General features: G+C 73.0%; 34 protein-coding genes and 4 pseudogenes. 23 read left to right on the plus strand and 15 right to left on the minus strand.

Going from position 1 to position 42,147, the window contains the following annotated elements; all coding sequences use genetic code 11:
• Positions 1–317 precede the first annotated feature (317 nt).
• Genes ABD296_RS14500 through ABD296_RS14515 form a run of 4 tightly spaced genes read left to right on the plus strand, consistent with a single transcriptional unit; the run spans position 318 to position 5,960 of the window.
• Positions 318–1,319, plus strand: coding sequence for an ABC transporter permease (locus ABD296_RS14500; protein WP_344266440.1), 1,002 nt, complete (start codon positions 318–320; stop codon positions 1,317–1,319).
• Positions 1,316–2,227 (plus strand): ABC transporter permease, encoded by a 912-nt coding sequence (locus tag ABD296_RS14505; protein ID WP_344266443.1) that lies wholly within the window; start codon positions 1,316–1,318, stop codon positions 2,225–2,227. The genes ABD296_RS14500 and ABD296_RS14505 overlap by 4 nt, the downstream gene beginning before the upstream one ends.
• Positions 2,224–4,281 carry an ABC transporter ATP-binding protein gene (locus ABD296_RS14510; protein WP_344266446.1) on the plus strand — a complete coding sequence of 686 codons (2,058 nt, stop codon included), beginning with the start codon at positions 2,224–2,226 and terminating at the stop codon, positions 4,279–4,281. The genes ABD296_RS14505 and ABD296_RS14510 overlap by 4 nt, the downstream gene beginning before the upstream one ends.
• Positions 4,278–5,960, plus strand: a complete 1,683-nt coding sequence (locus tag ABD296_RS14515) for an ABC transporter family substrate-binding protein (RefSeq protein WP_344266449.1) — start codon at positions 4,278–4,280, stop codon at positions 5,958–5,960. Before ABD296_RS14510 ends, ABD296_RS14515 begins: the two co-directional genes overlap by 4 nt.
• Positions 5,961–5,978: 18 nt before the next feature.
• Here the strand turns inward: ABD296_RS14515 and ABD296_RS14520 are convergent, their stop codons facing one another.
• The 5 genes from ABD296_RS14520 to aceB all read right to left on the minus strand — a co-directional run bounded on the left by ABD296_RS14520 (position 5,979) and on the right by aceB (position 12,588).
• A complete protein-coding gene (locus tag ABD296_RS14520) occupies positions 5,979–6,683 on the minus strand; it encodes a hypothetical protein (protein WP_344266451.1) in 705 nt (234 codons plus the stop codon).
• 140 nt (positions 6,684–6,823) lie between these two features.
• Positions 6,824–8,110: a (Fe-S)-binding protein gene (locus tag ABD296_RS14525; protein WP_344266454.1), complete on the minus strand. Its 1,287-nt coding sequence runs from the start codon at positions 8,108–8,110 to the stop codon at positions 6,824–6,826.
• Positions 8,110–9,315, minus strand: coding sequence for an FAD-binding oxidoreductase (locus tag ABD296_RS14530; protein WP_344266457.1), 1,206 nt, complete (start codon positions 9,313–9,315; stop codon positions 8,110–8,112). Before ABD296_RS14530 ends, ABD296_RS14525 begins: the two co-directional genes overlap by 1 nt.
• Positions 9,315–10,763 carry an FAD-linked oxidase C-terminal domain-containing protein gene (locus tag ABD296_RS14535; RefSeq protein WP_344266460.1) on the minus strand — a complete coding sequence of 483 codons (1,449 nt, stop codon included), beginning with the start codon at positions 10,761–10,763 and terminating at the stop codon, positions 9,315–9,317. The genes ABD296_RS14530 and ABD296_RS14535 overlap by 1 nt, the downstream gene beginning before the upstream one ends.
• A 217-nt stretch (positions 10,764–10,980) precedes the next feature.
• The gene (gene aceB / locus ABD296_RS14540) at positions 10,981–12,588 is read right to left on the minus strand and encodes a malate synthase A (RefSeq protein ID WP_344266463.1); all 1,608 of its coding nucleotides are present in this window, start codon (positions 12,586–12,588) and stop codon (positions 10,981–10,983) included.
• A 243-nt stretch (positions 12,589–12,831) separates the two neighbouring features.
• Here aceB and hflX point away from each other — a divergent pair, with 243 nt between their 5' ends.
• The 6 genes from hflX to holA all read left to right on the plus strand — a co-directional run bounded on the left by hflX (position 12,832) and on the right by holA (position 21,741).
• Positions 12,832–14,277, plus strand: a complete 1,446-nt coding sequence (gene hflX, locus ABD296_RS14545; RefSeq protein ID WP_407061474.1) for a GTPase HflX — start codon at positions 12,832–12,834, stop codon at positions 14,275–14,277.
• A 557-nt stretch (positions 14,278–14,834) separates the two neighbouring features.
• Positions 14,835–16,049 (plus strand): imidazolonepropionase, encoded by a 1,215-nt coding sequence (gene hutI / locus ABD296_RS14550; RefSeq protein WP_173099701.1) that lies wholly within the window; start codon positions 14,835–14,837, stop codon positions 16,047–16,049.
• A gap of 87 nt (positions 16,050–16,136) precedes the next feature.
• Entirely contained in the window at positions 16,137–16,982 is an 846-nt protein-coding gene (locus tag ABD296_RS14555) for a DegV family protein (RefSeq protein WP_344266470.1), read from the plus strand.
• Positions 16,983–17,082: 100 nt separating this feature from the next.
• Complete coding sequence (locus ABD296_RS14560) at positions 17,083–17,850, plus strand: ComEA family DNA-binding protein (protein ID WP_344266473.1); 768 nt, start codon at positions 17,083–17,085, stop codon at positions 17,848–17,850.
• Positions 17,851–18,551: 701 nt separating this feature from the next.
• Positions 18,552–20,666 (plus strand): ComEC/Rec2 family competence protein, encoded by a 2,115-nt coding sequence (locus tag ABD296_RS14565; protein WP_344266476.1) that lies wholly within the window; start codon positions 18,552–18,554, stop codon positions 20,664–20,666.
• 148 nt (positions 20,667–20,814) lie between these two features.
• A complete protein-coding gene (gene holA, locus ABD296_RS14570) occupies positions 20,815–21,741 on the plus strand; it encodes a DNA polymerase III subunit delta (protein ID WP_407061475.1) in 927 nt (308 codons plus the stop codon).
• Between the two features lie 238 nt (positions 21,742–21,979).
• On the opposite strand, the gene ABD296_RS14575 is transcribed toward holA, so the two are convergent.
• Both ABD296_RS14575 and ABD296_RS14580 read right to left on the minus strand, forming a co-directional pair.
• The gene (locus tag ABD296_RS14575; protein ID WP_344266482.1) at positions 21,980–22,399 is read right to left on the minus strand and encodes an SRPBCC family protein; all 420 of its coding nucleotides are present in this window, start codon (positions 22,397–22,399) and stop codon (positions 21,980–21,982) included.
• Entirely contained in the window at positions 22,339–23,265 is a 927-nt protein-coding gene (locus ABD296_RS14580) for a LysR family transcriptional regulator (RefSeq protein WP_344266486.1), read from the minus strand. The genes ABD296_RS14575 and ABD296_RS14580 overlap by 61 nt, the downstream gene beginning before the upstream one ends.
• Positions 23,266–23,334: 69 nt before the next feature.
• On the opposite strand from ABD296_RS14580, the gene ABD296_RS14585 reads away from it, so the two are divergent.
• A complete protein-coding gene (locus tag ABD296_RS14585; RefSeq protein ID WP_344266489.1) occupies positions 23,335–23,859 on the plus strand; it encodes a hypothetical protein in 525 nt (174 codons plus the stop codon).
• Here ABD296_RS14585 and ABD296_RS14590 read toward each other — a convergent pair.
• Entirely contained in the window at positions 23,804–24,337 is a 534-nt protein-coding gene (locus ABD296_RS14590) for an RNA 2'-phosphotransferase (protein WP_344266492.1), read from the minus strand. The genes ABD296_RS14585 and ABD296_RS14590 overlap by 56 nt on opposite strands.
• Positions 24,338–24,471: 134 nt before the next feature.
• The gene (gene rpsT / locus ABD296_RS14595; RefSeq protein WP_344266495.1) at positions 24,472–24,741 is read right to left on the minus strand and encodes a 30S ribosomal protein S20; all 270 of its coding nucleotides are present in this window, start codon (positions 24,739–24,741) and stop codon (positions 24,472–24,474) included.
• A 272-nt stretch (positions 24,742–25,013) separates the two neighbouring features.
• Between rpsT and lepA the strand changes: the two genes are divergently transcribed.
• Positions 25,014–26,855 (plus strand): translation elongation factor 4, encoded by a 1,842-nt coding sequence (gene lepA / locus ABD296_RS14600; RefSeq protein ID WP_344266498.1) that lies wholly within the window; start codon positions 25,014–25,016, stop codon positions 26,853–26,855.
• A 36-nt stretch (positions 26,856–26,891) separates the two neighbouring features.
• On the opposite strand, the gene ABD296_RS14605 is transcribed toward lepA, so the two are convergent.
• The 3 genes from ABD296_RS14605 to ABD296_RS14615 all read right to left on the minus strand — a co-directional run bounded on the left by ABD296_RS14605 (position 26,892) and on the right by ABD296_RS14615 (position 30,038).
• Complete coding sequence (locus ABD296_RS14605) at positions 26,892–27,467, minus strand: DUF4870 domain-containing protein (protein WP_344266501.1); 576 nt, start codon at positions 27,465–27,467, stop codon at positions 26,892–26,894.
• 119 nt (positions 27,468–27,586) lie between these two features.
• A complete protein-coding gene (locus ABD296_RS14610; RefSeq protein ID WP_344266504.1) occupies positions 27,587–28,999 on the minus strand; it encodes a hypothetical protein in 1,413 nt (470 codons plus the stop codon).
• 127 nt (positions 29,000–29,126) lie between these two features.
• Positions 29,127–30,038, minus strand: coding sequence for a hypothetical protein (locus tag ABD296_RS14615; protein WP_344266507.1), 912 nt, complete (start codon positions 30,036–30,038; stop codon positions 29,127–29,129).
• A 268-nt stretch (positions 30,039–30,306) separates the two neighbouring features.
• Between ABD296_RS14615 and ABD296_RS14620 the strand changes: the two genes are divergently transcribed.
• Together ABD296_RS14620 and hemW are read left to right on the plus strand one after the other, a co-directional pair.
• Complete coding sequence (locus ABD296_RS14620; protein ID WP_344266509.1) at positions 30,307–30,747, plus strand: antitoxin YezG family protein; 441 nt, start codon at positions 30,307–30,309, stop codon at positions 30,745–30,747.
• Positions 30,748–30,787: 40 nt separating this feature from the next.
• A complete protein-coding gene (gene hemW / locus ABD296_RS14625; protein ID WP_344266512.1) occupies positions 30,788–31,996 on the plus strand; it encodes a radical SAM family heme chaperone HemW in 1,209 nt (402 codons plus the stop codon).
• Here hemW and ABD296_RS14630 read toward each other — a convergent pair whose 3' ends face one another.
• Positions 31,997–32,821 (minus strand): DUF3097 domain-containing protein, encoded by an 825-nt coding sequence (locus ABD296_RS14630; protein ID WP_344266515.1) that lies wholly within the window; start codon positions 32,819–32,821, stop codon positions 31,997–31,999.
• 188 nt (positions 32,822–33,009) lie between these two features.
• On the opposite strand from ABD296_RS14630, the gene hrcA reads away from it, so the two are divergent.
• From hrcA to ABD296_RS14645, 3 genes and pseudogenes are all read left to right on the plus strand, one after another.
• Complete coding sequence (gene hrcA, locus ABD296_RS14635) at positions 33,010–34,020, plus strand: heat-inducible transcriptional repressor HrcA (protein WP_344266518.1); 1,011 nt, start codon at positions 33,010–33,012, stop codon at positions 34,018–34,020.
• Positions 34,021–35,157 (plus strand): molecular chaperone DnaJ, encoded by a 1,137-nt coding sequence (gene dnaJ / locus ABD296_RS14640; RefSeq protein WP_344266521.1) that lies wholly within the window; start codon positions 34,021–34,023, stop codon positions 35,155–35,157.
• An 89-nt stretch (positions 35,158–35,246) separates the two neighbouring features.
• Positions 35,247–35,975, plus strand: a pseudogene (locus tag ABD296_RS14645) (16S rRNA (uracil(1498)-N(3))-methyltransferase); the annotation flags it as partial.
• Positions 35,976–36,040: 65 nt separating this feature from the next.
• Here ABD296_RS14645 and ABD296_RS14650 read toward each other — a convergent pair.
• A complete protein-coding gene (locus ABD296_RS14650) occupies positions 36,041–36,748 on the minus strand; it encodes a hypothetical protein (RefSeq protein ID WP_344266524.1) in 708 nt (235 codons plus the stop codon).
• Positions 36,745–37,332 (minus strand): SigE family RNA polymerase sigma factor, encoded by a 588-nt coding sequence (locus ABD296_RS14655; protein WP_151538426.1) that lies wholly within the window; start codon positions 37,330–37,332, stop codon positions 36,745–36,747. The genes ABD296_RS14650 and ABD296_RS14655 overlap by 4 nt, the downstream gene beginning before the upstream one ends.
• 298 nt (positions 37,333–37,630) lie before the next feature.
• On the opposite strand from ABD296_RS14655, the gene ABD296_RS14660 reads away from it, so the two are divergent.
• The 6 genes and pseudogenes from ABD296_RS14660 to ABD296_RS14685 all read left to right on the plus strand — a co-directional run bounded on the left by ABD296_RS14660 (position 37,631) and on the right by ABD296_RS14685 (position 42,063).
• Positions 37,631–37,975, plus strand: coding sequence for a histidine triad nucleotide-binding protein (locus tag ABD296_RS14660; protein WP_344266531.1), 345 nt, complete (start codon positions 37,631–37,633; stop codon positions 37,973–37,975).
• 175 nt (positions 37,976–38,150) lie between these two features.
• Positions 38,151–38,885 (plus strand): annotated as a pseudogene (locus ABD296_RS14665) (PhoH family protein); the annotation flags it as partial.
• Between the two features lie 564 nt (positions 38,886–39,449).
• A pseudogene (locus ABD296_RS14670) lies at positions 39,450–39,698 on the plus strand (LAGLIDADG family homing endonuclease); the annotation flags it as partial.
• Positions 39,699–39,959: 261 nt separating this feature from the next.
• Positions 39,960–40,307, plus strand: a pseudogene (locus ABD296_RS14675) (PhoH family protein); the annotation flags it as partial.
• The gene (gene ybeY / locus ABD296_RS14680; protein WP_344266533.1) at positions 40,304–40,780 is read left to right on the plus strand and encodes an rRNA maturation RNase YbeY; all 477 of its coding nucleotides are present in this window, start codon (positions 40,304–40,306) and stop codon (positions 40,778–40,780) included. The pseudogene ABD296_RS14675 and the gene ybeY, both read left to right, overlap by 4 nt.
• Positions 40,780–42,063, plus strand: coding sequence for a hemolysin family protein (locus tag ABD296_RS14685; RefSeq protein ID WP_344266535.1), 1,284 nt, complete (start codon positions 40,780–40,782; stop codon positions 42,061–42,063). The genes ybeY and ABD296_RS14685 overlap by 1 nt, the downstream gene beginning before the upstream one ends.
• Positions 42,064–42,147: the final 84 nt, after the last annotated feature.

Below are 42,147 nucleotides of genomic sequence, written 5' to 3' on the forward strand. Positions count from 1 at the left end.
ATGTTAAAACGTCCAGCTCCTTGTCCTGCACACATGGGGGCGTCCGCCTCAGGACAGGCGCGTCCGGGGGGAGCCGGCGCCGCGCTCGCCGCGGCGCGTGCCGTGATGGTAGCCGCGGAACCGGGCGCTGAGAACGGATGTCCCAGTTCAGGGCATTCCGGAGCGGAACCATGACCGGCGGCGCGGCGAAGTTCCGGTGCGCACCGGCAGCGGGTGGCGGTCCGGTAACGGAAACGGGAACCATCGGCGTTTCTCCCGCGCGCTACGTGATCACTCCATAGCATTCGGTGATCGGTGCGTGCGGCGGGAGGAGGGACATGGCGGCGTTCCTGCTGCGCCGGCTCGCGAACTACGCGGTGCTGGTCGTGGCGGCCACGAGCCTTGCCTACCTGCTCGCCGCGGCCGCCCTCGACCCGCGGTCCAACTTCGACGGCCGCGCGCCCCGCCCGCCCGAGTCCGTCATCGACGCGCGGCTCAGCGAGCTCAACCTGAACGACCGGACGCCGGTGGCGGACCGGTACGGCAGATGGGCGGCGGGCGTCCTGCGCGGCGACTTCGGGCGCACGTGGGAGGGCCGTCCCGTCGACGCGGAGCTGTGGCGGCGGCTGGGGGTGAGCCTGCGGCTGCTGTTCGCGGGCGCTTGCCTGGGCTCGGTTCTGGGCATCCTGCTCGGCGCCTGTGCGGCGATACGGCACGGGCGTGCGGCCGACCGGTTCATCACGTTCGGGTCCTACCTGCTCTTGGCCGTCCCCGTGTTCGTGTTGGCGGTGCTGTTGCAGGTCGTCGCGGCCAAGGCCAACGACGCGATGGGGATGCACGTGTTCGCCTGGGTGGGCGAGAGCACCCCGGGAGCGGCGTCCGGGCCGTTCGGCGCGTTCGGCGGGTTCGCCGACCGGATACGGCATCTGATGCTTCCGACCGTCACCATCGCGCTGACACAGTTCGCGCTGTACAGCCGTTACCAGCGCAGCCTGATGATGGACGTCCTGCACGCCGATTATGTGCGCACGGCGCGGGCGAAGGGGCTGCGGCACCGCAGCGCCCTCCTGCAGCACGGGCTGCGCACCGCGCTGATCCCGATGACCACCTACTTCGCGTACTCGTTCGGGTTCCTGCTGCTGGGCGGCATGTTCTGCGAGCAGGTCTTCGGCTGGCACGGCATGGGCGAATGGCTGGTCGAGGCGATTTCGCGCGGCGACGTCAACGTGGTCGCGGCCATCTGCTGCCTGGCGGCGTGCGGGGTCCTGTCCGCCGGGCTGGTGTCGGACGTCGTGCAAGGGATGCTCGACCCCCGCGTCCGTAGCGGGGCGGTGGCGTGACCGCTGGACTGGCGGCGCGCACGGCGCCCGAGCGCCCCGCACCCGCGCCGCCTCCCGCCGAACCCGCGCGGCTGCCGCGGCGCCTGGCGCGCAACAAGCGGGCGATCACCGGGCTGGTCCTGCTCGCCGTGCTGTGCGCGGTCGCGTTCGCGGCGCCGCTGCTGTCGCCGTGGGGATGGAACGACACCGACTTCACCGCGTTCCGGCAGGGCCCGTCGGCGCGGCACTGGCTCGGCACCACGCAGAGCGGCCGGGACGTCCTCGCCCTCACCCTGCGCGGTACGCGGCGGTCGCTGGTCATCGGCATGGCCGTCGCGGTCCTGTCGACCGGGCTCGCGGCGCTGGTCGGCGTGGTCGCCGGGTTCGCGGGCGGCTGGCTCGACCGGATCCTGATGTGGGGGACCGACCTGCTCCTGGTGCTGCCGTCGTTCCTGGTCATCGCCGTGCTGGCGCCGGCGCTCGGCGGCGGAGCGGCGGCGCTGGTGCCGCTGCTGGCGGCGTTTCTCTGGATGATCACCGCGCGGGCGGTGCGGGGCATGACGGCCTCCCTGCGCGAGCGCGAGTACGTGCTGGCCGCCCGGTTCCTCGGTGCGGGCCCGGCCCGCGTGATCGTCCGGCACGTCCTGCCGCAGCTGGCGTCGCTGCTGGTCGTGGACGCGAGCGTGAACGTCAGCGTCGCCGTCATCGCCGAGAGCGGGCTGTCGCTGCTCGGGTTCGGCGTCCGGCCGCCCGACGTCTCGCTGGGCACGCTGATCGCCGCCGGGCAGGGCACCGCGACGGCCCGCCCGTGGCCGTTCGCGGCGGCCGCGGCGATGCTCGTCCTGATCGTCCTTGCGGTCAACCTGCTGGGGGACGGGCTCCGCGACGTCCTGGACCCGGCGCCCCGGCAACGGCGGAGCGGGCGGTGACGGTGCTCGCGGTACGGGGCCTGACGGTCCGGTACGCGCCGGACGTGCACGCGGTCCGCGGGGTGGGCTTCGACGTCGGCGCGGGAGAGGTGCTCGGCGTCGTCGGCGAGTCGGGGTCGGGCAAGACCGCCCTCGCGCTGGCGATCATGGGCCTGCTGCCGCCGGCAGCGCGGGCCACCGGTTCGGTCCGGTTGCGCGGCGACGAGCTGCTCGGACGGTCCGACGCCGAGCTGTCGCGGGTGCGCGGCAAGGACCTGGCGATGGTGTTCCAGGACCCGCTGTCCGCGCTGACGCCCGTCCATCCGGTCGGCGACCAGATCGCGGAGACCATCCGGGTCCACGCGGGTGCCACCCGCGCGGCGGCGCGGGCGCGGGCCGTCGAGCTGCTCGACCTCGTCGGCATCCCCGGAGCGGCGCGCAGGGCGCGCGCCTACCCGCACGAATTCTCCGGCGGGATGCGGCAGCGCGTGATGATCGCCATGGCGATCGCCAACGACCCGGTCGCGATCGTCGCCGACGAGCCGACGACGGCGCTGGACGTCACCGTGCAGGCGCAGGTCCTGGACGTGCTGCGGACCGCGCAGCAGGCCACCGGCGCCGCGATCGTGCTGATCACCCACGACCTCGGCGTCGTCGCCGGGTTCGCCGACCGGATCATGGTGATGTACGCGGGCCGCGCGGTGGAGTCCGGGCCGGTGGAGGAGGTCTACCGACGCCCGCGGATGCCGTACACGATCGGGCTGCTGCAGTCGCTGCCGCGGTTGGGGACGGCGGCGGGCGCCCGTCCGGTGGCGATCGAGGGCACGCCGCACGGCGCGTCCGCAGGGGACGGCGGGTGCGCGTTCCTTCCGCGCTGCCCCGTCGCGGTGGACGCGTGCGGCGGCCAGGAACCCGAACCGGTGCCAGTGGGGCCGTCCGGGCACACCGCCGCCTGCGTCAACACCGCGGCGACAACCGGGCCCGGCGAGGTCTTCCCGCTGCCCGACGCCGTGCCGCCGCCCGCGCGCCCGCCCCGGTGCGAGCGTCCCGTCGTCCTGGAGGTCGAGGCCCTGGTCCGCCACCACCCCCTGTACCGGGGAACGCTGTTCAGGCGGCGGGTGGGGGCCGTGCACGCCGTGGACGGCATCGGGTTCGACGTCCGCGAGGCCGAGACGCTCGCGCTCGTGGGGGAGTCGGGGTGCGGCAAGACGACGGCCCTGATGGAGATCCTGCGGCTGGGCCGCCCGCAGGGCGGACGTGTCGCCGTGCTGGGGGAGGACACCGCCGCCCTGTGCGCAGCCCGCCGCAAGGCGCTGCGGCGCGACCTCCAGGTGGTCTTCCAGGACCCCTTCACCTCACTCGACCCGAGGATGCGGGTCGCGGACATCGTCGCCGAGCCGCTCGCCGCGCACGGCGTGCGCGCGCCCTCCGGCCGCGTCCGGGAACTGCTGGACCTGGTGGGGCTGGACCCGGCACATGCCGCGCGGTACCCGTACGGCCTGTCGGGCGGCCAGAGGCAGCGCGTGGGCATCGCCAGGGCGCTCGCGCTGGAGCCGCGGCTCCTTCTGCTGGACGAGCCCGTCGCCGCGCTGGACGTGTCCGTGCAGGCCGGCGTCATCGACCTGCTCGAAGGGCTGCGCAACCGGCTCGGGATCGCCTACCTGTTCGTGGCGCACGACCTGGCGGTCGTCCACCGCATCGCCGACCGCGTCGCCGTCATGTACATGGGGCGCATCGTGGAGATCGGTTCCGTCGGCGAGGTCTACGGACGGCCCGCCCACCCGTACACGCGCGCGCTGCTGGACGCGGTGCCATTTCCTGATCCGCGCCTGGAGCGGCGCCGCCGCCGCGTCCCGCTGCACGGGGACCCGCCCGACCCCACGGCACCGCCTGCGGGCTGCCGCTTCCGTTCGCGCTGCCCCCGCTACACGGCGCTGGCGGAGCCGGACGCCCGCCGATGCGAAGAGCACGACCCCATGCCCCGTCCCATGGGCGCCGACAGGGACGGCGACCGATGGGCCGCCTGCCACCACCCCCTCATCGAACCCCTCGTCGAAACCGGAGCCGGCTTGTGAACCGCCTGCTGGGCGCCCTTCTCCTCCTCGCCGCGACCGCGCCCCTCGGCGGTTGCGGCGGTCCGGGGCCGGGGGAGACGACGACCCGCGCGTCCGGGCGGCTGCCCGCCTCGGACGTGAACCCGACCCCGCGCGACCACGTCCGCAACGGCGGCACGCTGCGCTGGCCCCTGCCGGAGTTCCCCGCGCAGTGGAACTTCAACGACGTCAACGGGACCAAGGGATCGGTCGAGCAGGTGATCCAGGGCCTGCTGCCCCACCTGATGCGCGCCGACGACAAGGCCGTGCCGCATCCCGTGCCGGAGTACCTCCGCTCGGCCGAGCTGCGGCGGCGCGGGAACGGCCAGGTCGTCACCTACCGGCTCAACCCCGGTGCGCGCTGGTCCGACGGGCGGTCCCTCGGCTATCGCGACTTCGCCGCGCAGGCGCACGCGCTGTCCGGCCGCGATCCGCGCTACGAGGTCTCCACCGTCACCGGCTACCGGCAGATTCAAAGGGTCGAGCAGGGTGCCGACCCCCACACCGTCAAGGTGACCTTCGCGGGAACGTACGCGGACTGGCGGAGCCTGTTCAGCCCGCTCTATCCGGCGACGGCCTACTCGACGCCCGCCGCGTTCAACACGGGGTGGGTCGACCGTATGCCGGTCACGGCGGGGCCGTTCGAGCTGCAGAAGATCGACCAGACGGCCAAGACGGTCACGGTGGTGCGCGACCCGGCCTGGTGGGGCCCGCCCGCCAAGCTCGACCGGATCGTGTACCGGGCGATGGACACCAGCGCGATGCCCGGCGCGTTCGCCAGCAACGAGATCGACCTGATGGACATCGGCCTGGACGCGGGCGCGCTGCACCGCGCGCAGGCCGTTCCCGGCGCCGTCGTGCGCAGGGCGGGCGGCCCCGACTGGCGGCACTTCACCTTCAACGCGGCGGGCCCGATCCTGTCCGATCCGCGTGTCCGGCGCGCCGTCATGCTGGGCATCGACCGGCGCGCGATAGCCCGATCCGACCTGTCCGGCCTCGACGTGCCGATCCAGACACTCGGCAACCACTTCTACGTCAACACCCAGGACGGCTATCAGGACAACTCCGCGGAGCTGGGCGGCTACGACCCGGCGGGCGCGCGGCGGCTCCTGGACCAGGCCGGCTGGGCCCGGCACGGGAAGTACCGCGAGAAGGACGGCCGGACGCTCGCGCTACGGTTCGTCATCCCCGCCGGAGTGCCGAGCAGCGAGCAGGAAGGCGAACTGACGCGCGCGCTGCTGGAACGCATCGGCGTCCGGGTGGACATCGACGCCGTCCCCGCCGACGACGTGTTCGACCACTACGTCACCCCCGGGAACTTCGACATCGTCCCCTTCTCATGGCTCGGCACCTCGTTCCCCGTGTCGCCCATGAAGGCGGTGTTCGCGCGTCCTCGTGGTGACAGCGTCCAGCAGAACTACGCGCGCGCGGGAACGGCCGCCATCGACGCCGCGATGGACCGCGCGATCGCGGAGATCGACCCTGCGAGGATTCACGTCCTTGTGAACGAGGCGGACCGGCTCATCTGGCGGCAGGCGACCGTCCTGCCCCTGTACCAGCGCCCCCAGCTCGTCGCGGTCCGCGGGGATCTGGCCAACATGGGCGCCCGCGGCTTCTACGAGCCCGGCTACCAGGACATCGGCTTCGCGAGCCCCGGCTGACCAATGGGTCCCGGCTGACTACGGGAAGGCGATCTCGACGCCCTTGCGGTCGCTGGTGTACCGGGCGTTCCACACGTACATCTTCAGCTCGCCGGCGGACAGGCCGTCGTCGACCGGCAGATCGGTCGCGATCCGCACCAGGTACGAGGCGCCCGCGGGCATCATCTGGTCGCCGTCGTCGTCGACCGGCGCCTTCGACCCGCCGAGCCTGGCGGTGATCGCGCTGTGGTTGGGGAGGGTGCACAGGTCGTCGGGGATGCCCGGCTGCGGCATGCAGCGGCCCTGCGCGTCCGCCGGGACCTGCGACTTGGGCATGAACAGGTCGGCGGGGAAGTCCAGCAGCACCGGCCTGCGCTGGCTGTTGGTGAGGACGTAGTCGGCGTAGGCGTACGTCGTGCCGGACGGCGGCGCCTGCGTGGCGCCGAGCGGCTGCCGGTCCGTCCCGGCCTTCACCGCGGCCAGGCTGTAGCCGTACCCCTCGGGGGTGGTGAAGTTGACGGGCGGCCCCGTCTTCGGCGCCGGCGCGCCGCTGTGCGCGCCCGTCTCGCCCTGGCTGGCGAGCGACGGGCGGCCGGTGTTCCCGCCGCCGCCGTCCGGCCGGAAATAGACGATTCCGGCGGCCACGGCGGCGATCCCGACGACGCCCGTGAGGGCGCCGGCGAGGCCGAGCCGGCCCGCGCCGCTCTTCCTTCTTCGGCGATGTGAGTGGTAGCTGTTCGACACTTCTCCCGTGCTCCCTCTGGCCGCACCGGGCCCAGTAAGCGCGTCCTGCCTGCAGGGGCCAGACACGATACAGGACGGCCGGATCAGCGGCGGCCGGCCCGCCCTTGACAGGGAAGCGGCGGAACCACCTGGTCAGAGCCCTACGAAGTGCGTCCGACAAGGGCGTCGCGGCCGAGCCCCCGCAGTGAGGCGTCCAGCACCTGTGCGGTGTGCGCGACCGCGATGTGCGCGCCGCGGCGCTCCAGCGCGGTGGCGATCTGCATGGAGCAGCCGGGGTTGGCGGCGACCAGTAGTTCGGCCCCGGTGGCGTCGACGTTCACCGCCTTCCGGTCGCCCAATGCGGAGGCCGCCTCCGGCTGGAGCAGGTTGTAGGTGCCGGCGGACCCGCAGCACAGGTCGGGCTCGGCGACCTCCAGGACCGTCAGCTCCGGGATGCCGCCCAGCAGCGTGCGCGGCTGGGCGCGGACGCCCTGCGCGTGGGAGAGGTGGCAGGCGTCGTGGTAGGCGAGGGTGACCGGAAGTGGCCTTCGTTCCGCGCGGGGCCCGAGTTCCACCAGGAACTCGGCGAGGTCGCGGGTCCGGGCCGACAGCGCCTCGGCGCGCGCCGCCCACGCCGGGTCGTCCGCGAGCAGCGCCCGGTACTCCTTCATCGCCGAGCCGCAGCCGGCCGAGTTCACCACGATGACGTCGGCGGACTCGAAGGTCTCGACCGTCCGCCGGGCGAAGGCGCGCGCCTCGTCCTCGCGACCGGAGTGCAGGGACAGGGCCCCGCAGCATCCCTGATGCTTGGGGATCACCACGTCGCAGCCCTCCATCGCGAGGACACGCGCCGTGGCGGCGTTGACGCCGGGGAAGAACTCGCCCTGCACGCAACCCGTCAGCATGCCGACCGTGGCACGGCGTTCCCCGCGCGCGGCGACGAACTCCGGCAGCCGCGGCGCCTTCCCCAGCGGCGGCGCGAGGCGTTCCATGGCCGCGACGGACGGCGAGATGCGCTCCAGCAGCCCGCTGCGCCGGACGAGACGGTCGAGACCCGACTTCTGGTAGGCGAGCAGCGGCCCGCGCAGGGCGCGGAGCCGACGCCGGTACGGGAAAAGCCGGAAGATCGCCTCCCGGATGGCCCGCTCCTTCAGCGAACGGGGATGCTCCCGCTCCACCTCGGCACGGGTCACTTCGATGAGACGGTCGTACTGCACGCCGGACGGGCAGGCCGTCACGCACGCCATGCACCCGAGGCACTGGTCGAAATGCTGCACCATCGGGGCGTTCAGGGGCGCGCCCTCCACGTGCTGCTGCATGAGGTGGATGCGGCCGCGCGGGGAGTCCATCTCCTCGCCCCACAGCACGTAGGTGGGACACGTCGGCAGGCAGAACCCGCAGTGCACGCAGTCGCCGAGGAGTTTCGGGAGGTCGTCCTGGGCGCTCATTAGATTCCTCCCACGAAGCGGCCGGGGGACAGCCGGTGATCAGGGTCGAACTGGTCCTTGACGCGGCGCATCAGGCCCAGGGCCGGAACGGGCCCCCACAGATCGATCTCGCTGCGCACGTCCTGTGGCGCGTAGCGGACGACGGCGCCGCCCTTGTGGCGGCCTAGAACGTCGCGTAGCGCGCTGAGCGCTCCGGCCACCTCTTCGGCACTCAGGCCGGACGGCAGACCGATATGTCCATGTCCACTGCCGTTCCAGGTCATCGCGACGCCGTTCCCCAAGCTGTTGACGACACCGATCAGGTCGCTAAGCGAAGGCGGTGGAGCGGTGACGTCGATGAGAGTCGTGCCGTCGGGGTAGGCGCCACAGCCGTCCGGTGCGTTCTCCGTGATGTCGGTCTTGCCGCCGAGGAGTTCGACGAGTTGCCCAGCGCGGGCGACGACACCGTCCGGTACGCCTTCCAGCAGCGCCGCGACCGTCCCTGGGGCGATGTACTCAAGGGCGCTGGGCGCCACGGGCGAGTGCAGGACGGCCTGGACGGCATCGTGCGCCTCTTGCGGGCCGTCCACCTGGCATGTCACCCACGCGGTCGCGGTCGGCACCGGGTGGAGGCGGAACGTCGCGTCCACGATGAGGCCCAGCGTGCCGTACGAGCCGGAGAACAGCCGGCCAAGGTCGTACCCGGCGACGTTCTTGACGACCTTCCCGCCGGAACGCGCGACCTTCCCGTCCGCCCGGACGACCGTGAGGCCGATGACGAGGTTGCGCGGCGTCCCGTACAGCGTGCGGAGAGGGCCGGCGGCGCCGGCGGCGATGGTCCCGCCGACCGTCGAACCGGGCAGCGGAACGTCCAGCGAGAGCCGCTGACCCTTCTCCTCGAGCCTCTCAGCCAGCGTTTCGAGGGGCAGCCCTGCCTCCGCCTTGGCGACCAGGTCTCCTGAGGCGTGCTCGATCAGCTTGTCCAGGCGGTGGGTGTCGACCAGCAGATCGCAGCGTTCGGGAGGCGTTCCCCAGTCCAGCCGTGTCTCGGCACCGCGAGGGATGACGGACAGGCCCTTCTCGGCGGCGACGCGCATCACCTCGGCGGCCTCCGCAACGGACGCGGGGGCGGCCACTAGGGCGGGCTGCACGCCCAGCACGCCTTCCTCGGGCTCGCCCGTACGGACGTCGTCGCAGACCTTGGCCAGGGCGTCCAACGGCTGCATCAGAAGATGTCCGCCTTTCCCTCGTACGGGTGCGGGCCCTTGCGCACGCCCGGGACCTCCCCGCACAGCCGCGGCGTGGGGAAGACCTTGCCCGGATTGCACAACCCAGCGGGATCGAACCCGCAGCGGACCATCTGCATCGTGTCCAGATCGGTGTCGGTGAACATGCGCGGCATGTAGCGCGACTTGTCGACGCCCACGCCGTGCTCGCCCGTGATGGACCCGCCGTGCTCGATGCACAGGTCGAGGATCGCGCCCGACACCTCCTCGGCGCGCTCGGCGGCGCCCGGCTCCGAGTCGTCGAACAGCACCAGCGGATGCAGGTTGCCGTCCCCGGCGTGGAACACGTTCGCGACCCGCACGCCCGACTCGGCCGACAGCGCGTCGATCCGCGCCAGCACCTGGGGCAGCGCGGTGCGCGGGATGACGCCGTCCTGCACCAGGTAGGCGGGGCTGATCCGGCCGACCGCGGCGAACGCCGACTTGCGGCCCTTCCAGATCAGCGCGCGCTCCGCGTCGTCGGCGGCGATCCGGATCTCGAACGCGCCCGCGTCCCGGCACAGCCGCTCCACCTCGGCGAACTGCGCGGCGACCTCCGAGTCCGGGCCGTCCAGCTCCACGATCAGCACCGCGCCCGCGCCCGGCGGGTACTCGCAGCGCACCGCCGCCTCCGCCGCCTCGATGGACAGCGCGTCCATCATCTCGATCGCCGCCGGCACCACCCCGGCGCCGATGATCGCCGACACCGCGGTGCCGCCCGCCTCGATCGAGTCGAACGCCGCCAGCAGCGTCTGCACGGTCTCCGGCACCCGCGTCAGCCGCACAGTGATCTTCGTGGTGATGCCGAGCGTGCCCTCCGCGCCGACGAACACGCCCAGCAGGTCGTAGCCGGGGCCGTCCGCCGCCAGCTCCACCAGCTCGCCGTCCGGCGTCACGACCTCGCAGCCCAGCACATGGTGCGCGGTGAACCCGTACTTCAGGCAGTGCGCGCCGCCGGAGTTCTCCGCCACGTTCCCGCCGACCGAGCAGATCTGCTGGCTGGACGGGTCGGGCGCGAAGTAGTACCCGTACGGGCGCACCGCGCGGGTCACGTCCAGATTGATCACGCCGGGCTCCACCACCGCCCGCTGCCCGGGAATGTCGATCTCCAGGATCCGCTGCATCCGGGACGTGACGATCAGCACCCCGTCCGCGCGGGGCAGCGCGCCGCCCGACAGGCCCGTCCCGGAGCCCCGCGCCACGTAGGGGACGCCCGCCTCGGCGCACGCGCGCACGATCGCCGCGACCTGCTCGGCGGTGTCGGGCAGCACGACGATCGCGGGCGTCGAACGGTGGTTGGTCAGGCCGTCGCATTCATACGTGCGCAGCCGCACCGGGTCGGTGATGACCCGATCGGGCCCGAGCATCGCGTCCAGCCGCAGGGCAAGCGCTTTCAGTACCGGTTCCATCCCCTCCACCATCCTCCCGCCCCCATGCGGACGGCAAGATCGGGCCGCCTCGGCCTGAGCCCCGGTCACGGGCGGGCACGCGGGGCGAGCGCAGCGAGCGGAGCGAGCCTGCCCGCCGACCGACAGGCTGTTTCGCCACGGAGCGCCAGCGGAGTGGGGAAACGGCCTGTCGGTCGCAACGGGGGTTCCAGGGGGTCGCCCCCCTGGGAAAACACGGTTACGGGAACTGCTGGTAGGCGGGGGTGGTGAGGAACTCGGAGTACTCGTCGGCCAGGGTGACCTCCTTGAAGAGGGTCACGGCCTGGTTGAAGCGGGGCTCGTTGTAGGCGTCGCCGAGCTCGGTGCGGATCTTGGCCAGCTCCTCGTCGAGGAGCTGCTCGACCCACTCCTTGGTGATCTTCTTGCCCTCGGCGGTGGAGACGCCGTTGTAGATCCACTGCCACACCTGGGAGCGGGAGATCTCCGCGGTGGCGGCGTCCTCCATGAGGTTGTGGATGGCGACGGCGCCGGAGCCGTTCAGCCAGGTGGCGAGGTAGCGCAGGGCGACGTCGACGTTGCCGCGCAGGCCGGCCTCGGTGATGTCGCCGGGGGTGGCCTTGATGTTGAGCAGGTCGGCGGCCGAGACGCTGACGTCCTCGCGGAGCCGGTCGCGCTGGTTGGGCTTGTCGCCGAGCACGCCGTCGAAGACCTCGCGGCAGACCGGGACGAGGTCGGGGTGGGCGACCCAGGAGCCGTCGAACCCGTCGCCGGACTCGCGGGTCTTGTCGGCCCGGACCTTCTCCAGCGCGACCTTGTTGACCTCCTCGTCCTTGCGCGACGGGATGAACGCGGCCATGCCGCCGATCGCGTGCGCGCCGCGCTTGTGGCAGGTGCGGACGAGGAGTTCGGTGTAGGCGCGCATGAACGGCGCCGTCATCGTGATCGCGTTCCGCTCGGGCAGGACGAAGTCGGTGCCGCGGTCGCGGAACTTCTTGATCACCGAGAAGAGGTAGTCCCAGCGGCCGGCGTTCAGGCCCGCGGAGTGGTCGCGCAGCTCGTAGAGGATCTCCTCCATCTCGAACGCGGCCGGGATCGTCTCGATCAGGACGGTGGCGCGGACGGTGCCGCGCGGGATCTCCAGGGAGTCCTGGGCGAGGTTGAAGGCGTCGTTCCAGAGCCGCGCCTCCAGGTGGCTCTCCATCTTCGGCAGGTAGAAGTAGGGGCCCTTGCCCTTGTCCAGCTGCCGGCGCGCGCAGTGGAAGAGGTACAGGCCGAAGTCGAACAGCGAACCCGACATCGGCTCACCGTCGATAAGGAGGTGCTTCTCCTCCATGTGCCAGCCGCGCGGCCGGACCACGATGGTGGCCAGCTCGGCGTCTTCCTTGAGCGCGTAGGTCTTGCCCGACTTGGGGTCGGTGAAGTCGATGGCGCGGTCGAGGGCGTCGCGCAGGTTCAGCTGCCCCTCGATCATGTTGTTCCACAGCGGGGTGTTGGCGTCCTCGAAGTCGGCCAGCCACACCTTCGCGCCGGAGTTGAGCGCGTTGATGGTCATCTTCCGGTCCGTGGGGCCGGTGATCTCGACGCGGCGGTCCTCCAGGCCCGGCGCCGGCTCGGCGACCCGCCACGTGTCGTCCGCGCGGACGGACGCGGTCTCGGGCAGGAAGTCCAGCGTCCCGCCCGCCGACAGGGCGCGCTGCCGCTCCGCGCGGGCCGCCAGCAGCTCCTTGCGGCGGCCGCCCAGCTCGCGCTGCAGGGCGGCGAGCAGGCCGAGCGCCTCGGGCGTCAGGATCTCCTCGTACCGCTCCCCGAGAGGTCCGTCGACCTCGACACCTTCCAGATCGGCCATCTGCCCGCCCTTTCGTATCGTGAAATTCCACTTCTGTCTTACGGAGTAACGCTACTCGGCGGTACGGAGCCCGGTCAAAGCGGGGCCGCCCTCCCGCCGTGCCGTTGACCTCCCCGCGCGCGATCGCGCCAACCCACGCCCCGCGCGCCGCCGGGCGTGCGATAACCGCGTGACCCGGGACGACGGCCCGTGAGACGATCGCGGGGAAGATACGGCCGCGCCGCGGCGTTCTACCGAGGACATATGACTCTTCCTTTCTCTGCAGACCAGACCCACGAGGACCGGACCTTCGACGAGTTCGACGCCGAGCCCATGACCGGCGAGCTGGATCTCGAGGACCGGCGGGCACTGCGCCGGGTCGCGGGACTGTCCACCGAGCTCACCGACGTCACCGAGGTCGAGTACCGCGCCCTGCGGCTGGAGCGGGTCGTCCTCGTCGGCGTGTGGACCGAGGGCACCGCGACCGACGCCGAGAACTCCCTGCGCGAGCTGGCGCTGCTCGCCGAGACCGCGGGCTCCGAGGTGCTCGAGGGGCTCGTCCAGCGCCGGACCCGGCCCGACCCCGCCACCTACATCGGCTCCGGCAAGGCCGCCGAGCTGCGCGACGTCGTCATCTCCACCGGCGCCGACACCGTCATCTGCGACGGCGAGCTGGCACCGAGCCAGCTGCGGCACCTGGAGGAGACCGTCCAGGTCAAGGTCATCGACCGGACCGCGCTGATCCTCGACATCTTCGCCCAGCACGCCAAGAGCCGCGAGGGCAAGGCGCAGGTCGAGCTGGCCCAGCTCGACTACCTGCTGCCGCGGCTGCGGGGCTGGGGCGGCAACCTGTCCCGGCAGGTCGGCGCCCGCGCCGCCGGCGGCGTCGGCATCGGCGGCCGCGGCCCCGGCGAGACCAAGATCGAGCTGGACCGGCGGCGGATCCGCACCCGGATGGCCAAGCTGCGCCGGCAGATCGCCGAGATGTCCAAGGCGCGCGACACCAAGCGCGGCGAGCGGCGCCGGCACGAGGTGCCCGCCGTCGCGATCGCCGGCTACACCAACGCGGGCAAGTCGTCCCTGCTCAACCGGCTCACCGGCGCCGGGGTGCTGGTGGAGAACGCGCTGTTCGCCACCCTCGACCCCACCGTCCGGCGCGCCGAGACGCCGGGCGGCCGCGGCTACACCCTCGCCGACACCGTCGGGTTCGTCCGGCACCTGCCGCACCAGCTCGTCGAGGCGTTCCGCTCGACGCTGGAGGAGGTCTCCGACGCCGGGCTGGTCCTGCACGTCGTGGACGGCTCCGACGCCGACCCCGAGGCGCAGATCGACGCCGTCCGGGAGGTGCTGCGCGAGATCGGCGCCGACGGGATCCCCGAGATCATCGTCATCAACAAGGCGGACGCGGCCGACGACCTGGCGATCGCCCGCCTGCAGCGCCGCGAGCCGCACAGCGTCGTCGTCTCCGCCCGCACCGGGTTCGGCATGGACGACCTGCGCGCGGCGATCGAGGCCGACCTGCCCGGGCTGGAGAGCGAGCTGCGCGCCCTGGTGCCCTACGAGCGCGGCGGCCTGGTCGCGCGGGTGCACGAGCGCGGCGAGGTCCTCAAGCAGGACCACGTCGCCGAGGGCACGCTGCTGCACGCGCGCGTCCCGGAGGACCTGGCGGCCGAGCTGTCCAGGTACGAGGTGGCCGCGCAGACCGTCTGACCCGCCCCCGAGAGGGCCGTACGGGCTCAGGTCGTCCGGAAAGGACGGTCTGGGCCCGTCCGAATCTCGCGCGAGGCGCGTTCCTGGTCGCCGAACGGTGACAGCTTCCCCAATCGGCTTGACGGTTCCGTTGAAATCCGTACGGTCGAAGGGCTAGGGGGCGGGTGATGGCTGTCAATGCGCTGCGACCGGACACCATGGGGTGCGCCGATCGGCGTGCGGGTCACGTCCGGTCGGCTGACCAGCGCCGACCAGAGCTTGTCGGACGGGCCTTCAGTGCACTACCGTGACGAAACCGATATCTCCGGTCTCGTTGCCAGTGGTGGTCGCCCGATCACCCGGTCCTCCAACGGTGAATCGCCGGCACCCAGTCGGCGTTTCGGATCGAGAGCAGGTGGCCCCATCGATGGCAGGTGCGAACACCGGACGGCGACCAGCCGGCCCGCCGCGTCCCGCGGCGCCGCGCCCCCGAGTTCCGCACCCCGCACCGCCGGGTCCCTCCGCAGCGTCCGGTGCCGTGCCGCGCGGCGCCTCGTCTCGAGCAGGTCGGTGACCCTATGACGGTACGGCTGTTGACGAACATCGGCAGGCTCTGGACGGGCACCGACGTCTGCAGCAACGCCGCCGTGCTGATCCACGACGACCGCATCGTCTGGGCCGGGCCCGCGTCGGACCTGCCGCAGAGCGTCCCGGGGATCATCGACGACATCGTCGACGTCGACCACGTCGAGAACCTCGGCGGCGGCCTGGTCACCCCCGGCCTCATCGACGCCCACTCCCATCCCGTCTACGCGGGCAACCGCTGGGCGGAGCTCGCGATGCGCACCAGCGGGTCGTCGCACTCGGCCATCGCGGCGGCCGGCGGCGGCGTCAACTCCACCGTCACCGTGACCCGGGGCACCGACCCCTGGACCCTGTGCAACGGCGTCCGGGAGCGGCTGCGGCAGTGGATCCTCGCCGGGACCACCACCGTCGAGGCCAAGACCGGCTACCACCTCACCCGCGACGGGGAACTCGCCGACATCCGGATGCTGCGCTCGCTGGAGGGCGAGCCGTCCATGCCGCGCATCCACGCGACGTTCCTGGCCGCCCACATCCTCCCGCCGGAGTTCTTCGGCCGCCGCCGCGACTACATCGAGGCCGTCCGCCTGTGGGCCGGCGACGCCGCCGTCGCGGGCGCCGACTCGATCGACGTCTACTGCGACGAGGGCCACTTCACCGCCGAGGAGGCCCGCGCGCTGCTGCTCACCGGCAAGCGCGCCGGGCTGAAGGCGCGCATGCACGCCTGCGCCAACGAGCGCATCGGCGCCGCGCAGGTCGCCGCCGAGGTCGGCTGCGCGTCCGCCGACCTGCTCACCCAGGCCAACGACGACGACATCAAGGCCCTCGCGCACGCCGGCGTCACCGCCACCGTCTGCCCCGGCAGCGCCCTCAACAGCAGCCGCGCACCGGCGCCCGTCCGGCAGATGCTCGACCGCGGCGTCACCGTCGCGCTCGGCACCGACCACAACCCCGGCCAGTGCGGCATCACCTCGATGCCCCTCGTCATCGGGCTCTCGGTCGCCATGTTCGGGCTGAGCGTCACCGAGGCGCTGCGCGCCGCCACGCTCGGCGGTGCCGCCGCCCTGCGCGTCGGCGACCGCGGCTCCCTGGCGCCGGGCATGCTCGCCGACATCGTGCTGTGGGACGCCGACCACGAGGGCGCGTTCGCGTGGGCGTTCGGCCTGCGCGCGCTGCGGGTGTGGCGCGGCGGCGTCCCCGTCCAGCCCTGACGCCTCTTCGGCACCGCCGTCCGGCAGCCGGGTTCGTCGCACTTTGCGGGCATTCACCGGCGGGCCCCGGGGAGTAATGTCGCGTTCATGGGCAGCGCCGTCGCGATCGTCACGGACTCGACCGCCTACCTCCCGCCGGGGCTCGCCGAACGGCACGGGCTGACCGTCGTCCCCCTGCAGATCTCCCTGGACGGCGCCATGCGGGACGAAGGCGACATCAGCGGCGCCGAGGCCGTCCGCGCGCTGCGGGACCGGCGGCCCGTCTCCACGTCCCGTCCCTCACCCGGGCGGTTCGCCCAGGCCTACGAGGCCGCCGCGGAGGCCGGCGCGGAGGCGGTGGTGTCCGTGCACCTGTCGGCGGCCATGTCCGGGACGCTGGCGGCGGCCCGCCTCGCGGCCGAGAACGCACCCGTCCCCGTCCGCGTGGTCGACAGCGGGACCATCGGCATGGGACTCGGGCTGGCCGCCCTGTCCGCGGCCGCCGCGCCGATGGCGGGCGGGGACGCCGACGCCGCGGCCGACGCGGCGCAGCGCCGCGCCGGAATGTCCCGCTCGCTGATCTACGTCGACACCCTCGAGCACCTGCGCCGCGGCGGCCGGATCGGTGCCGCAGGCGCTCTGTTCGGCTCCGCCCTCATGGTCAAACCGCTGCTGGACATCGCCGGCGGACGGATCATGCCGCTGGAGAAGGTGCGCACGTCCGCGCGGGCGCTCGCCCGGCTCGAGGAGCTCGCCGTCGAGCAGGCGGGAGCCCGCCGCGTCGACCTCGGCGTCCAGCACCTCGCCGCCGCGGGGCGCGCGGACGTCCTCGCCGCCCGGCTGCGCGAGCGCATCCCGCACGTCGAGGACGTCTACGTCGGCGAGGTCGGACCGGTCATCGGGGCCCACGTCGGCCCCGGAATGGTCGGCGTGGTGATCGCACCCCACCTGTGACCTCGCCGCGAAAGCCCTGATCAGGCGGGGCTCGGCGGGGGTTATCCACATTTTCCGGCGGGCCTGCCGGCGGAGGGGCGGCGCGCCTAGCGTCGGCCACATGACCGCCAACGACCGCCTCCAGACCCTCGTCGACCGGCTGAAGCCGCCCTCCGCCCAGCCGCCGACCGCGCAGTCGACGCCGGCGCAGCCGCCCTCCGCCCGGCTGCGGTCGGGGCCGGAGAAGGCGAACGTGCGCGTCCTGGCCGTCATCGCGGTGATCGCCGCCCTCGTCGCGGCGGGGTACCTCTGGCTGGCCCGCCCGCGCCCTGCCCCTGCGCCCGCCGGCGCGGACGCCGCCCCGGTCGAGGCGTCCGCCGACGCCCCGGCGTCGTCCGGGCCGTCTCCCTCGGCCGTCCCCGCCGCCGGCCCGGCAGGCACCGTCGTCGTGCACGTCCTGGGCAAGGTCAAGCACCCCGGGGTGGTCACGCTCCCGTCGGGATCCCGCGTCGAGGAGGCCATCAAGGCCGCGGGCGGCGTGCGTCCCGGCGGCCGCACCGGCACCCTCAACCTCGCCCGCAAGCTCGTGGACGGCGAGCAGATCCCGGTGGGCATCCGCATGCCCTCGCCCGCTCCCGGCGTGCCACCACCGGCCGGCGAGGCGCCTCCCGCCTCCGGCGCTCCGTCCGCCCCCGGAACGCCTGTGGACCTGAACACCGCCACCGTCGACCAGCTCGACCAGCTCCCGGGCGTGGGCCCCGTCCTCGCCCAGCGCATCATCGACTACCGCACCCAGCACGGCGGCTTCCGCTCGGTCGACCAGCTCCAGGACGTCACCGGCATCGGGGCCCGCCGCCTGGCCGACCTGAAACCGATGGTGCGGGTATGACCCACGACCTCCGCCTCGCCGCCCCGGCCCTCGCCGCCTGGATCACCGCGGCCCTGACGATCGGCGTCCCCGCCGCGCTCACCTGGACCGTCGCCGCCACCACGACCGCCGCCGCCATCTACCTCCTCACCACATCCCGCCGCCAGAACACCGCACCCCCCGCCCCAGACCGCCGACCACCCAGACACCCCACCGAACCAGGAGAGGCGACCCCGACAAACCCGAACGAGCCTCAAGACCCGCCATCCAACGCACCGAATGCACGGCCTCACCGAAAGCAAGCGGCCTTCGGCACCGGGAGGTCGGACGATCGCGAGCAGCGGACGTCATCGGAGCCGGCGCTCAGGCGTCGCACCTCGGACGCCGCCCAAGACGCGCCCGCGATGCCGGACGCGGCGACAGGCGAATCGTGGCAGGCGAACGAGCCCGTCGATTCTCCGGTTGAGACCGGGCAGGACTCGGATGGTCGTGGGCGGTGGCCACCGGTGGCACCAGCGGCGGAGTCGCGGGCGTCAGCTGACGGGTCCGTCGGTTCTCCGGTCGGGACCGGGGAGGGGTCGGGTGGTCGTGGGCGGTGGCCGTCGGTGGCGCCGGTGGGTGCGTCGCGGGGGTCAGGGGAATCGGTGGTCGGAGGTGAGCGACCGGCGACCGGTCAGCTGAGCGCGCTCTCGAACAGGGGCGGCGTGTTCGGGACGGCGCGGATGCTCGATCGTCGTCTGCTGGGGATGGTGCTGGTCTGCGTGGCCGCGTCCGCGACCGTGGTCGCGTTCCGGGCGACCGCCGTAAGCACTGGGCCCGTCCGCGCGCTTGCCCGGACGGGCGGGACGGCGGCGGCCGAGGTGGTCCTGACCGGTGACCCGCAGGCCAGGAAGGGCGGCGGGCGGCCGATGGTGATCGTCCGGGCGCGGCTGGAAGCGGTCGCGGGGGCCGAGGTGCGCGTGCCGGTGCTGCTGATCGCGCACGACCGGCGCTGGCTCGGGTTGCTGCCGAGTCAGCGGGTGCGGCTGCGCGGCCGGTTCGACGAGCCGCACGGTGCCGAGCTGCTCGCCGCGGTGGTGATCGTGCGGGGCCCGCCGGTGGTGCTGGGCGGTCCGTCCGCGGTCCAGCGAGTTGCGGCGAGGGTCCGCGAGCGGCTGCGCGCGGCGGCCGACCGGCTCCCGCCCGACCAGCGGGGCGTCCTGCCCGGCATGGTCGACGGCGACACCTCCCGGCTCACCCCGGACCTCGCCGACGACTTCCGCGCCGCGGGGCTCAGCCACCTGCTGGTCGTCTCCGGCGCCAACCTGGCGATCGTCATCGGCGCCGTCCTGTGGCTGTGCCGCGTCGCCGGCCTCGGCCGCCGGCGCGCCCCGCCGGTCGCGGCCGTGGCGGTGGCCGCGTTCGTGGTGATCGCGCGGCCGGACCCGAGCGTCCTGCGGGCCACGGTCATGGGACTGGTGGCGCTGCTCGCGCTGTTCACCGGACGTTCCCGGCAGGGCGTGCCCGCACTGTGCGCCGCCGTGCTGCTGCTCGTCCTGATCGACCCGGAGCTGGCGCGCTCCTACGGCTTCGCCCTCTCGGTGCTCGCGACGGCAGGCCTGCTGGTCCTCGCGCCGCCCTGGCGCGAACGCTTCGCGCGCCGCCTGCCCGGTCCGCTCGCGGACGCCCTCGCCGTCGCGGCGGCCGCCGAGGTGGCCGTGGCGCCGGTCCTGGTGATGCTCTCGGGCGAGGTCGGGGTGGTGTCCCTGCCGGCGAACATACTGGCCGCCCCCGCCGTCGCGCCCGCGACGCTTCTGGGCGCCCTCAGTGCAGCCATCGCGCCTGTGTCGCTGCCGCTCGCCCGCCTAGTGGTTTGGCCAGCGGGCCTCGCAGTCGGGTGGATCATCTGGGTCGCCCGCACCGCCGCCGCGCTTCCCTACGCGACGATCCCGTGGACCGGCGGCGGGCTGGGCGCGGTCACCCTGCTGCTGGCCGGCGGCGTCGCCGTGCTGATCCTCCGCAGTCCCCGCCTGCGCCTGCTCGTGGTCGCCGCGATGGCGGGCGTGCTGGTCGCCGTCGTCGTCCTGCGGGTGATGGCTCCCGGCTGGCCGCCACCGGGCTGGCAGATGGTCGCCTGCGACGTCGGCCAGGGCGACGCGCTGGCGCTCGCCGCCGGCCCCGGCCGCGCCGTCGTCGTGGACGCCGGCCCCGACCCCGCCCCGGTCGACCGCTGCCTCTCCCGCCTCCAGGTGACGGACGTGCCGCTGCTGGTCCTCACCCATCCGCACGCCGACCACATCGGCGGGACGTCCGGCGTACGGCACGGCCGCACCGTCCGCGAGGTCCTCAGGACGCCCCTCACCGATGGTGCCGAGAACCGCTTCATCGCGGGCCTGCCGACCCGTCCGGCACTCGCCGGCCGGCAATGGCGCGTCGGCGACCTCACCCTCGCGATCCTCGCGCCGAGCACCGGCCCGGCCCTGTCACCGCAGGACGACGGCACAACGATCAACAACGCCAGCATCGTCCTCGTCGCCCGGCGTCCCGGCTTCAGCGCCCTGCTCGCCGGCGACGTCGAGACCGACGCGCAGCGCGCCCTGGAAACAAGCGTCCCCCGCGTCCAAGTGCTCAAGGTCCCGCACCACGGATCCCGCAGCCAGGACCCCCGCTTCCTGGCCGCCGCCCACGCGTCGATCTCCCTCGTGTCCGTCGGCCGGGACAACGACTACGGCCACCCGTCCCCGTCCACCCTCGCGCTGCTCGGCCGCATTCACACCCAAGTCCACCGCACGGACCAGGAAGGAGACATCGCCATCATCCGCACCAGAGCCGGCCCCGCCGCCGTCCCCCGCCGCTGACCCGCCCGCCGCTGATCCGCCCGCCGCTGACCCGTCCCGCCACTGGATTGGGGGGCCGTGTTGTCGGGGGGCGCGGGGCGAGGTGGCGCGGGGAGGGGGTGGGGCGTGGCATGCTGCTGGGGTGTCGGTCGAGGCCATCATCCTGATCGTGGGAGACGAAGAGCTGCTCGTGGAGCGGGCGATCGGCGAGGTCGCCGCGTCCGTGCGGGCGGGGGACCCGGAGGCCGAGGTCATCGACCTCGCGCCGGGCGGGCTGGAGCCCGGGCGGATCTCGGAGCTGACGTCGCCGTCGCTGTTCGGCGGCGGGAAGGTGCTCGTGATCCGGTCCGTGCAGGACCTGGGCAAGGACCTGAGCGCCGAGGTGCTCACGTACGCCAAGAACCCCGCCGAGGACGTGGTGCTCGTGGCCGTCCACCACGGCGGCGCCAAGGGCAAGGCGCTGGTCGACGGGCTGACGAAGCTGAAGGCGCGCAAGATCTCCTGCCCGAAGGTGACCAAGGTGGGGGAGCGGGTCGACTTCGTCCGCGCGGAGATCCGCCGGTCGGGCGGGAAGATCTCGGTGGACGCGGCGCGCGGGCTGCTGGAGGCCGTGGGCAACGACCTGCGCGAGCTGGCCGCCGCGTGCAGCCAGCTCGTCTCCGACACCGGCGGGAAGATCGACGACGCCGCCGTCGCCCGCTACTACCGCGGTCGCGCCGAGGTCAGCGGGTTCACGGTCGCGGACAAGGCGATCGAGGGGCACCTGGCGGAGGCGCTGGAGCAGCTGCGGTGGGCGCTCGCGACGGGAGTGGCGCCGGTGCTGATCGTCAGTGCGCTGGCGCAGGGCGTCCGCGGCCTGGCCAAGGTCGGCGGCGCGCCGCGGGGAGCCCGCGGCGCCGCGCTGGCCAAGGACCTCGGGATGCCGCCGTGGAAGATCGAGCGCGTGCAGAGGCAGTTGCGCGGCTGGTCGGGCGACGGCGTGGCGCGTGCCCTGACCGCCGTGGCCGCGGCCGACGCGCAGGTGAAGGGCGGCGCCGCCGACCCCGCCTACGCGCTGGAGAAGACCGTCGCCGACATCGTCGCCGCCCGGGGCTGACCACCGCCCCCCCTCGCAGCCGGTGACCGACTGCCATCCATCATGCGGTCGGTGGCCGTATGGCGTTCCTCGTGCGGTGGGTGGCCGACTGGACCCCATCGTGTGGGCGGTGGCCGTGTGGTGGTCGGTGGGTGGGCGTCGTGTGCCGCCGGTTCGGCCCGGGTTTTGGGCGCGCCAGGGGCGGGGCGTTGGGTTGGTGGGGCCTAGTTGGTGGTGGGGTGCTTGGTGGGTTGGGTGGTCAGGAGGGCTCGGCGGCGGTTTTGAGGCCGTTGGCCTCCATGGTGACGTAGCGGCGGGTCCGGGAGCCCAGCAGGAGGGCGATCAGCGGGGCCAGGGGGCCGGTCTGGTCGAGGGTGAGGCGGACGGTGGTGCCGCCGGACGGGCCGGGGCGGACCTCGTGGCCGCCGGTGGTGGTGACGCCGGGGGAGCGAGACCGCCAGGTGAAGTTCTCGTTCTCGGTGAACGCCGTGACCGTCCATACCGCGGCGGGCATGCCGGGTTGGCGGACGCGGGCGCGGGAGCCTTCGGCGAGCGGGGTGTCGAGCAGGTCGACGCTGCTCATCGAGGCGGTCATGTCCGGCCAGCGTTCGACGTCCTTCAGCAGGTTCCAGACGGTCTCGGGGGCGGCGTCGATGTCGACGGTGACCTCGAAGTGCATGGTGGGCTCCCGGTGCTCAGCGCGGTGCGGATCCTGGTCAGCAGGCCGGCGACGAGCGGGTCGTCGCCGCGGCCCGGCAGGTGGACGGCGTAGTAGGGGACGGCCGGCAGGTCGATGATCTCGCGGAGGACGACTCCCGGGGGAGGAACGACGCAGCCGTTCACGACGGCGAGCCCGGCGCGCAGCGACACGAAGTGCAGCAGCAGCGGCCAGCCCTCGGCCTCGACGGCGGCCGTCCAGGGCACCTCGGCGGCGCGCAGGGCGCGTTCCAGGGCGACGCGGTGCGGGCCGGACGGCGGCGGGACGGCCAGGGACGCGCCGGCGAGGTCGGCGAGGGCCAGCGAGCGGCGGGCGGCGAGCGGGTGGTCGTCCGGGACGGCGAGGGCCTGCGGGTACGCGGCCAGAGGAACGGTCGCGAGGTCGGACGGCAGGACGTCCAGGACCGCGACGCCGAGGTCGGCGCGGCCGGTGCGGACGGCGGTGAGCGTGCGGGCGCGGTCGCCGTTGATCAGCCGGACGCCGTGCCGGACGGCGTCGCCGAGCAGGTAGAGGTAGGCGCCCTCGCCGGCGGCGAGCACCGGGAGGCGGGACGGGGCGGTGCCGTCGAGGTCGGCGAGGAAGGCGGCCACCCGGGCGTCGAGGTCGCGGGCGAGGCGGGCGACGGCCTCGCCCGCCGGGGTCAGCGCGATGCGGCGGCCGTGCCGGGTGTAGAGGGGGCGGCCGAGGGTCTCCGCGAGCTTGCGGATCTTGACGTGCAGGGCCGGCTGGGAGATGTGCAGGTCCTCGGCGGCGCGGGTGAAGTTGAGGCGGTCGGCGAACGCGGCGAAGGAGGCGAGCGCGTCGGTCGACAGGCGGCTCAGTTCCATAGTGCTGAACTATAGACAGCCGACTGATCGATAGTTCCGTTCTAGCGGCGGCGAGGCCAGGGTCGAGGCATGGAACCTCGTCTCGGCATCGACTTCGGCCGCGTCATCCAGGGGGTGTCGGCCCCGGGGACCGACGACACGACCTTCCTCGGCGGGTCTTTCGCGGCGGCGATGGCGTCCCCGGCGGCGGACGGCGTGTACGACGTCCTGCCGGGGCTCGTGGACGCGTTCGGCGGACGGGCGTGGATCATCTCCAAGTGCGGCGACCGGATCCGCGAGCGGACGCTGGCATGGCTCGACCACGACGACTTCTACGGCCGGACCGGGCTGCCCCGAGGGAACGTCCGGTTCTGCCGGAAGCGGCCGGAGAAGGCGCTGCACTGCGCGGAGCTCGGGATCACCCACATGATCGACGACCGGCTGGACGTGCACCGGGCGATCCGCGACGTCGTCCCGCACCGGTACCTGTTCGGGCCGCAGAAGGGCGACGTGCCGGACTGGGTGCGGCACGTCCCGTCGTGGGCGGACGCCCGGCTGATCAGCGAAGATATTCCGGCGGCACCGCGCCCGCGAGCCAGACGCCGTTCGCGCTGACGCGGAACTCGTGGCCGTCGGCGGCCATCCGCCCGGCCTCGACGACCAGGACGACGGGCGCCCCGCGGCGCGCGCCGACGCGCCGGGCCGTCTCGTCGTCGGCGGACAGGTGGACGGCGTGCCGGCCCATCGGCCGCAGCCCCTCGCGCCGGATCGACTCGGCATGGCGCTCCGGCGTGCCGTGGTACAGCAGGTCGGGCGGCGGGACCACCGGGAGGTCGAGGTCGACCTCGATGCTGTGCCCCTGGACCGCCCGGATCCGGTCGCCGTCGAGGGCGTAGCGCCGCTTGTCGTTGACGGCGACCACGTGCTCCAGTTCGGCGCGCGTGATCGGGAAGCCGTGCCGCGCGGCGGCGTCGAGCAGGTCGGGGACGCGGGCCCAGCCCCCGGCGTCGAGGGTGAGGCCGATGCGCTCGGGGCGGTGCCGCAGGTGCTTGGCGAGATACTTGGAGATCTTCACCGTGCGCCGCGCGTCCATGGGTCCGCGACCGCCTCCCCGCCGCCTTCTCCGACTCGCCCGCCGCTCGCGGCGACGGTTTCCGGGCATGCGTCAGGGCCGGTCGCGATGGACCGGCCCCGGGCGTGCGCGTTGAACCTCGGGTCGCGCCGTGCCTACTTGGCCTGCAGCGCCGCGGCCTGCTTGGCGATGGCCGACTTGCGGTTGGCGGCCTGGTTCTTGTGGATAACGCCCTTGCTGACGGCCTTGTCCAGCTTCCGGGCGGCGACGCGCTGCGCGGCGACGGCCGTCTCGACCTCACCGGCCTCGGCGGCCTCGCGGAACTTGCGGATCGCGGTCTTCAGCTCGGACTTGACGGCCTTGTTGCGCAGGCGCGCCTTCTCGTTCTGCTTGTTCCGCTTGATCTGGGACTTGATGTTAGCCACGTCGTAGTGCCTCAGCCTTGGTTGCGATCATGGCCTGCCGACTCGGCAGGCGCGAACAGGGATGTCTGACGGGGGGCGGACGGTGCCCCCGGGGCACGACGCTACGCCACACGCAGTCGCACAGCTTACCAACCGCGCTCGCGCACCGCGAACCGGCTGGATGCGGGCGTGCGGGAGCCGCTCCGGAGGGCGTGCACTGAGCATCGCGCCCGGCATGGGACTATGGGACGTACGGAATCATTGTCCACCAGTGAATTTGCGAACGGACCCCGGTGCCAGCGCCTGAGCCTGACAAGACCGATCCCGCGATCATCCGCAATTTCTGCATCATCGCGCACATCGACCATGGCAAGTCGACGCTCGCGGACCGCATGCTGCAGCTGACCGGCGTGGTCGAGGAGCGCCAGATGCGCGCCCAGTACCTCGACCGGATGGACATCGAGCGCGAGCGCGGCATCACGATCAAGAGTCAGGCCGTCCGGCTGCCCTGGAGCTCGGGCGGCACCGACTACGTGCTGAACCTGATCGACACGCCCGGCCACGTCGACTTCTCCTACGAGGTGTCGCGGTCGCTGGCGGCGTGCGAGGGCGCCGTGCTGCTGGTGGACGCGGCGCAGGGCATCGAGGCGCAGACGCTCGCCAACCTGTACCTGGCCCTCGAGGCCGACCTGCACCTGATCCCCGTGCTGAACAAGATCGACCTGCCCGCGGCGCAGCCGGAGAAGTACGCCGAGGAGCTGGCCGGGATCATCGGCTGCGACCCGTCCGAGGTGCTGCGGGTGTCGGGCAAGACCGGCGAGGGCGTGCGCGAGCTGCTCGACAAGATCGTCCAGGAGGTGCCGGCGCCGGTCGGCGACCCGGACGGCCCGGCCCGCGCGCTGATCTTCGACTCGGTGTACGACACCTACCGCGGCGTGGTCTCCTACGTCCGGATCATGGACGGGCGGCTGTCGCGCCGCGAGAAGAGCCTGATGATGTCGACGGGGACGGCGCACGAGACCCTGGAGGTCGGCGTCATCTCCCCGGAGCCGAAGCCCGTGCAGGGGCTCGGCGTCGGCGAGGTCGGCTACCTGATCAGCGGGGTGAAGGACGTCCGGCAGGCGCGGGTCGGCGACACGGTGACGGTCGCGGGCCGCCCGGCGCCGGACGCGCTCGGCGGCTACCGGGACCCGAAGCCGATGGTGTTCTCCGGCCTGTATCCGGTGGACGGCGACGAGTACCCCGAACTGCGCGACGCGCTCGACAAGCTGCAGCTGAACGACGCGGCGCTGGTCTACGAGCCGGAGACGTCGGCGGCGCTGGGCTTCGGCTTCCGCTGCGGCTTCCTCGGCCTCCTGCACATGGAGATCGTGCGGGAGCGGCTGGAGCGCGAGTTCGGCCTGTCGCTGATCTCCACCGCGCCGAACGTCGTTTACCGGGTGGTGATGGAGGACGGCTCCGAGCACACCGTCACCAACCCCAGCGAGTTCCCCGAAGGCAAGATCGGCGAGGTGTACGAGCCGGTCGTGAGGGCGACGCTGCTGTCCCCGAGCGACCACATCGGCGCGATCATGGAGCTGTGCCAGGGGCGGCGCGGGGTGCTGCTCGGCATGGACTACCTGTCGGAGGACCGGGTCGAGATCCGCTACACGCTGCCCCTCGCCGAGATCATCTTCGACTTCTTCGACCAGCTGAAGTCGCGGACCCGCGGGTACGCCTCGCTGGACTACGAGCCGAGCGGCGAGCAGGAGTCCGACCTGGTGAAGGTCGACATCCTGCTGCAGGGCGAGTCCGTGGACGCGTTCAGCCAGATCGTGCACAAGGACAAGTCGCGCGAGTACGGGCTGATGATGACCGCGAAGCTCAAGGAGCTCATCCCGCGGCAGCAGTACGAGGTGCCCATCCAGGCCGCGATCGGCGCGCGCATCATCGCGCGCGAGAACATCCGCGCCATCCGCAAGGACGTCCTCGCCAAGTGCTACGGCGGCGACATCTCCCGCAAGCGCAAGCTGCTGGAGAAGCAGAAGGAGGGCAAGAAGCGGATGAAGACGATCGGCCGGGTGGACGTCCCGCAGGAGGCGTTCGTCGCCGCGCTGTCCACCGGCGGCGAGTCCGCCGACAAGGGCCGCAAGTAGCTTTCGGCCCGCCCGGCGGGCCGGGCGGGCGCGCCGCTATTTGATCAGGGGCCAGGCGACGACGGCGGGCACCGCGCGGAACTCGCCGCGGTTGGCCGCCCGCGCGGCGTACACCAGGAAGAACAGCACGACCGCGGTGAACAGCAGCGGCACCCAGATGAGGACCTCGACGGCGAGCGAGAGCAGGCCGCCGACGATCCAGACCGCGATCGCCGCGATGCCGATGTTGAGGCCCTGCGCGGCGTGCCGCCGGACGAACGGCGAGCGCGCCTTGCCGAGGTAGACGATGGCGGGCGCGATGGCGCCGACGAGGAACTGGCCGAGGTAGGCCATCAGCGACCAGGTCCGCTCGTCGTCGCTGACGGGGCCGTAATGGCCCGGCATCGGCGTCGTGCCGCGCCCCTGCGGCGCCTGCTGCCACGCCTGGCCGGGTTGCTGCGGCTGCTGCCACGCCGCGCCCGGCTGGGGAGGCTGCTGCGGCTGCTGCCAGGCGGATCCGGGCTGCTGCCAGGGGCTCTGCTGCTGGGACGGCTGCTGCTGCGGCGGCTGCTGGGGCTGCTGCCATCCGGGCTGCGGGCCCGGGCCGGGCGGCGGGGGAGGCCCGTAGGCCATGGCGGGTGTCCTCTCCGGGGTCGCTGAGCGAGGTGTCGGCGAAGTGTACGACTCCTTCGACGCGCCCGGAGTTCGTCCGGTTTCCTGCCTTTCCCGTCCCCGCCGCCGGCGCGGGGCCGTCAGGGACGCCAGAGGACTCCCGACGGGCTCTGCGGCGTGAGCGTGACGGAGCCCGTCCAGTCCAGGAACGACTGCTGCGGCAGGTACGAGGAGTCGAGGAAGAACCCCCGCTTGATCGAGGTGACGGTGGCGGGCGCGCCGTTGTCGCCGAGCCCGATGGGCCGCCGGATCGCCTCGACGCTCGCGACGTCGGACGCCGTCGTGCCCTCCGGCAGCTCGACCGTCGTCGCGACCGGCCCGTCCCGGTCGATCGACCAGGTCGGCTGGTCGTGGTCGGACCGGTAGAGCCGCGACGGGTCGGACTTCAACCGCACGCCGAGCGCCACGCCGGGCACCGAGCCGGTCCCGGTGGCGGCGCCGGTCGTCTTGGCGAACTCGACGAACAGGTACGTGCGCTGGTCGCCGACCGCCGTCGTCGCGGGGTCGGACGGGCTCTCGATCTTGCCCTCGCGGAGCATCTCCTGCGCCATGACCCGGTACGTCCACGGCTGCTGGTCCATCACGTACTCGCGGGTGCGGTCGTCCGGCCGCGTCGCCGTGACGTCCGGCATGAAGCGCAGCGGCGAGTCCGGGGTGACGGCGTCGCACATGTTGTTGTTCACCGTGCACGTCTGCAGCAGCGGATGGTCGGCCTCGTACTTGCCGGTGAACTTCAGAGTCGCGTGTTCGGGCGCCTGGTAGACGCCGGTGCCGTCCACCCGGTTGCCCTTGGCGTCGACCTCGACGCGGTAGATCCACTCGATGTCGGTGGTGCGGCCCCAGCGGGCCATGAGCGCGGGTGTGTCCGTACCGCCGTCCTCATTGCTCCAGACGACCGAGTATTCGAGGATCTTGTGGCCGGGGGTCGTGGCGGGCTTGGTCTCGTGCCAGGCGATGAGCGGGGTGTCGGTGGTGGCGTTCTGGTACGCGTCGCCGGTCAACGCCAGGGTCCGTCCGACCACGACGGGCGCGTAGCGCAGGACGAGCTGGTCGGCGGCGGGCATCCGGACGCTGGGACGCGCCAGCCGCACGCTGCGGGCGGCCGGCGCGCTGCCCTTGGCGAACCGGAGCGTCACCTTGTGCCTGCCCCGGTCGACATGGCCGAGGGCGAGGCTGCGGGGCGTCGGGTCGGACGAGGGGACGACGAGGTCGGTGACGTGGCGGCCGTCCACCGCGATGGAGACCACGGCGGACTCGGCGCCCTTCTTCGCCCAGGACACGCCTGGCGCGGACGCGGTGAAGCCGACCAGGGCCTCACCGCCGCGTCCGGCGGAGAAGGTGAAGGAGCGGGCGGGCCCGCCGCGGTGGACGTTGAGGGTCCGCGGGGCGGCGGCCTCGGCGGCCTCGGCGGGGGCGGCGACGGCGGCGAGGGGAGCGGCGGCGAGGGCGGCGGTGGTCAGGGCGAGGGCTGTGTGACGTGCACGGCTGCTCATGATCGGCGAACCTAGGGCGGCCGGATTGCGCCCCGGTGACGGGCAGGTCCCCGGTGCGTGTCGGGATCGTTGCGGCCGACTCGGTCACCCGCCGCCGGCCCGGTCCCGGCCGCCGGGCCGCGACGGGTCAGGCGGTGCTCCAGAGCGGGACCAGGGAGGCCGGGAGCTGCATCGACACGCCCGCGAACCGCTCGCGCCCGTCATGACGCCGCGGGGACGGGCCCGCGGCGCGCTCGTCCGGCTCGTGGAGCGTGAGCCCCAGCGCGGGCAGCCGGACCGCCCGCCCCCGCCGCACGACCTCGTGCCCCAGCTCGGACAGGAGCGCGGTCACATCGCCCGCCGGCTCGTCCAGCAGGTCGATGCCGTCCAGCCGGAACCGCATCTCCGGGTTGCCGCTCCAGCCGGACCGCCGCGTGCCGCAGATCTCCGCGACCCGCTCTTCGCCGGTCGCGGACCGCTCCGTCGACAGCGACAGCACCCCGCGCCCCACCCGGACGCTGCGGTGATCGGCCCATCCGCACAGGAACTGCGCCCTCGGCGGCGGCGTGCCGCACCGCTCGGCGACGGCGGCGAGGGTCGTCCAGGCGTCCGTCGCCGGCGTGCTGAACAGCAGGTGGGCGTTCGGGAGCAGGGCCCCGCGCCCCGGCTCCAGGTCGATCACGAACGGCGCGACGCGCCCCGGGAACCGCGCCGGGTCGGCCTCCCGCAGCGTGACCAGGCCCTCCCACTCGACCGGGTCGTCCACCGCGAACCAGGTGATCGCGGCCTCCGCGCCCAGGTCGGAGAAGGTCGCGTCGGTCAGCCGCTCGGCGATCGCGGCGCGCAGCCCCTCGGCCGTCTCGGCGAGGCGGCGCGGCCACCACGGCGGCTCGGGGTCGCGGCGCCCGCCGGTCTGCCAGCGGGTGCCGGGGCCGTCGACCTCGGTGCGCCGCTCCGCGCCCTTGTCGTCCACGACGACGTAGTGCCATCCCTCGGGGCCGCCGCGCAGCAGCACCCGCGCGGGCACGCGCCCCCAGTCCACCGGCCCCTCGTTCCGCATTCGGACGACCCTATCCGCCCAAGAGGGGCGGCATGCGTCATCGCGGGCCGTGCCGCGGCCGCCCCCGCGCCCGCGCCCGGCTCGACCAAGATCGTCCCGGCTGGGCGCGGAACGCGGCCGGCGGTTTCGCCGCGACACGGCCGGCGCTGCTCGATCCCGGCGCGGATGTCGGTACGGTCGGGGGCAGTGCGTCCCAGGGGGACGGCCCGGCGCCCCGGGTCCGGCCTCCGCCGGGACAAGCGGCCACGACGGTACCGGAGGTTCGAGCGTGACCCACTCCGAGCAGGTCCTGCGCTCCCCGCAGGAGCGCGAGACCGTGAACGGCGCCGTGCGCGCGCTGCGGTCCGCCGCGCCCCAGGGCTGGGAGCGGCTCGGCTTCGAGTTCCGCGCCACCGTCGGCATCGACAGCGCGTCCTTCGAGGTCGAGGACGCCGACGGCGAGCGCCGCAAGGCCATGCCGCCGGGCCAGGCCGTCGGGAAGATGGACGAGCTGCGCCGCGTCATGTACCGGCGGGGCAAGGGCGCCTGGTTCACCGCCCGGCTGGAGATCGAGCGCTCCGGCCGGTTCAGCGCCGAGTTCGACTACGACGGCGAACCCGAGTTCACCCCGCCGCTCACCCCGTCCGCCTACGCGCTGGACCTCGACCGCTTCCCCCGCACCGACGCGCACATCCCCGGCTGGCTCCGCCGCAAGCTCGACCAGGCCTGACCCGGACGGACCATCCGGCCGAGGGCGGCAGACTGTAGAGGTGCCCTCTACGCTTCCCGACGGAGCCCCCGTACCCGCCGACGGCGCGCTGCCCGGCAGCGCCCTGCACGGCCTGGGCACACGGCCGTTCGCGTTCTACGTCCACGTGCCGTTCTGCGTGACGCGCTGCGGATACTGCGACTTCAACACCTACACGGCCACCGAGCTCGGACCAGGCGCGAGCCGCGACTCCTACGCCGACACCGCCATCGCCGAGGTCCGCATGGCCCGCAAGGTGCTCGGCGACGCGGACCTCCCCGTCCAGACGGTCTTCGTAGGTGGCGGTACGCCCACTTTGCTCCCGCCGGACGATCTGGGGCGCGTCCTCGCGGCCATCGACACCGAGTTCGGTCTCGCCCCCGGCGCCGAGGTCACCACCGAGGCCAACCCCGAATCGGTGGACGAGGCGTACGTGGCGAGGTTGCGCGAGGTGGGGTTCACCCGCGTCTCGTACGGCATGCAGAGCGCGCGCGAGCACGTCCTCGCCGTCCTGGAGCGCACCCATACGCCCGGCCGCGTCCCGCAGGTCGTCGAATGGACGCGCAAGGCGGGCTTCGAGCACGTCAACCTCGACCTCATCTACGGGACGCCGGGGGAGACGGACGACGACTGGCGCGCGTCCCTGGAAGCCGCCCTCGAATGCGACCCCGACCACGTGTCCGCCTACGCGCTCATAGTCGAAGAGGGCACCCGCCTGGCGGCGCAGGTCCGGCGCGGTGAACTCGCCGCCCCAGACGATGATGCCATGGCCGACCGCTACCTGATCGCCGACGAGCTCCTGAGCGCGCACGGGCTGCACTGGTACGAGATCTCCAACTGGGCCGCCGCGCCCGGGGCCGCCTGCCGCCACAACCTCCTGTACTGGACGGGGGCCGACTGGTGGGGCGTCGGCCCAGGCGCGCACAGCCACATCGGCGGCACCCGCTGGTGGAACGTCAAGCACCCCGCCGCCTACGCCGGCCGCCTCGCCGAGGGCACCACGCCCGCGCACGCGCGCGAGATCCTCGGCGCCGGCGACCGCCGCATCGAGCGGATCATGCTCGAACTCCGCCTCGCCGACGGCTGCCCGGCCGACCTGCTGGACGAGACCGCCGTCCGGCGCGCCATCGCCGACGGCCTCATCGCCCCGGCGCCCTACGAGCGGGGCCGCGCCGTCCTCACCCGCCGAGGCCGCCTCCTTGCCGACGCCGTGACCCGCGACCTGACCTGATCAGGACTGGGCCGGCGCCGTCACGAAGTCGATGAGTTCTTCCACACGGCCGAGGAGGGCGGGTTCCAGGTCGGTGTAGGCATTGACGGAGCCGAGGATGCGCTTCCAGGCCGCGCCCGTCTCGCAGTCCCAGCCGAGCGCCTCGACGATGCCCTCCTTCCACGGGATGCCGCGGGGGACGCGGGGCCAGGCCGGGATGCCGACCGCCGCGGGCTTGACGGCCTCCCAGATGTCGATGAACGGGTGGCCCGTCACCAGGACGTGCGGGGACGACACCCGGGCCGCGATCCGGCTCTCCTTGGACCCCTCCACGAGATGGTCGACCAGGACGCCGAGGCGGCGGCCCTCCTCGGGGGCGAACTCCTCGACGATGGCGGGCAGGTCGTCCACGCCCTCCAGGTACTCGACCACGACGCCCTCGACGCGCAGGTCGTGCCCCCAGATCTTCTCGACCAGCTCGGCGTCGTGGACGCCCTCGACGTAGATCCGGCTCTCCTTGGCGACCTGCGCACGCAGCCCCTTGACCGCGATGGACCCGGACGCCGAGCGGGCCGGGGCGGCCGGCCCCGCGGCGGGCCGGACGAGGGTGACCGGCTTGCCGTCGATGAGGAACCCGGCCTTGGTCAGCGGGAACACGCGGCGCTTGCCGAACCGGTCCTCCAGCGTGACGCCGAACTTGTCGCAGCCGACCACGGCGCCGCAGAAGCCGCTGTCGGGGTCCTCGGCGACCAGGCCCGGCTCGGCCGGGATCTCGGGAATCTGTCCCTTGCGGGGCCTGCGCCAGTCCCCGCCGAGCACGTCGTTTCCGTAGTTCTTGCTCCGCACGGCTCCGCACCCTAACGGGAAGGATAAGATCACGCAGCCGCGCGCCCTCGCGAGCGCGGCCGCGGACCCCCGGAACGTCCCCGCCGGGCCGTACACTTGGCACTCGGGAGTACGGAGTGCCAGCAACGCCCAGTCGGCGGTATATCTGGACGTGAGGACCTGTGGAAGGTGCAGAAGGAGGTGACCGGGTGCTTGACGACCGGAAGCTCGCGGTGCTGCGCGCCATAGTCGAGGACTACGTTTCGACGAACGAGCCGGTGGGCTCCAAGGCCCTCGTGGACCGGCACAACCTCGGCGTGTCCTCGGCCACCATCCGCAACGACATGGCCGTGCTGGAGGAGCAGGGGTACATCGCCCAGCCGCACACCAGCGCGGGACGCGTCCCCACCGACAAGGGGTACCGGCTGTTCGTCGACCGGCTGTCGACGATCAAACCGCTGTCGATCGCGGAGCGCCGCGCGATCGAGACGTTCCTGTCCGGCGCCTACGACCTCGACGACGTCGTCGGCCGCACCGTCCGGCTGCTGGCGCAGCTCACGCGGCAGGTCGCGGTCGTGCAGTACCCGTCGCTGACCCGCTCGTCGGTGCGGCACGTGGAGCTGGTCCCGGTCGCAGAGGGCCGGCTGCTGCTCGTGCTGATCACCAACACCGGCCGGGTGGAGCAGCGCGTCATCGAGACGGGGAAGATCTCCGAGGAATCCGTGGGGCACTTGCGGGCGTTGCTCAATACGTGCCTGGACGGGCTGGGCTTCGGCGAGGTGCCCTCGGCCGTCGCGGACCTGCCGGACAAGGTGGGCCCGGACGAGCGGCCGGTCGCCGCCGCGGTCCTGTCCGTCCTGCTGGAGACGCTCGTCGAGAACCACGAGGAGAAGATCGTCTTCGCCGGGGCGGCGAACCTGGCCGCGGTCGACTTCTCGCAGAGCCTGCGGGAGGTGCTGGTGGCGCTGGAGGAACAGGTCGTGCTCATGCGGCTGCTCGGCGAGACCGGCGACTCCTCTACTCTTACGGTGCGGATCGGCACCGAGAACCCCGACGAGGGGCTCCGGTCGACCTCGGTCGTCGCGGCCGACTACGGCGTCGGCGACCTCACCCTGGCCCGGCTGGGCGTACTCGGGCCGACACGCATGGATTACCCCGGCACGATGGGAGCGGTACGGGCAGTGGCACGCTACGTGGGACAGATCCTGGCGGGGTCGTAAGTGGCCAACGACTACTACGCGACCCTCGGCGTCCGCCGGGACGCCAGCGCCGACGAGGTCAAGAAGGCGTACCGGCGGCTCGCCCGCGAGCTGCACCCGGACGTCAACCCCGACCCGGAGACGCAGGAGAAGTTCAAAGAGATCACCCAGGCCTACGAGGTGCTCTCCGACCCCAAGAAGCGCGAGATGTACGACCTGGGCGCGGACCCGTTCGCGCCGGGCGGCGCGGGGGCGGGGGCCGGCGGCTTCGGCGGCGCCGGGTTCCCGTTCAGCGACATCATGGACGCCTTCTTCGGCACCGCGACGTCCCGCGGCCCCCGGTCCCGGGCGCGCCGCGGCCGCAACGCGACGCTGCGCGTCGAGTTGGACCTCGCGGAGACCGCGTTCGGCACGACCCGCGAGCTGTCCATCGACACCGCGGTCGCCTGCACCAGCTGCGAGGGGTCGGGCTGCGCGCCCGGCACGCACCCGGAGACCTGTGACACCTGCCACGGCCGCGGCGAGGTCCAGCAGGTGCAGCGCTCCTTCCTCGGCCAGGTCATGACGGCCCGGCCGTGCCCCGCCTGCGGCGGGTTCGGCTCGGTGATCCGGCACCCGTGCACCGAGTGCTCCGGCGACGGCCGGGTCCGCACCCGGCGCACCGTCAAGGTCAAGATCCCGGCGGGCGTGGAGAACGGCATCCACATCCAGCTGGCCGGCGAGGGCGAGGTCGGCCCGGGCGGCGGCCCGCCCGGCGACCTGTTCCTGGAGATCGCCGAGAAGCCGCACCCGATCTTCGAGCGGGAGGGCGACGACCTGCACTGCACGGTCGAGATCCCGATGACCGCCGCCGCGCTCGGCACCAGCGTCACGGTCGAGACCCTGGACGCCGCCGAGGAGGTCGACATCAAGCCCGGCACCCAGTCCGGGCAGGTCATCACGCTCTACAACCGGGGCGTGCGGCACCTCAACGAGAGCGGCCGCGGCGACCTGATGATCCACGTGAACGTGGAGACGCCGAACCGGCTCGACGAGGAGCAGGAGGAGCTGCTGCGCCGGCTCGCCGTGCTGCGCGGCGAGGAGCGCCCGCCCGGCAAGTTCGCGCCGGGGCAGCGCGGCATGTTCTCCCGCCTGCGGGACGTTTTCAACCAGCACTGAAGAGCCACCGCGGCGGCCTACCGCGAGGGCCGCGACGGCGCGCCTCCGGCCTCCGGCGGGCGGGCGGGCGGCGGCCCGGGGGGAGTGGGATGAGTCCGCCGGTGTTCCTCGCCGACCCGGGCCGGCTGCGCGCCGACCGGGTCGTGCTGGACGGCGCCGAGGGCCGGCACGCCGCGGAGCTGCGCCGGCTGCGGCCGGGCGAGCGCGTCGACCTGACCGACGGTGCCGGGCTGCTCGCCGAGTGCGTCGTCGCCGCCGCCGACCGCGCGTCCCTCACCCTGGACGTGCTGGCCCGCCGGGTCGAGCCGGCGCCCGCGCCGCGGCTCGTGGTCGTCCAGGCGCTGCCGAAGGGCGACCGGGGCGAGCTGGCGGTGGAGACCATGACCGAGGCCGGCGTCGACGGGATCGTCCCGTGGGCGGCGGCCCGGTGCGTCACCCAGTGGCGCCCGGAACGGCGGGAGAAGGCGCTCGGGCGGTGGCGCGCCACCGCCCGAGAGGCCGCCAAGCAGGCCCGCCGCAGCCGCCTGCCGGAGGTGGCGGACCTCGCGTCCACCGCCGACGTCGCCGCCCGGATCGCCGCCGCGCCGCTCGCGCTCGTCCTGCATGAGGACGCCGAAGAGCGGCTCAGTGCCGTGCGGCCGCCAGCGGACGGCGACATCGTCCTGGTGGTCGGCCCGGAGGGCGGGATCGCCGAGGAGGAACTCGATCGTTTCGCCGCGGCGGGCGGACGCCCCGTCCGGCTCGGCCCGACCGTCCTGCGCACCTCGACCGCCGGGGTCGCCGCCGCGTCCGTGCTGATGGCCGCAGCCGGCCGCTGGTGCGACGCCGCCGTGGCCGCGGGCGCCGCGGGCGGGTCCGGCGGCCGGTCAGAAGGCTCGGCCGGTCAGGGCGCGGAGGCGCCGGAACCCTGGTCGGCGGTGGTGGCCGGCGGGGTGCTGGCGGGCGGCGTCGGCTGCTCGGTCGGCTGCGTCGGCGTGGACGGCGGAGGCGTCGTCGGCGTCTGCGTCGGCGTCGGGCTCGTGGTCGGGCTGCCGCTCGGGCACGGCGAGGCGGACGCCTTCGCGCCGCCCTGCGAGGAGCCGGACGACGGGGACGCCGTCGCGCCGGTGGCCGCCGGCCCGGAGCCGCACGGCGTGGGCCCGGACGAGGTCGACGGGGACGACGACGCCGACGGGCTCGGCGACCCGGACGCGCCGGGCTGCGACGGCGCGGACGAGCCGGGCACGATCGGGTTGCCCCGGGAATCGACATGGTCGCCGGCGTGGGCGTTGCGGTCGTCGCTCGAGGGCCCGTTGCTGCCGACCGAGTGCTGGATCAGGTCGATCGTGTGCGGCGCGGTCACGCCGAGGCCGGCTATCGCCACGGCGGCGGCCACGGCGAGCGCGGGCCGCGCCCAGGTCAGGGCGAACCGGTCCAGCCCGTACCAGGCCGTGCCGAACCGCTCCATGCCGAACCAGCGCCGGCGGCGCGGGTCGGCGATGCGGGCCCGGATGCGCTCCAGGCCGTCGTCGGCGGGTGTGACCGGGTCCGCCTCCGCGTGCAGGGCGCGGCGGAGGATCTCGCCGTGCTCGTCGTGGGGGTCGGTGGTCATGAGAACTGCTCCAGGACGTTGCGTAGCGCGGTCATGCCGCGCGCCGTATGACTCTTCACGGCGCCGCGGGAGATGCCCATGGCGTTGGCGATCTCCGCTTCGGACAGATCGGCGTAGTAGCGGAGCACGAGCGCCTCCCGCTGGCGGGCGGGGAGCCGGGAGAGCGCGTCGATCACCGCCGACCGTTCCAGCTCGCCGATCGCCCCGGCCTCCGCGCTCGGCGCGTCGGGCAGCCCCTTCGGGGCGTACTTCTCCACGACGGCGCGGTGCCGCAGCACCGATCGCGACCGGTTGACCACGGACTGGCGCAGGTACGACAGGGCCTTGTCGGGGTCGCGCAGGCGGCGCCAGCCGCCGTGCATCGCCACGAACGCGTCCTGGACGACCTCTTCGGCCGTCCCGGAGTCGCGCACGAGCATGGCGGCGAGACGCACGAGCGAGCGGTAGTTGGCGCTGTAGAGCGCGGTCACCGCCTGATCGGCGTCCCAGGCGACGGCCACGGCCCCCGCCGTTCCCCTGGCCACGAGGGTCTCGGTCACGTCAGTGGGACGCGCACCCTCGCCGTTGGGTTTACGAAAGGGCATGTTCTTGAGGACCTCGGTCACCTATCCGCCGCCTTCACCGTGCCCTGGCCGCCCATTCGGACGACCTCCGGGCCGGCATCGAATCGGGTTTCCCCCACCCGCGCGAGCGCGCGGCAACGCCCTCGGACCGGGGGGTACGCCCTGAGTTGACAACCTTAACCAGTGGCCGGTCGGAATCGGCTCGACAACCGGAGATCGACGCCGGAAACCTTAGCGATCTTGGGGCGTCGCGGGCCATCCCCGCGGTGGTCTCGATAGGATCTCGGACGCGGCCAGGGCCGCCCTGAGAGGGGGACAGATGACCGACTGCCTGTTCTGCAAGATCGTTTCCGGGGACGTGCCCGCCAAGGTCGTCCGGGACTCCGCGCGCGTGATGGCGTTCCGCGACATCAACCCGCAGGCGCCCACGCACGTGCTGGTCATCCCCAAGGACCACCACCCGACGGCCGCCGAGCTGGCCGCCGCCGACCCCGCGCTGCTGGCCGAGGTGCTGGGCGAGGCGCACCGGGTCGCGGTGGACGAGGGGATCGACGGCACCGGCTACCGGATCGTCTTCAACACCGGCGCCCAGGCCGGCCAGACCGTGTTCCACGTGCACGCGCACGTGCTCGGCGGACGTGGCCTGAACTGGCCGCCCGGCTGACCGCCGGAGGCCGGCCGTCCGGCCCGTCCCGCGATCGCCGGGGCCGGCGCGCGCCCGGCGTGGGCGCGCGCAAAAGGGGCGGCGTTCCGTCGGGGGCTCCCAGTACCATGGAAACGCAACCCTGGACACCCGGAGCGAACAGAAGGCAGGTCGGAGAGGCCGCAAGGCCCGGCTGATGGTCGAATCAACTCACACGAGGTCAACTCGTACCGGGCGCGACGACCGTGCGGGCGCGCCCTCCCAGATCAAGATCGTGGTGCCGGACGACCATTCGATGGTGAGCCTGCTCGGCTCCCGGGACGAGCTGCTGCACGCGGTCGAGGACGCGTTCGGCAGCGGCGTCGACGTGCACGTCCGCGGCAACGAGATCACCGTGACCGGCCCGCGCGAGCAGACCGATCTGGCGTCCCGGCTGTTCACCGAGATGCTGGAGCTGCTCAAGAACGGCACGCAGCTCACCCCCGACGCGGTCGGGCGCAGCCTGGCGATGCTGCGCGGCGAGAGCGGCGAGCGCCCGGCGGAGGTCCTCACCCTGGACGTGCTGTCCAGCCGGGGCCGCACCATCCGCCCGAAGACGCTGAACCAGCGCCGCTACGTCGACGCGATCGACAAGCACACGATCGTGTTCGGCATCGGGCCGGCGGGCACCGGCAAGACCTACCTGGCGATGGCCAAGGCCGTCCGCGCGCTGCAGGACAAGAAGGTCAACCGGATCATCCTGACGCGCCCGGCGGTCGAGGCGGGCGAGCGGCTCGGCTTCCTGCCCGGCACGCTCTACGAGAAGATCGACCCGTACCTGCGGCCGCTGTACGACGCGCTGCACGACATGGTCGACCCCGACTCGATCCCGCGCCTGATGGCCGCCGGCACCATCGAGGTCGCCCCCCTGGCGTACATGCGCGGAAGGAGCCAACCAGTCTTTACCAAAGTCCTGACTCCTTCGGGCTTCCGCCCGATCGGCGAGTTGGCCGTTGGTGACCTGGTCGTCGGCTCGAATGGTGAACCGACCCCCGTGCTGGGCGTTTATCCACAGGGTGAGAAGGAGATCTTCCGGGTCTCGACCCAGGACGGTGCGTCCACCCTGGCCTCGGCCGATCACCTCTGGGCGGTGGCCACAAGAGATGACCGCCGTCGCGGGAAGCCACATCGTGTGCTCACGACCCAAGAGATGATCGGGAACCTCCGCGCCTCCCACTACCATCGCTATGAGCTGCCGCTTCTGAGCCGGCCGGCGGCCTTCCCGGCACAAGACGTACCGATGGATCCCTATGCTCTCGGCCTTTTGCTGGGGGACGGATGCCTGACGGGTTCTACGACGCCGGGATTCGCCACTGCCGATCCGGAACTTGCGGAGGTGCTCGGCGAAGCGCTTCCGGGTGTCTCGGTACGTCACAAGCACGGGCCGGACTACGTGCTCAACCGCGTCGCCGAACCCGGCCAGGTCATCACGCTCGAGAATCCGGTCACCGGTGTCATGCGCCGACTCGGGTTGTGCGGGACCAAGTCGGAGAGCAGGTTCGTGCCGGACGAGTACCTCCGCAACACAGCGCAGGTTCGGCTCGCCGTCCTACAGGGACTGCTCGATTCTGACGGCGGTCCGGTGACGCAGGTCGCACGATCGTGCCGCATCCAGTACACCACCACGTCCCGTCGCCTGCGTGACGACGTGCTGTTCCTCGTTCGCTCGCTCGGTGGTGTCGCCTACCACCGAACGCGCCACGCGCAAGGTCGTTCGCCAGGACGAGCCCGCGGCCGGGACGTTCATCATCGGCACGATGCCTACATTCTCGATATCCGGCTGCCGCCGGATATCGTCCCGTTCAGGCTCGCCCGTAAGGCCGACAAGTACCGCGCCAACAGCAGTGGTCGGCCGATGCGGTTCATCGACTCGATCGAGCCGGAGGGCACTGCCGAGGCGGTCTGCATCCAGGTCGCCGCGGCGGACTCTTTGTACGTCACGGAGGACTTCCTCCTGACCCACAACACCCTGAACGACTCGTTCATCATCCTGGACGAGGCGCAGAACACCTCGCCCGAGCAGATGAAGATGTTCCTCACCCGGCTCGGGTTCGGCTCGAAGGTCGTGGTGACCGGCGACGTCACGCAGGTCGACCTGCCGAACGGGCACCTGAGCGGGCTGCGCGTCGTCCAGGACATCCTGGAGGGCGTCGAGGACATCCACTTCTCCCGGCTGAACAGCCACGACGTCGTCCGGCACAAGCTGGTGACCGACATCGTCGACGCCTACAACCGCTACGACGAGGCGCAGGTGCCGGAGCTGAAGCAGGGTGCCGGCGGCCGCGGCGCGCCGCGCAAGCGGGGGCGGCAGTGAGCATCGAGGTGCTGAACGAGTCGGGCGTCCCGGTCGACGAGAAGAAGATCGCCGACCTCGCCCGGCACGTCCTGGACGGGATGCGCGTGCACCCCCTCGCGGAGCTGTCGATCGTGCTGGTCGACGAGGCCGCGATGACCGAGCTGCACGAGAAGTGGATGGACGAGCCCGGTCCGACGGACGTGCTGTCGTTCCCGATGGACGAGCTGCGCCCCGGCCACATGTCCGGCGGCGCCGACGAGGACGGCGAGACCGACCCGGGCCTGCTCGGCGACGTCGTGCTGTGCCCGTCCGTCGCCGAGAGGCAGGCGAAGGAGGCCGGGCATGGCACCGCGGACGAGCTGGAGCTGCTGACCGCGCACGGCATCCTGCACCTGCTCGGCTACGACCACGCGGAGCCGGAGGAGCACAAGGAGATGTTCGGCCTGCAGGCCGGCCTGCTCGCCTCCTGGCGGGGGGAACGCGGCCGCTGATGAGCACCGCGCAGGGGTGGCTGTCCGCCCTGGCGGTGGGCCTGGTCCTGATGGCGGGCCTGCTGGCCGGCGCCGAGACCGCGCTCGCCCGGGTCTCCCGGGTCACCGTCGAGGAACTCGTCCGGGAGAACCGGCGCGGCGCCGGCAAGCTCGCCGAGGTCGTCGCCGACCCGGCCCGCTACGTCAACATGGTCCTGCTGCTGCGGATCGGCTGCGAGCTGGTCGCCACCGTGATCGTCGCGGACCTGTGCATCTCCTGGCTGGACGAGACGTGGCGCGCCTACGTGGTCGCCGCCGCGATCATGATCGTGGTCAGCTACGTCGTGATCGGGGTGGGGCCGCGCACCCTCGGCATCCAGCACGCCGGCCGGATCGCGCTGGCCGGCGCCGCGGTGATCCACCCGGTCACCCGCGTGCTGGGGCCGCTGCCGCGGCTGCTGATCGCGCTCGGCAACGCCCTCACCCCGGGCCGCGGGTTCCGGGAGGGGCCGTTCGCGTCCGAGGCGGAGCTGCGCGACCTGGTCGACCTCGCCGAGCAGCGCAGCCTGATCGAGCCGGACGAGCGGCAGATGATCCACTCGGTGTTCGAGCTGGGCGACACCCTCGTCCGCGAGGTGATGGTGCCGCGCACCGACATCGTGTTCATCGAGCGCGGCAAGACGCTGCGGCAGGCGATGTCGCTGGCGCTGCGCAGCGGCTTCTCCCGCATCCCCGTCGTCGGCGAGAACGAGGACGACGTCGTCGGCATCGCCTACCTCAAGGACGTCGTCCGCCGCAGCCAGGAGGACCCCGGCCGGGAGACCGTCGAGACCGTCGGCTCGGTCATGCGGGACGCGACCTACGTCCCCGACAGCAAGCCGATCGACGAGCTGCTGCGCGAGATGCAGGCCCGCCAGATCCACCTGGCGGTCGTGATCGACGAGTACGGCGGCACCGCCGGCCTCGTCACCATCGAGGACATCCTGGAGGAGATCGTCGGCGAGATCACCGACGAGTACGACGTGGAGATCCCGCCGGTGACCTGGCTCGACGACGGCGCCGCCCGCGTCACCGCCCGCCTCCCGGTGGAGGACCTCGCCGAGCTGTTCGACGTCGAACTGGACGCCGAGGAGGTCGAGACGGTCGGCGGCCTGCTCGCCCACGCCCTCGGCCGCGTCCCCATCGAGGGCTCCACCGCCGAGGTCGGCCCCGCCGACGGCGAGGGCCCCGCCCTGTCCCTGAAGGCCGAGACCATCGCCGGCCGCCGCAACCGCATCGGCACCGTCCTCGTCCGCAGGCTGTAGTAACCCAGGGGGCTGTGTTTTCCCAGGGGGGCGACCCCCTGGAACCCCCGTTGCGACCGACAGGCCGTTTCCCGCTCCGCTGGC

Source organism: Actinomadura napierensis (assembly GCF_039529375.1).
GTDB lineage: Bacteria > Actinomycetota > Actinomycetes > Streptosporangiales > Streptosporangiaceae > Spirillospora > Spirillospora napierensis.

Bases quoted from the DNA above. Each gene is read 5' to 3' on its own strand.
- ABD296_RS14500 (WP_344266440.1), top strand. From the start codon at position 318: ATGGCGGCGTTCCTGCTGCGCCGGCTCGCGAACTACGCGGTGCTGGTC.
- ABD296_RS14525 (WP_344266454.1), bottom strand. From the start codon at position 8,110: ATGAGCGCCCAGGACGACCTCCCGAAACTCCTCGGCGACTGCGTGCAC.
- ABD296_RS14530 (WP_344266457.1), bottom strand. From the start codon at position 9,315: ATGCAGCCGTTGGACGCCCTGGCCAAGGTCTGCGACGACGTCCGTACG.
- ABD296_RS14535 (WP_344266460.1), bottom strand. From the start codon at position 10,763: ATGGAACCGGTACTGAAAGCGCTTGCCCTGCGGCTGGACGCGATGCTC.
- aceB (WP_344266463.1), bottom strand. From the start codon at position 12,588: ATGGCCGATCTGGAAGGTGTCGAGGTCGACGGACCTCTCGGGGAGCGG.
- hflX (WP_407061474.1), top strand. From the start codon at position 12,832: ATGACTCTTCCTTTCTCTGCAGACCAGACCCACGAGGACCGGACCTTC.
- hutI (WP_173099701.1), top strand. From the start codon at position 14,835: ATGACGGTACGGCTGTTGACGAACATCGGCAGGCTCTGGACGGGCACC.
- ABD296_RS14555 (WP_344266470.1), top strand. From the start codon at position 16,137: ATGGGCAGCGCCGTCGCGATCGTCACGGACTCGACCGCCTACCTCCCG.
- ABD296_RS14560 (WP_344266473.1), top strand. From the start codon at position 17,083: ATGACCGCCAACGACCGCCTCCAGACCCTCGTCGACCGGCTGAAGCCG.
- ABD296_RS14565 (WP_344266476.1), top strand. From the start codon at position 18,552: ATGCTCGATCGTCGTCTGCTGGGGATGGTGCTGGTCTGCGTGGCCGCG.
- ABD296_RS14575 (WP_344266482.1), bottom strand. From the start codon at position 22,399: ATGCACTTCGAGGTCACCGTCGACATCGACGCCGCCCCCGAGACCGTC.
- ABD296_RS14580 (WP_344266486.1), bottom strand. From the start codon at position 23,265: ATGGAACTGAGCCGCCTGTCGACCGACGCGCTCGCCTCCTTCGCCGCG.
- ABD296_RS14585 (WP_344266489.1), top strand. From the start codon at position 23,335: ATGGAACCTCGTCTCGGCATCGACTTCGGCCGCGTCATCCAGGGGGTG.
- ABD296_RS14590 (WP_344266492.1), bottom strand. From the start codon at position 24,337: ATGGACGCGCGGCGCACGGTGAAGATCTCCAAGTATCTCGCCAAGCAC.
- ABD296_RS14605 (WP_344266501.1), bottom strand. From the start codon at position 27,467: ATGGCCTACGGGCCTCCCCCGCCGCCCGGCCCGGGCCCGCAGCCCGGA.
- ABD296_RS14610 (WP_344266504.1), bottom strand. From the start codon at position 28,999: ATGAGCAGCCGTGCACGTCACACAGCCCTCGCCCTGACCACCGCCGCC.
- ABD296_RS14615 (WP_344266507.1), bottom strand. From the start codon at position 30,038: ATGCGGAACGAGGGGCCGGTGGACTGGGGGCGCGTGCCCGCGCGGGTG.
- ABD296_RS14650 (WP_344266524.1), bottom strand. From the start codon at position 36,748: ATGACCACCGACCCCCACGACGAGCACGGCGAGATCCTCCGCCGCGCC.
- ABD296_RS14655 (WP_151538426.1), bottom strand. From the start codon at position 37,332: ATGCCCTTTCGTAAACCCAACGGCGAGGGTGCGCGTCCCACTGACGTG.
- ABD296_RS14660 (WP_344266531.1), top strand. From the start codon at position 37,631: ATGACCGACTGCCTGTTCTGCAAGATCGTTTCCGGGGACGTGCCCGCC.
- ABD296_RS14685 (WP_344266535.1), top strand. From the start codon at position 40,780: ATGAGCACCGCGCAGGGGTGGCTGTCCGCCCTGGCGGTGGGCCTGGTC.